48 protein-coding genes and 1 tRNA gene are annotated in these 55,970 nt (G+C 66.9%); 14 read left to right on the top strand and 35 right to left on the bottom strand.

Going from position 1 to position 55,970, the window contains the following annotated elements; all coding sequences use genetic code 11:
* Positions 1-83: 83 nt before the first annotated feature.
* The 5 genes from WDC87_RS15290 to WDC87_RS15310 form a co-directional block, all read right to left on the bottom strand.
* Positions 84-317, bottom strand: a complete 234-nt coding sequence (locus tag WDC87_RS15290; protein ID WP_301655373.1) for a hypothetical protein — start codon at positions 315-317, stop codon at positions 84-86.
* A gap of 122 nt (positions 318-439) precedes the next feature.
* A complete protein-coding gene (locus tag WDC87_RS15295; protein ID WP_046429568.1) occupies positions 440-688 on the bottom strand; it encodes a hypothetical protein in 249 nt (82 codons plus the stop codon).
* Positions 689-912: 224 nt separating this feature from the next.
* Positions 913-1,842 (bottom strand): hypothetical protein, encoded by a 930-nt coding sequence (locus WDC87_RS15300; protein WP_046429566.1) that lies wholly within the window; start codon positions 1,840-1,842, stop codon positions 913-915.
* A 37-nt stretch (positions 1,843-1,879) separates the two neighbouring features.
* Complete coding sequence (locus WDC87_RS15305; RefSeq protein WP_235319588.1) at positions 1,880-2,536, bottom strand: nucleotide-binding protein; 657 nt, start codon at positions 2,534-2,536, stop codon at positions 1,880-1,882.
* 91 nt (positions 2,537-2,627) lie between these two features.
* Positions 2,628-4,484 carry an integrase arm-type DNA-binding domain-containing protein gene (locus WDC87_RS15310; protein WP_224119354.1) on the bottom strand — a complete coding sequence of 619 codons (1,857 nt, stop codon included), beginning with the start codon at positions 4,482-4,484 and terminating at the stop codon, positions 2,628-2,630.
* Between the two features lie 294 nt (positions 4,485-4,778).
* On the opposite strand from WDC87_RS15310, the gene mutS reads away from it, so the two are divergent.
* From mutS to katG, 3 genes are all read left to right on the top strand, one after another.
* Positions 4,779-7,334: a DNA mismatch repair protein MutS gene (mutS, locus tag WDC87_RS15315; protein ID WP_252745486.1), complete on the top strand. Its 2,556-nt coding sequence runs from the start codon at positions 4,779-4,781 to the stop codon at positions 7,332-7,334.
* A gap of 206 nt (positions 7,335-7,540) precedes the next feature.
* On the top strand, positions 7,541-8,140 hold the full coding sequence (locus tag WDC87_RS15320) for a DUF937 domain-containing protein (protein WP_252745487.1): 600 nt from the start codon (positions 7,541-7,543) through the stop codon (positions 8,138-8,140).
* Positions 8,141-8,287: 147 nt separating this feature from the next.
* Positions 8,288-10,525 (top strand): catalase/peroxidase HPI, encoded by a 2,238-nt coding sequence (gene katG / locus WDC87_RS15325; protein ID WP_072166880.1) that lies wholly within the window; start codon positions 8,288-8,290, stop codon positions 10,523-10,525.
* Positions 10,526-10,744: 219 nt separating this feature from the next.
* Here the strand turns inward: katG and WDC87_RS15330 are convergent, their stop codons facing one another.
* Together WDC87_RS15330 and WDC87_RS15335 are read right to left on the bottom strand one after the other, a co-directional pair.
* Positions 10,745-11,152: an RNA-binding S4 domain-containing protein gene (locus WDC87_RS15330; protein WP_252745488.1), complete on the bottom strand. Its 408-nt coding sequence runs from the start codon at positions 11,150-11,152 to the stop codon at positions 10,745-10,747.
* Positions 11,153-11,161: 9 nt separating this feature from the next.
* Positions 11,162-11,401 carry a hypothetical protein gene (locus WDC87_RS15335; RefSeq protein ID WP_061479154.1) on the bottom strand — a complete coding sequence of 80 codons (240 nt, stop codon included), beginning with the start codon at positions 11,399-11,401 and terminating at the stop codon, positions 11,162-11,164.
* Between the two features lie 62 nt (positions 11,402-11,463).
* Here WDC87_RS15335 and WDC87_RS15340 point away from each other — a divergent pair, with 62 nt between their 5' ends.
* The gene (locus WDC87_RS15340) at positions 11,464-12,936 is read left to right on the top strand and encodes an MATE family efflux transporter (protein ID WP_252745489.1); all 1,473 of its coding nucleotides are present in this window, start codon (positions 11,464-11,466) and stop codon (positions 12,934-12,936) included.
* Positions 12,937-13,004: 68 nt separating this feature from the next.
* Here the strand turns inward: WDC87_RS15340 and WDC87_RS15345 are convergent, their stop codons facing one another.
* The 10 genes from WDC87_RS15345 to ffh form a co-directional block, all read right to left on the bottom strand.
* Entirely contained in the window at positions 13,005-13,412 is a 408-nt protein-coding gene (locus tag WDC87_RS15345; protein WP_072166882.1) for a DUF1801 domain-containing protein, read from the bottom strand.
* Between the two features lie 38 nt (positions 13,413-13,450).
* A complete protein-coding gene (locus WDC87_RS15350) occupies positions 13,451-13,885 on the bottom strand; it encodes a DUF1801 domain-containing protein (RefSeq protein ID WP_242890018.1) in 435 nt (144 codons plus the stop codon).
* Positions 13,886-13,963: 78 nt separating this feature from the next.
* Complete coding sequence (locus tag WDC87_RS15355; RefSeq protein ID WP_188241171.1) at positions 13,964-14,344, bottom strand: DUF6404 family protein; 381 nt, start codon at positions 14,342-14,344, stop codon at positions 13,964-13,966.
* Between the two features lie 82 nt (positions 14,345-14,426).
* On the bottom strand, positions 14,427-14,828 hold the full coding sequence (rplS, locus tag WDC87_RS15360; RefSeq protein ID WP_005415736.1) for a 50S ribosomal protein L19: 402 nt from the start codon (positions 14,826-14,828) through the stop codon (positions 14,427-14,429).
* Positions 14,829-14,982: 154 nt separating this feature from the next.
* The gene (trmD, locus tag WDC87_RS15365) at positions 14,983-15,741 is read right to left on the bottom strand and encodes a tRNA (guanosine(37)-N1)-methyltransferase TrmD (RefSeq protein WP_005415735.1); all 759 of its coding nucleotides are present in this window, start codon (positions 15,739-15,741) and stop codon (positions 14,983-14,985) included.
* Between the two features lie 8 nt (positions 15,742-15,749).
* A complete protein-coding gene (gene rimM / locus WDC87_RS15370) occupies positions 15,750-16,262 on the bottom strand; it encodes a ribosome maturation factor RimM (protein WP_005415734.1) in 513 nt (170 codons plus the stop codon).
* A gap of 44 nt (positions 16,263-16,306) precedes the next feature.
* A complete protein-coding gene (rpsP, locus tag WDC87_RS15375; RefSeq protein WP_005415733.1) occupies positions 16,307-16,567 on the bottom strand; it encodes a 30S ribosomal protein S16 in 261 nt (86 codons plus the stop codon).
* Between the two features lie 87 nt (positions 16,568-16,654).
* Positions 16,655-17,467, bottom strand: coding sequence for an aminotransferase class IV family protein (locus WDC87_RS15380; RefSeq protein ID WP_252745490.1), 813 nt, complete (start codon positions 17,465-17,467; stop codon positions 16,655-16,657).
* Positions 17,464-18,540: a nitronate monooxygenase gene (locus WDC87_RS15385; protein WP_072166886.1), complete on the bottom strand. Its 1,077-nt coding sequence runs from the start codon at positions 18,538-18,540 to the stop codon at positions 17,464-17,466. Before WDC87_RS15385 ends, WDC87_RS15380 begins: the two co-directional genes overlap by 4 nt.
* A 148-nt stretch (positions 18,541-18,688) precedes the next feature.
* Positions 18,689-20,065 (bottom strand): signal recognition particle protein, encoded by a 1,377-nt coding sequence (gene ffh / locus WDC87_RS15390; protein ID WP_005408591.1) that lies wholly within the window; start codon positions 20,063-20,065, stop codon positions 18,689-18,691.
* A 122-nt stretch (positions 20,066-20,187) separates the two neighbouring features.
* Between ffh and ccsA the strand changes: the two genes are divergently transcribed.
* Positions 20,188-20,982 carry a cytochrome c biogenesis protein CcsA gene (gene ccsA / locus WDC87_RS15395; protein ID WP_005415730.1) on the top strand — a complete coding sequence of 265 codons (795 nt, stop codon included), beginning with the start codon at positions 20,188-20,190 and terminating at the stop codon, positions 20,980-20,982.
* A gap of 41 nt (positions 20,983-21,023) precedes the next feature.
* On the opposite strand, the gene WDC87_RS15400 is transcribed toward ccsA, so the two are convergent.
* From WDC87_RS15400 to radA, 4 genes are all read right to left on the bottom strand, one after another.
* Entirely contained in the window at positions 21,024-21,482 is a 459-nt protein-coding gene (locus WDC87_RS15400) for a YbjP/YqhG family protein (protein ID WP_252745491.1), read from the bottom strand.
* Between the two features lie 92 nt (positions 21,483-21,574).
* Positions 21,575-23,881 carry a tetratricopeptide repeat protein gene (locus WDC87_RS15405; protein WP_065178089.1) on the bottom strand — a complete coding sequence of 769 codons (2,307 nt, stop codon included), beginning with the start codon at positions 23,879-23,881 and terminating at the stop codon, positions 21,575-21,577.
* A 49-nt stretch (positions 23,882-23,930) separates the two neighbouring features.
* A complete protein-coding gene (locus tag WDC87_RS15410) occupies positions 23,931-25,787 on the bottom strand; it encodes an ATP-binding protein (RefSeq protein WP_252745492.1) in 1,857 nt (618 codons plus the stop codon).
* Positions 25,788-25,989: 202 nt separating this feature from the next.
* Positions 25,990-27,366 (bottom strand): DNA repair protein RadA, encoded by a 1,377-nt coding sequence (gene radA, locus WDC87_RS15415; RefSeq protein WP_005408586.1) that lies wholly within the window; start codon positions 27,364-27,366, stop codon positions 25,990-25,992.
* Between the two features lie 151 nt (positions 27,367-27,517).
* On the opposite strand from radA, the gene WDC87_RS15420 reads away from it, so the two are divergent.
* The gene (locus WDC87_RS15420; protein WP_252745493.1) at positions 27,518-29,575 is read left to right on the top strand and encodes a bifunctional diguanylate cyclase/phosphodiesterase; all 2,058 of its coding nucleotides are present in this window, start codon (positions 27,518-27,520) and stop codon (positions 29,573-29,575) included.
* A 158-nt stretch (positions 29,576-29,733) separates the two neighbouring features.
* Here WDC87_RS15420 and cyoD read toward each other — a convergent pair whose 3' ends face one another.
* From cyoD to cyoA, 4 genes are read right to left on the bottom strand one after another with little or no spacing between them, the layout of a single operon-like run.
* Positions 29,734-30,075 (bottom strand): cytochrome o ubiquinol oxidase subunit IV, encoded by a 342-nt coding sequence (cyoD, locus tag WDC87_RS15425; RefSeq protein ID WP_336331311.1) that lies wholly within the window; start codon positions 30,073-30,075, stop codon positions 29,734-29,736.
* The gene (gene cyoC, locus WDC87_RS15430) at positions 30,075-30,713 is read right to left on the bottom strand and encodes a cytochrome o ubiquinol oxidase subunit III (protein ID WP_005408583.1); all 639 of its coding nucleotides are present in this window, start codon (positions 30,711-30,713) and stop codon (positions 30,075-30,077) included. Before cyoC ends, cyoD begins: the two co-directional genes overlap by 1 nt.
* Positions 30,710-32,707 (bottom strand): cytochrome o ubiquinol oxidase subunit I, encoded by a 1,998-nt coding sequence (gene cyoB / locus WDC87_RS15435; protein ID WP_088496440.1) that lies wholly within the window; start codon positions 32,705-32,707, stop codon positions 30,710-30,712. Before cyoB ends, cyoC begins: the two co-directional genes overlap by 4 nt.
* A 2-nt stretch (positions 32,708-32,709) precedes the next feature.
* Positions 32,710-33,750 carry a ubiquinol oxidase subunit II gene (cyoA, locus tag WDC87_RS15440; protein WP_005415723.1) on the bottom strand — a complete coding sequence of 347 codons (1,041 nt, stop codon included), beginning with the start codon at positions 33,748-33,750 and terminating at the stop codon, positions 32,710-32,712.
* Positions 33,751-34,103: 353 nt separating this feature from the next.
* On the opposite strand from cyoA, the gene WDC87_RS15445 reads away from it, so the two are divergent.
* Complete coding sequence (locus WDC87_RS15445; protein ID WP_072166893.1) at positions 34,104-34,739, top strand: GyrI-like domain-containing protein; 636 nt, start codon at positions 34,104-34,106, stop codon at positions 34,737-34,739.
* 20 nt (positions 34,740-34,759) lie between these two features.
* Positions 34,760-35,092, top strand: coding sequence for a hypothetical protein (locus WDC87_RS15450; protein WP_072166894.1), 333 nt, complete (start codon positions 34,760-34,762; stop codon positions 35,090-35,092).
* Between the two features lie 64 nt (positions 35,093-35,156).
* Here the strand turns inward: WDC87_RS15450 and WDC87_RS15455 are convergent.
* From WDC87_RS15455 to WDC87_RS15465, 3 genes are all read right to left on the bottom strand, one after another.
* A tRNA-Thr gene (locus WDC87_RS15455) sits at positions 35,157-35,232 on the bottom strand.
* Between the two features lie 50 nt (positions 35,233-35,282).
* Positions 35,283-36,287 (bottom strand): 2-hydroxyacid dehydrogenase, encoded by a 1,005-nt coding sequence (locus tag WDC87_RS15460; RefSeq protein ID WP_252745494.1) that lies wholly within the window; start codon positions 36,285-36,287, stop codon positions 35,283-35,285.
* Positions 36,288-36,384: 97 nt separating this feature from the next.
* Positions 36,385-39,258, bottom strand: coding sequence for an autotransporter outer membrane beta-barrel domain-containing protein (locus WDC87_RS15465; protein WP_072166909.1), 2,874 nt, complete (start codon positions 39,256-39,258; stop codon positions 36,385-36,387).
* 236 nt (positions 39,259-39,494) lie between these two features.
* Between WDC87_RS15465 and WDC87_RS15470 the strand changes: the two genes are divergently transcribed.
* From WDC87_RS15470 to WDC87_RS15490, 5 genes are read left to right on the top strand one after another with little or no spacing between them, the layout of a single operon-like run.
* A complete protein-coding gene (locus WDC87_RS15470; protein WP_088496450.1) occupies positions 39,495-40,022 on the top strand; it encodes a sigma-70 family RNA polymerase sigma factor in 528 nt (175 codons plus the stop codon).
* Complete coding sequence (locus WDC87_RS15475; RefSeq protein ID WP_072166911.1) at positions 40,019-40,987, top strand: FecR domain-containing protein; 969 nt, start codon at positions 40,019-40,021, stop codon at positions 40,985-40,987. The genes WDC87_RS15470 and WDC87_RS15475 overlap by 4 nt, the downstream gene beginning before the upstream one ends.
* 11 nt (positions 40,988-40,998) lie before the next feature.
* Positions 40,999-43,797 (top strand): TonB-dependent receptor, encoded by a 2,799-nt coding sequence (locus tag WDC87_RS15480; RefSeq protein WP_088496451.1) that lies wholly within the window; start codon positions 40,999-41,001, stop codon positions 43,795-43,797.
* Between the two features lie 44 nt (positions 43,798-43,841).
* The gene (locus WDC87_RS15485) at positions 43,842-44,798 is read left to right on the top strand and encodes a hypothetical protein (RefSeq protein WP_111007992.1); all 957 of its coding nucleotides are present in this window, start codon (positions 43,842-43,844) and stop codon (positions 44,796-44,798) included.
* The gene (locus tag WDC87_RS15490; protein ID WP_072166914.1) at positions 44,795-45,502 is read left to right on the top strand and encodes a hypothetical protein; all 708 of its coding nucleotides are present in this window, start codon (positions 44,795-44,797) and stop codon (positions 45,500-45,502) included. Before WDC87_RS15485 ends, WDC87_RS15490 begins: the two co-directional genes overlap by 4 nt.
* A 59-nt stretch (positions 45,503-45,561) precedes the next feature.
* On the opposite strand, the gene WDC87_RS15495 is transcribed toward WDC87_RS15490, so the two are convergent.
* The 7 genes from WDC87_RS15495 to murJ all read right to left on the bottom strand — a co-directional run bounded on the left by WDC87_RS15495 (position 45,562) and on the right by murJ (position 55,268).
* Entirely contained in the window at positions 45,562-46,251 is a 690-nt protein-coding gene (locus tag WDC87_RS15495) for a lysoplasmalogenase (RefSeq protein WP_111201647.1), read from the bottom strand.
* A complete protein-coding gene (locus tag WDC87_RS15500) occupies positions 46,248-48,131 on the bottom strand; it encodes a peptidase M61 (protein WP_301655148.1) in 1,884 nt (627 codons plus the stop codon). The genes WDC87_RS15495 and WDC87_RS15500 overlap by 4 nt, the downstream gene beginning before the upstream one ends.
* A gap of 179 nt (positions 48,132-48,310) precedes the next feature.
* Entirely contained in the window at positions 48,311-49,261 is a 951-nt protein-coding gene (ispH, locus tag WDC87_RS15505; protein WP_242893937.1) for a 4-hydroxy-3-methylbut-2-enyl diphosphate reductase, read from the bottom strand.
* Between the two features lie 27 nt (positions 49,262-49,288).
* On the bottom strand, positions 49,289-49,813 hold the full coding sequence (gene lspA, locus WDC87_RS15510) for a signal peptidase II (protein WP_005408564.1): 525 nt from the start codon (positions 49,811-49,813) through the stop codon (positions 49,289-49,291).
* Positions 49,813-52,644, bottom strand: a complete 2,832-nt coding sequence (ileS, locus tag WDC87_RS15515; protein WP_227836624.1) for an isoleucine--tRNA ligase — start codon at positions 52,642-52,644, stop codon at positions 49,813-49,815. The genes lspA and ileS overlap by 1 nt, the downstream gene beginning before the upstream one ends.
* Positions 52,641-53,588 (bottom strand): bifunctional riboflavin kinase/FAD synthetase, encoded by a 948-nt coding sequence (locus tag WDC87_RS15520; RefSeq protein ID WP_301655147.1) that lies wholly within the window; start codon positions 53,586-53,588, stop codon positions 52,641-52,643. The genes ileS and WDC87_RS15520 overlap by 4 nt, the downstream gene beginning before the upstream one ends.
* 75 nt (positions 53,589-53,663) lie before the next feature.
* Complete coding sequence (gene murJ, locus WDC87_RS15525) at positions 53,664-55,268, bottom strand: murein biosynthesis integral membrane protein MurJ (protein WP_088496456.1); 1,605 nt, start codon at positions 55,266-55,268, stop codon at positions 53,664-53,666.
* 117 nt (positions 55,269-55,385) lie between these two features.
* Here murJ and rpsT point away from each other — a divergent pair, with 117 nt between their 5' ends.
* Complete coding sequence (rpsT, locus tag WDC87_RS15530) at positions 55,386-55,655, top strand: 30S ribosomal protein S20 (protein ID WP_005408560.1); 270 nt, start codon at positions 55,386-55,388, stop codon at positions 55,653-55,655.
* The last annotated feature ends 315 nt before the right edge of the window (positions 55,656-55,970 follow it).

Consider the following 55,970-nt stretch of genomic DNA (forward strand, 5'->3'; position numbering starts at 1 on the left):
CAAAGCCAGAATCAGGGCAAAGGAGGCCACCACCCAGACCACCAACTGATACCCTCAGCCCCGTACACCGGGTGGGTCAAAGTTCAACGCGCAGCCTGGGTCAGTTTTAAGTGCGCGCCAACAGTGTAGCCTTCCTTCGGGCTGCCCCAAATGAGCTCCGGCGGGGTGAGCCAGGTGTCCGTGCTTTGTGCTGCGGGCAGGCGGTCGTAACCGACCATGGCGGACGCGAGCTTGGTGGCGCGAGGGGCCGAGGTGTTCTTGCGCTGCTTCGGCAGGGACAGCGCGCTGGGGTCGAAGGGGTGAGCAGCAGCGTTCATGGGAAATCTCCAGGGTTGAGGGGTTTTTGGGCAAAGCTCCGCCAGCACGGCTGGTCGGCCGCGTTTCGCGAAAAGGGTTGAGGGGGTTGGGCCTAGGCCCGGGTTACCGCTGCGCTGCTGGCTTAGCCGTTGGCGGCGTCGGCCACGTCCAGGAAGCTGTCCAGCGTTGCCAGCTGCAGGGTGAGCACCCGGGCGGGGTGGTGGCCGCGCATGTCGCGGTTGGGCACGATGACCGACGTGCTGGTGTCAGCGGCGAGCTGGGTCAGGGCCTGAGGCAAGGCGTCGGCCAGGGCGTCGATGAGGACCTGCGGTGTCAGGGTGGAGAAGTGGGTCGAGAGCGAGGGGTCGAGCGAGAGGATGAGCGGCTGCATGGCGGTGTCTGTGTCGATTGGTGTGGCGCCAGCCTATCGATCAGGACATGGGAATCGGGCCCAAAAGGGGCGCTTGCCCCTTTCCCGTGCGGACACAAAAAAGCCCCAAGGGCGACCTGGGGCTTGAGCGGGTGAACAAGGCTGCGGCGGAAGCCGCGGCCTCCCTGCCTTTTCTTCCAAGACCGAGCCGGCGGGTAGCCGGCGAGAAATGCTCCAGCCTCCGGTCAGAACGGGCACGGCTTGCGAGCCTGACCTGTGGCAGCCGGCAGGGTCAAATCGAACAACGCCTCGCGAACCTCGGACTGAAGCATCTGCACGTCGCGCTCCTCTCCCCTCCACATGTCCAGCATTGCCGCCTGGACGGCTTGGGCGGTTGGGCTTTCCTCTTGAGCAACCGCCTCACGGGCTTTTCGGATGTCTTGCTCCACCCGGGTTAGGAGCTGGGCCAGCTCGCCCTGGGCGCTTTCCAGCAGCTCCTTGTAGCGTCCCGCGCAATCCTTTTTCAGCGCCTCGTCCGCCCAGGGCAGCGTGAACGCTTCGGGCAGCGTGGCTTCCTTTTGCATGAACATCACCACGCCCCGCTCGTCCTGCTGGAGCGCCCCACGCGCGCCACGCAGCAGCGCTGCAAGTGCAACCCTCTCCTCTTCACTGAGGTGGGAAAGGTCCAGCGTTGACACCTTGCCGTCCACCAGCCCCAGGCGGATCTGGGTTTTTTTGACCACTTGGAACGTCGCCGCTGGCCTTTTGACGGTTGCCCCAAGCAAGTCCTCATCGCGCCGAGACTCACGCCAGCGGCGAACCTTGGGGGCGCCCCTCACCCCTTCTGCCCATTCCAGAAGTCGGGGCAGGCCAATGGCCGCATGCTTGCCATCGTCTGCAAGCAACGGACCTGTTTCGCTGTCCATCGTTGCGAGAACCCGGAAAACCTTTTGGTTGATTCCCAGAAGTCCAGCGGCCTGCGCCGATGTCCACGGCGGGCTCAACTCCACCTTCGTTTTCGCCTTGGCCGCTTTCGCCTCTTGGTCAATGTCGTTCTTCAGACGCTTCCAGGAGACGCCCTCGCCGGCCAGGAACGCCGGGTGCTTTTGGCCCCAGGTTTTTCTGTAGCGTTTTAACAGCTGTGTTTCCGCTTCCTGCTTGGAATCAAGGGACATGGGTTTGCCGCATGGGTGGAATGACGATGGTAGCCGGTCAGAACCGGAACGGTGTGCGAGTGATTGGGTCCGCCGCGGGCGGCAGGCCGTCGTCCAAGCCTTGCGCACGGGCTTGGTTCCGGACCGCCCTCCACGCCGCCTGGAACGCGGATTGTGCCGCCTCCATTGCGTCATCGAATGGCTCGCGCGCCGCGACGCTGGTCCAAGGCTCCAGCAGGGCCTCGGCCAGGGGGGCCTCCCAGAGTTCGCCCTCGGCCAGGGCGCGATCCAGGGTGTCCTCGTCCACGGTGAGCACGTGCCCGGCAATCAGCCCTCCCACCACCGCCCATGGGTGGGGAATGGCCCAACCTTCATGGGACGTGATCAACGCAGCAAAGCGCCCGGCGTTCTTGCGCAGCTTTTCCAATGCCACCTTGGCCTCGTGGATCTGCCGCTCCAGCTCCAGCTCTCGCTGCTGTTGGCTCAAGCGCTCCAGCTCAGCGCTCAGCCGACGCTCTTTCGCTGACCTGCCCTGACGCCCATCCTTCCAAGCCACCAGTTCGTCGTAGTCGTATTTCACACGCTGGTTGGGGCCATTGACGGCGCTGCCGGTGGCCTTCTGAAAGCGGGGCCCGGTGGGCGGGGTGCGTCGCCTCCACTCGCCCAGCGTGTCGGCATGGATGCCCAAGAACCACGCGGCGGCCTTGGCGGACACCAACCCGCCTCCAGCGCTCTTCGCCCGGGCCAACTCTGCGTTCCAAGAGGCTTCCGCTTTGGCTTGGAACGCCTCTTCTGTGCGAACGGGCTCAATCCTCGTCATCGAGCGCCACCTTCTGGTTGCGTGCTGCAAAAATCGTCACTGGCGGGTCGTTGACCTCATCCAGCCGCGGCTTGTCCGTGCCCTTCCAGCGGTTCCAGACCCGGGGACTGCTCGCCATCATGTGCTCTTCCACCACGGCAAACGCTTGACGCAGGACCGACCACTCCTGCTCGGTGTAGATCGCGTCGGTGGCCGCGGAATCCTTGTCCTTGATCCGGTGGTGAAGCATCTGCGACACGACCCGGGCCTTGGTGCCGTGAATCCGTTCGGCATAGCGCCCCAGAGTGCGACGCAAATCGTGGGGGGTCAGGCCGATGTCCACCTCCTCGCGCAAATCGATCAGCCCAGCGTCGCGACGCACGTTGGCGATGATGGATTTGCTGTCGGAGTAATGACCCGTTTTGCTGCGCCCGGACCTTGCCGGAAAGACGAACCGGGTTCGATCCAACGCGTGCTCAGCGTCGGCCACCGCCGCCTCCAAGGCGTCGATCAGTCCCCGTTGCCCACCCCGTTTGCTCGCGGCGCTCAGCGCGGCCTTGGCGGCCTCCAATCCCTGCTTGGCCCCTGTATCGTCTGCGCGCTCGTTGAAGCGCCGCTGCAGGACGCGCTCGGCGAAGTAGGTGACGGGCAAGAACCGCTGCTCCTTGTTCTTGGTCTCGAAAAGGTAGACCTGGCTGCCCGCCCGCTTGGTGGTCGGGTTGATGTCCTCTGGCCCCGCCAGCCAGACCCAGGACACCATTTCCTGCGACAACTCTCCGGGCGTGCAGCGGTCATACCAGCGCAACGGAGCAGCCTCGCTGCGCCGTGTTCCCCAAAGCAAGGTCAGCAGCAGGTAGTCCGCCCCGGCCGCATTGCGCCCGCCTTGTTCGTCCCGCCGTGCTGCAATGGCTTTGAGGACTTTGGGCAGCGTTTTGTCGTCCAGGGGATTGCGAACCTCTGCCCGGCTGTAATGGTTTCGCAGCTCGTGCGCTTCCCGGAGCATGTCGCGGGTATGGATCACCACCAGCGGGTTGTAGAACTGGCGCTGGGGACGGCCAAACCGATGATCGCGGGCTCTTTCCTCGTCGATGAGGAAATCCACCGCTCGCCTGGCGTCCGAAAACGTGTGTTCCGTTGAACTCAACCCTGCAGCTCGCACCCGCTGGATGTATTTGCCGGTGATGCCCAACGCTTCCAGCTGGGAAACGGTGAGCTTGGCCCAATCCGCCACCTCCGCCAGCTTTCTGCTCATGTCCCGCGGAATGCGATTGGACAGCTGCATGGAACTGATCCGGCAAGCATCAAAGGCCTGCTGGATGACCTCCAAATGGAGCTCGTTCAAGGTTTTGTCCGCCAACCCAACCGTGGGGCGTGAAAGGCGGGCCAAACTGTCCCTCACCGCGTCCACGCTGGCCGGCTTGATCTTCTTGTTCTTTGCGCGGGCGTCCAAGTGGGCGATGTAACGCTCCAATGCCTCGCGCAGGGTCAGATCCCCGAACTCTTTTTCCGATTCCCTTTCCAGCGTTTCCAGCAACTGCTGGCGCTTGACGTGGACGGGGTTCTTCCCCGTTTCCTTCAACAGCGCCAGGTGCTCCCTGCACGCCTCCCTGGCCTCGTCCAGCCCCATGTCGCTCACGTTGCCCAAGGTGAAGCGGATCGGCGTGCCCGTGGGCCCTCGTTTCTGGCCAACGTAGGTGGTCATCGTGGAGCCGACCCGGAAGCCAAACCCCGTGGGAGCCCCCGGCCCGCCGTCCAGCACCACGTAAGCCTTCCCGTCCGGGCGCGGGACCAGCCGAACCTTTCCTTGCGCATCCAAGGCCGGGCCTTTGTGGACCGACAGCGCCAGCACCTGGGCGTAGGTCAAACTAAACTTGAGCGAACCCGCCCTACTGCTTGACGCTGGACTCTTCATCGCATGCCCCTCCGGGTGCCGGTGTTGCTACTGTAACGCACGCCCGCGGTCATTGCTACACGGCGTTGCTACACCCCACCCCACCCCATCCCGCGCCCGTCGCTACATCGTCACTACAGAAAACACCGTCACTCGCCTTCATTCGCCTCGAATCACCGTCACTCCACTCAAAGCCCTTCAACTCAAGTGATTGATATTAAAGAAAACAACAGCGCCAGCAAGGGCTCGAAGGAACACACGCCTGCGATGAAGCAGTTCTTCGCAGCCAAGTCCGAGTACCCGGACCTGCTGCTGTTCTTCCGCATGGGCGACTTCTACGAGCTGTTCTACGACGATGCGCGCAAGGCCGCGCGCCTGCTCGACATCACCCTGACCCAGCGTGGCAGCTCCGGCGGCGCACCGATTCCGATGGCCGGCGTGCCGGTGCATGCCTACGAGGGCTACCTGGCAAGGCTGGTGGCGCTGGGCGAGTCAGTGGCGATCTGCGAGCAGATCGGTGACCCGGCGCTGGCCAAGGGCCTGGTCGAACGCAAGGTGGTGCGCATCGTCACCCCCGGAACCGTCACCGACGAAGCGCTGCTGGACGAGCGCCGTGACACCCTGCTGATGGCGCTGTCGCGCACGAAGCAGGGCTACGGCCTGGCCTGGGCCGACCTGGCCGGTGGCCGCTTCCTGGTCAACGAAGTGGAAACCGACGACGCCCTGGAAGCCGAACTGGCCCGACTGGAGCCGGCCGAGCTGCTGGTGCCCGACGAAGAAAACTGGCCGGAATTCCTGCGCCAGCGCACCGGCGTGCGCCGTCGCGCCCCCTGGTTGTTCGACGCCGACAGCGGCCGCCGCCAGCTGCTGAACTTCTTCAAGCTGCATGACCTGAGCGGCTTCGGCATCGATGACAAGCCGCGCGCGACCGCTGCCGCAGGTGCCCTGCTCGGCTATGTCGAGGAGACCCAGAAGCAGCGCCTGCCGCACCTGACCTCGATCGCGATGGAAACCGCTGGCGAGGCGATCGCGATGAACGCCGCCACCCGTCGCCACCTGGAACTGGACACGCGCGTCGACGGCGATACCCGTAATACCCTGCTGGGCGTGCTCGACAGCACGGTGACGCCGATGGGCGGCCGCCTGCTGCGGCGCTGGCTGCACCGCCCACTGCGCCTGCGCGAGGTTCTGGTACAGCGTCACCATGCGGTGGAAACCCTGATCGACCGCGGCAGCGACGCCGATATCCGCGAACAGTTCCGCCGCCTGGGCGACCTGGAACGCATCCTCACCCGCGTCGCGCTGCGCTCGGCGCGCCCGCGCGATTTCTCCACCCTGCGCGATGGCCTGGGCTTGCTGCCCGCCGTGCGCGAGGTGCTGGCGCCGCTGGATTCGCCGCGCCTGCAGGCCCTGCACGCCGCGCTTGGCGAGCATGACGCGTGCGCGCAGCTGCTGGCCAGCGCCATTGCCGAAATGCCGCCACTGAAGCTGAGCGACGGCGGCGTGCTGGCCGACGGCTTCGATGAAGAGCTGGACGAGCTGCGCCGCCTGTCCACCCATGCCGACCAGTTCCTGGTGGATCTGGAACAGCGCGAACGCGAAAGCAGCGGCATTCCCACCCTGAAGGTGGGCTACAACCGCGTGCACGGCTACTACATCGAGATCAGCAAGGGCCAGTCCGACCGTGCGCCGGTGCACTACACCCGCCGCCAGACGCTGACCAATGCCGAGCGCTACATCACCGAGGAACTGAAGGCGTTCGAAGACAAGGTGCTGTCCGCGCGCGACCGTTCGTTGTCGCGCGAGAAGTACCTGTACGAGCAGCTGCTGGACACCCTCGGCGAACAGCTGGAACCGTTGAAGCAGTGCGCCGCTGCGCTGAGCGAACTGGACGTGCTGGCCGCCTTCGCCGAGCGCGCGCAGGCACTGGACTGGTCACGCCCGGAACTGGAAACGGCACCGTGCCTGAAGATCGAACGTGGCCGCCACCCGGTGGTCGAAGCGGTGCGTGAGCAGCCGTTCGAACCGAACGACCTGGACCTGCACCCCGATCGTCGCATGCTGGTCATCACCGGCCCGAACATGGGCGGTAAATCGACCTACATGCGGCAGAACGCGCTGATCGTGCTGCTGGCCCATATCGGCAGTTTCGTGCCGGCCAGCCGCGCTGTGATCGGCCCGATCGACCGCATCCTGACCCGCATCGGCGCCGGTGACGACCTCGCCCGCGGGCAGTCGACCTTCATGGTCGAGATGGCCGAGACCAGCTACATCCTGCATCACGCCACCGCCCATTCGCTGGTGCTGATGGACGAGATCGGCCGCGGCACCTCTACCTACGACGGCCTGGCGCTGGCCGATGCGGTCGCACGTCACCTGGCCTACCAGAACCGCTGCTATACGCTGTTCGCGACCCACTACTTCGAGCTGACCGCGCTGGCCGACGAACAACACGAGGGCGGCCGCAGCGGCATCGCCAACGTGCACCTGGACGCCGTCGAGCACGGTGAGGGGCTGGTGTTCATGCACGCGGTGAAGGATGGCCCGGCCAACCGCAGCTTCGGCCTGCAGGTGGCGGCACTGGCCGGCCTGCCGCGGGCTACTGTGGCGCAGGCGCGTCGCCGCCTGGCCGAGCTGGAACAGCGCGGCGGTGAAAGCCACGCGGCCGAACTGGCACCGCAGGCACTGGATGCACCGCAGCAGTTCGGCCTGTTCAGCGCGCCGTCCAGCAAGGCGCAGGAAGCGCTGGCGGCGATCGACCCGGACGAGTTGACGCCGAAGCAGGCGCTTGAGGCGCTGTACCGGTTGAAGACGCTGCTGTAACCGCGCCCGCTGGCAGGCCTGGGCCGAGCGCGGGCAGGGCTCTACAACTCACGCCCTGCCTGTAGAGCCGAGCCCATGCTCGGCTCCACAACGCCCCCGTGGCGCTCTGTCTGTAGAGCCGGGCCCATGCTCGGCTGCCTTCGCATTCCCGTAGTGCACGCAGCGTTATGCTCGGGCCGTCCTTCCTTCACAGAACAGAGACTGCCATGAACACCGAATCGCTCGCTGCATCCCTCTTCCAGCAGCTGCAGCAGGGCCAGGGCCTGCAGCAGGTGTCCCAGCAACTCGGCCTGGACAGCAGCCAGACCGCCCAGGCCGTCGGCAGCGCCCTGCCCCTGCTGCTCGGCGCGATGGGGCAGAACGCCAGTGAGCCTCAGGGCGCGCAGTCGCTGCTCAACGCGTTGCAGCGCGACCACAGCGGTGGCGGCGGTTTCGACCTGGGCGGGATCCTGGGCGCGGTGATGGGCGGGGGCGGCAGCGGCGCCACCGATGGCGCCGGCATCCTCGGCCACGTGTTCGGTGGCCAGCAACCGCAGGCGGCACAACTGCTCGGGCAGAAGACCGGTCTCGACAGCAGCACTTCGGGCAAGCTGCTGGCAATCCTCGCCCCCATCGTCATGTCCTTCCTGGCCCAGCGCTTCGCCCAGGGTGGCAACGCACGCCAGCTGAGCCAGGCATTGGGCCAGGAAACGCAGCAGTCCGGCGGCATCGGCAACCTGCTCGGCGGCGTCCTGGACCAGGACGGCGACGGCCAGTTCGGAGCCAGTGACTTGATGAAGCTGGGCGCGGGTCTGCTGAAGCGTTGATCGGACACGACCGTCCTAGTCAGACGGCTCCATAGTTCGCCACTATCGCATCGGTTGAATCAATCGAATTTACCCATTGGTAGGCGCCACCTATCGTGGTCAGGCCTCCCCCGATTCCACCTTTCGCCAGTCCACAGGTAGAGACCCATGAAAAGCGAAGCGAAGTGCCCGTTCAACCATGCCGTCGTCGGCGACGCGACGACCAACCGCGACTGGTGGCCGAACCAGTTGCGCGTGGACCTGCTCAACCAGCATTCGGCGCGCTCCAATCCGCTCGATGCCGGCTTCGATTACGCCAAGGCCTTCAAGGGGCTGGACTACGCCGCGCTGAAGGCGGACCTGAAGGCGCTGATGACCGATTCGCAGGACTGGTGGCCGGCCGACTTCGGGCACTACGGTGGCCTGTTCATCCGCATGGCCTGGCACAGTGCCGGCACCTATCGCATCGGCGACGGCCGCGGCGGCGGCGGTCGTGGCCAGCAGCGCTTCGCACCGCTCAACAGCTGGCCGGACAATGTCAGCCTGGACAAGGCCCGGCGCCTGCTGTGGCCGATCAAGCAGAAGTACGGCCAGGCCATTTCCTGGGCCGACCTGCTCATCCTCACCGGTAACGTCGCGCTGGAATCGATGGGGTTCAAGACCCTGGGCTTTGCCGGCGGCCGCCCCGATACCTGGGAGCCGGACCAGGATGTGTACTGGGGCCGCGAGACCACCTGGCTGGGCGGTGACGTGCGCTACAAGCATGGCTCGGAAGGCGTTGAAGAGAACCATGGCGTGCTCGTATCCGATGACGATGCCGACGGCGACGTGCACTCGCGCACGCTGGAAAACCCGCTGGCCGCAGTGCAGATGGGCCTGATCTACGTCAATCCGGAGGGGCCGGATGGCAACCCGGATCCGGTGCTGGCCGCGCATGACATCCGCGATACGTTCGGCCGCATGGCCATGGACGACGAGGAAACCGTCGCGCTTATCGCCGGCGGCCACAGCTTCGGCAAAACCCACGGTGCCGGCCCGGCCGACAACGTCGGCAAGGAACCGGAAGCCGCCGGGCTGGAAAACCAGGGCCTGGGCTGGGCCAGCAGCTTCCGCAGCGGCAAGGGCGGCGACGCCATCACCAGCGGCCTGGAAGTGACCTGGACGCGCACCCCGGCGCAGTGGAGCCACGATTTCTTCGAAATCCTGTTCGGCAACGAATGGGAGCTGAGCAAGAGCCCGGCCGGTGCCCACCAGTGGGTGGCCAAGAACGCCGAAGCGGTGATTCCCGACGCGCACGACCCGTCGAAGAAGCACCGCCCCACCATGCTCACCACCGACCTGTCGCTGCGCATGGATCCGGCCTACGAAAAGATCTCGCGCCGGTTCCTCGCCGAGCCCCAGGCCTTCGCCGATGCCTTCGCCCGCGCCTGGTTCAAGCTGACCCACCGCGACATGGGCCCGCGCGCACGTTACCTCGGCCCGGAAATTCCGGCCGAACAGTTCATCTGGCAGGACCCGCTGCCGGAAGCACAGCACCCGCTGATCGACGCCAAGGACATCGCCGCGCTGAAGCAGCAGATCGCCGCAGCGGGCCTGAGCGTCGCCGAGCTGGTGTCCACCGCATGGGCGTCGGCTTCGACCTTCCGTGGTTCGGACAAGCGCGGCGGCGCCAACGGTGCGCGCATCCGCCTGGCGCCGCAGAAGGACTGGGAGGTGAACCAGCCGCAGCAGCTGGCCAAGGTGCTGGCCGCGCTGGAAAAGGTGCAGGCCAGCTTCAATGCCGGCGGCAAGCACGTGTCACTGGCCGACCTGATCGTGCTGGCCGGTGGCGTAGGTGTCGAACAGGCGGCCAAGGCCGGTGGCCATGAGGTCAGCGTGCCGTTCACCCCGGGCCGCACCGACGCCAGCCAGGAACAGACCGACGTCGAATCGTTCGCGGTGCTCGAGCCGGTCGCCGATGGCTTCCGCAATTACCTGAAGGGCGCCTACAGCGTGCCCGGGGAGGCGCTGCTGATCGACAAGGCGCAGCTGCTTACGCTGACCGCGCCGGAGATGACCGTGCTGGTCGGCGGCCTGCGCGTGCTGGGTGCCAATGCCGATGGTGGCAAGCACGGCGTGTTCACCACGCGCCCAGGCACGCTCAGCAACGACTTCTTCGTCAACCTGCTGGACATGGGTACGCAGTGGAAGGCCACCGGCCGCGAAAGCTACGAAGGCCGTGGCCGCACCGACGGCGCTGTGCGCTGGACCGGTACCCGCACCGACCTGGTGTTCGGCTCAAACGCGGTGCTGCGCGCATTGGCCGAGGTCTATGCCAGCGCCGATGGCGAGAAGAAGTTCGTACAGGATTTCATCGCCGCCTGGACGCGGGTGATGGAACTGGACCGCTACGACCTGCACGGTTGAGGCGATCGGGGTAGTCGCCGGGCATGGCCCGGCGCTACCGGCGCGCTCCACCGGGTGCGAAGCGTCGGTTCGCATGCTCTCCGCAGCAGTACGCCATTTCGGCTGGCGTCCCGCAGCGCTTGGACGCAGGCACGGTCCGGCGAGCTCTCGTTGAAGCCGTTGCCACCGCGCTGCGGCGTATCCCGGAAGGTGATGTCGCCGGCGAACGCCGGGGCTGCGTCACAGCGCGTCGATGTCCCCCAGCGCGCGGATCAACCGGCGTGCGCGCTTGTCCGGCTTGTGCTCCGGCGGCTGGAACCCGTCACGCGCGGCGATGCGCAGCGCACGCTGTTCGGCACGACGCACCTTGGAGGCCTCGCTCTCGGCATACAGCTGCTGCGCCGTCGCTGCGGGCCCGCGCTGATCGCTCAGGCCGAGCACCTGGACCTCGAAATGCTCTTCACCACGGTCGACCTGAAGCTGCTCGCCCACACGCACCGCGCGTGAGGATTTCGGACGCTGCCCGGCAACGCTGACCTTGCCGGTCTCGATCGCCTGCTTGGCCAGGCTGCGGGTCTTGAAGAAACGGGCCGCCCACAACCAGATGTCCAGGCGGACACTGGGTGACAGCGGGGAAAGCTCGGGCATGGGGGCAGGCTACTCCAGTGGCTTGTTGAGGGGACGCGGGTTGTCCGGGTCGGCGCGGCAGCCGGTGCCGCCGATCAATGGCCGCACCCCGGAGGCCAGGTCCTGGCGCTGGCTGCCGACCAGGCACTCGGGACGGTCGGTTGGCCGGATCTGGGTATCACCCAGCCGGTCGTCCATCGAACATGCGGCCAATACAGCGCTGATCAAGGCCAGCGCCAACCTCCGCTCCACCTGCAGTCGTTGATGCATTGCCACATCCCGCAAACCGGCTTGGTGCTAGTGTGCGCCTCCCGGGATTCGATCACCACTCCATGGCCAAGGCACCGCTTGACCTGACCTCCGGCCCGATCGGGCGCAATCTCCTGTTGTTCTCCCTGCCGATCCTGGCGGGCAACATCGCGCAGTCGCTGAACGGTTCGGTGAACGCGGTCTGGGTCGGGCGCTTCCTCGGCGAGGCGGCACTGACCGCCACCGCGAACGCCAACAACATCATGTTCTTCCTGATCGGCTCGGTGTTCGGTTTTGGCATGGCCTCCACCATCCTGATCGGCCAGGCGATCGGCGCGCGCGACATCGCGCAGGCGCGGCGCGTGGTCGGCACCAGCGCCACCTTCTTCATCGGCCTGTCGGTGATCATCGCCCTCGCCGGCTGGTTCATGGCCCATCCGCTGCTGGCGGCGATGGGCACGCCGGCCGCTTCGCTGCCATTGGCCGAGGCCTACCTGCAGATCATCTTCCTGGCGATGCCGACGCTGTACGCGTTCGCCTTCCTCACCGCCGCGCTGCGCGGTGCCGGTGATTCGCGCACGCCATTCCGTTTCCTGATGGTGTCGGTGGCGCTGGACATCGTGCTGAACCCGGTACTGATCTTCGGCATGGGGCCGTTCCCTGCGCTGGGCATCGCCGGCTCGGCGTGGGCCACGCTGGTCGCGCAGACGCTGTCGCTGGCCGGCCTGCTGCTGTACATGCGGCACAAGCGCCACACCCTGTGGCTGGGCCGCGCCGACATGCGCCTGTTCAAGCTCGACATGACCATCCTCAAGGCGCTGGTGGTCAAGGGCGTGCCGATGGGCCTGCAGATGGTGCTGATCTCGCTGTCGGTGATCCTGCTGATGACCATGGTCAACCAGTACGGGACCGACACCGGCGCGGGCTACGGCGCTGCCCTGCAACTGTGGAACTACCTGCAGATGCCAGCGATGGCGATCGGTGCAGCGTGCTCTTCGATGGCCGCACAGAACGTGGGGGCGCAGCGCTGGGACCGCGTGCGCGGCACCGCGCGCCAAGGCGTGCTGTTCAACTTCCTGCTGACCGGCGCGTTGATCCTGCCGCTGGTGCTGTTCGATCGCCAGCTGCTGGCGCTGTTCCTGCCACCGGCCAGCCAGGCGCTGGAGATCGCGCGCCACCTCAACCACGTAGTGATCGGCTCGTTCCTGTTCTTCGGCGTCAGCTTCGTGATCTCCGGCGTGGTGCGCTCCACCGGCGCGGTGATTCCACCGCTGCTGATCCTGGCTGGCTCGCTGTGGGGCGTGCGCGTGCCGTTCGCCGAACTGCTGCAGCCTTACTGGGGCGCCGATGCGATCTGGTGGAGCTTCCCGGTCAGCTCGCTGGTGTCGATGCTGCTGTCGCTGGCGTATTACCGCTGGGGTGGCTGGCGCAAGGCGAAGATGATGGGCAAGCCCTCCCATGCCGATGCGCTGGCCACGCCCTCGGAGATTCCCGCCTGCCCACCCTCGCCGGTGGCCGACCCGGATGCGGCACTGGAGCCAGCGCCGCCACGTTGAGGTGGGTGCGGACCGTTGGTCCGCACAGGCCTGTCAGCCGAGCATGGGCTCGGCTCTACAGAAGACGGTCAGCGCTTCTTCTTCGCCGCGTTGAACGTCGCCGCCGCGCGCAGCAGCGCCTTGAACGTAGCGGCATCCGGCATCGCGCCTTGATGGATATCGATCGCGCGCCGGGTGTTGCCGTCCAGGCTGGCATTGAACAGGCCCTTCGGGTCCGGCAGCGCCGCGCCGTGGGCGAAGGTCAGTTTCACCGCCTGCCTGTAGGTTTCGCCGGTGCACAGGATGCCGTCCTGCTCCCACACCGGCGTGCCGCGCCACTTCCAGGTCTCCTGCACGTCGGGCAGGGCTTCATGGATCAAGGCGCGCACGCGTGCCAGCGTTTCGCCGCGCCAGTCACCCAGTTCGGCGATGCGCGCGTCGATCAGTTCAGCGGCCGGTGTTCCGGCATCGGCAGGGTTCGGTGCATGCGTGACCATCAGCGGCTCTCGTCGGGAAGGGAATCGGAACGTCGGGGTTACATGCGCTCGCCGGGCAACGCGGCGGCCTGGCGCACCCAGTCGCGGAACTGCGTTTCATCCAACGGGGCATCTTCGAAGATGTGCAGGTAACGCGTATTGGCGCTCCTGGACGGCTCGGGCGGCACTGGCGCCAGTGCCGCGCCGCGGAAGAACGCCACCTTGATGTAGCGGGTGAAGCAATGGAAGCTGAGAAACCACCCTTCGCCCGGCGCAACCGCATACATCGGCGAGTTCCACTTCACCGCCTTGTGCACGCCAGGTACGGCCTGCTCGATCAATGCATCCAGTCGCGCGCCGATCGCACGTTTCCAGTCCGGCATGGCGGCGATGTATGCCTGCACCGGCGCATCGCCCTCGCCCTTGGCGATCTGCGGGTTGCCACCGGACAGCAGCGTGGGCGCAGTGGAAGGTGCGGTTCGCTTGGCAGGCATCGCACGGCACGGGCATCGGGATGAAGCTGCAGCCTAGCGCGGGCCCGCCGTGTGGTCACGGCGCAGTGCGCCATCGGCTCAGTCTGCCTGCCGTGCGCGGAACCGTCGCCAGTCCGGCAGCTTGCGGTGGCGGCGCAGCGAGCGCATCAGCGCCGCCATCACCATGCCGAACAGCACGCCAGCCGACAGGCCGGCCACCAGCAACAGCGCCAGCGGGCGCTCGCTGCCCTGCCACAGCATCAGCCACATCAGCGCGGTCCAGAACAGCCCGAACAGCAGGCCCTGCACCAACGCGGTGGTAGCAAATCCGGCCAGGATCGGCGGCGGCAGTGCAATGCCCAGGCGCCACAGCAGGCGATGCAGCAGCGGTGCCGACTGCACGCGCGCCAGCCCCTGGCCGTCCAGGAAGCGCAGCGCCGACTGGATCACGGCAGGATAGCGCGGGTTGATGTCGCTCATCACCTGATCGTGGCCGATGCGATGCCGGAAACGCAAACGGCCACCCGAAGGTGGCCGTCGCGGCAACAACCGAAGTTGTTTATCAGGCCTTGTCGGCCAGACGGGCAGCCTTGGCGGCAGCAGCGGCAGCCAGGTCTTCCTTGATGCGGGCAGCCTTGCCTTCCAGGCCACGCAGGTAGTACAGCTTGCCGGCGCGGACCTTACCACGACGCTTCACTTCGACCGAGTCGATGATGGCGCTGTGGGTCTGGAAAACGCGCTCGACGCCGTAGCCGTGCGAGATCTTGCGGACGGTGAACGAGGAGTTCAGGCCGGCATTCTTGGTGGCGATGACGACGCCTTCGTAGGCCTGCACGCGCTCGCGGCTGCCTTCCTTCACCTTCACGTTGACGACAACGGTGTCGCCCTGGCTGAACTTCGGCAGTTCACGGGTGATCTGGGCGGATTCGAATTCCGCGACGATGGACTTGTTCAGCTTGCTCATGGGTTACACCGATTCTTGTTCGGGTGGGCGTGTCATATCGACAACGTGGGCTCATGCAGTCACCGGACTGTGCTGCACGTTTGTTTTGGGTACTGCGCGCGCCAACCGGGGCTGGCGGGAATTGGCCATGATAGCCGATAAAGCCAGCCCTGCGCTAGGGGCTGGCCTTCTGGTTCCGGGCCTGGCGGCCCTGCTCCAGCAGTTTGCGGTCGGCCTTGCCCAGTGCCTGTTCATCCAGCAGGTCCGGGCGCCGCTGGGCGGTCCGGAGCAGCGACTGCTGGCGGCGCCAGGCGGCGATGGCAGCGTGGTTGCCCGAGCGCAGAACCTCCGGCACGTCCCCCAGCGGGTGCTGGGCCGGCTGGCTGTAATGCGGGCAGTCGAGCAGACCGAGGTCGCCCTCGAAGCTGTCCTGCGCCGCCGACTCCGCATCGTTCAGGGCACCGTCCTGCAGGCGGGCCACGGCGTCGATGATCACCGCCGCGCCCAGCTCGCCCCCGGACAGCACGTAGTCGCCGAGGGAGATTTCCTCGTCGACATTGGCCTCCAGGAAACGCTCGTCGATGCCCTCGTAGCGGCCACAGAGCAGGACCATGCGCGGCAGCGCCGCCAGTTCCCGCACCTTGGCCTGGGTCAACGGCGCGCCCTGCGGGCTGAGGTAGATCACCCGCGCCGGGGTGGGATCGGCCTCTCGGATCGCCTGCAGGCAGGCCTGCAGCGGCTCGATCAGCATCACCATGCCCGGGCCACCACCGAACGGACGGTCGTCCACCCGGCGGTAGTTGCCTTCGGCGTAATCACGGGGGTTCCAGCCATGCAGGCTGAACAGTCCCTTCTCCTGCGCGCGCCCGACCACGCCCAGTCCAGCGGACTGGGCGAGGAACTCGGGAAACAGGGTGATGACGTCGAAACGCATGCTCACACTCAGAACTCGGGGTCCCAGTCGACCACGATCAGGTTGGCCTCGAAATCGACGGATTTGACGAAGTCCGGCTGCACGAACGGAATCATCCGCTCGCGATCACCCCGGACCACCACCACGTCATTGGCGCCGGTGCTGAACAGATGCGAGACCTGGCCCAGGGCAACGCCCTCGGTGGTCTTCACATCCAGGCCTTCCAGGTCCACCCAGTAATACTCATCGGGCTTCGGCGGCGGCAGGGCACTGCGGGCCACGTAGATCTCGGTGCCGCGCATCGCTTCGACCACATCGCGATCCTCGACCCCGGGAAAACGGGCCACCAGGTGCTTGCCGCTGTCGCGGCCGCGTACACCCTCAACCGTGGTTTCCACGCCGGACGGGCTGCGCACGATCCACGGCTGGTAACGGAAAATGGCGGAACGAGGCTCGGTCCAGGACTCGAGCTTGATTTCGCCGCGCACACCAAAAGCGCCGACAACCCTGCCCAGCAGGATGCGGCGCTCGATATCTTTCATCTGCGTCAACCAAGAGGGCCACGCCGAAGCGTGGCCCGTCAGGATCAGGCCGCAGCGGCCTGGGACTTGGTCGCTTCCTTGATCAGGTTGCGGACCTTGTCGGTCGGCTGGGCGCCGTTCTTGACCCAATGGTCAACGCGGGCCAGGTCCAGCTCGATGCGCTTCTCGGCGCCCTGGGCGACCGGGTTGTAGAAGCCAACGCGCTCGATGTTGCGGCCGTCGCGCGCGCTGCGCACGTCGGTGACGATGATGTGGTAGAACGGACGCTTCTTGGCGCCGCCGCGGGTCAGTCGGATCTTGACCATGGTGTTTTTCCTATTGCCCAGTCGCCAGGATGGCGAGGTAAGCGGGCGATTATAGCGGCAGATCGCGGCCGGGCCAACCCCGGGGGGTCAGATCGCTTTTGTGCCGCAAAAGCGGGCTGACCCCAATCCCTGCCAGGCCACCGCCGCCAGCACCACCCTGCCCTGTTCAGCCAGCGCCTGCGAGCCGGGCAGGACATGCCCGTCAATGGCCTCCAGCGCCCACAGGCCGCTGGCGTTGCAGGCAAAAGCCGCCTTCACGCCGGCCAGATCGGCCAGCGGCAGCGGCTGAGTGACCTGAGGTCCCGGCCAATGCTGCTTCAGCAGTGCCTCGGCAGTCCCGCGCAGGGCCGGCGCCTGTGGCCAGAGCAGCCGCTCACCATCGTGCACGGCCAGGTTCCAGGTGCTGCCTTCACTCACGTCGCCATCGGCGGTGACAAACAGCGCATCGTCGAATCCGGCCGCCAGCGCCGCGCGGCGTTCGGCGAACAAACCAAACGTGCCGACGTGCTTGATCTGCGGCAGTTCACGCTGCCAGGCCACGCTGCGCACGCGCTTGGCGACGGTCAGCGTCACCGGCGCTGACACCGCCACCAGCACGTCCACCGGCACCGCCGCCAGCGGATTGCGGAAATCGAAGCGGCGCGAGTACACCGTCACCCGCAGCGAGGCATCGACCTGCCCTGACTGCTGCAATGCCTGCGCCATCCATGCCTGTACCTGCACCGTGTCCAGTTCGCTGCCGAACAGTTCGCGCGTAGCGTGTGACAGCCGCGCCAGATGCAGGTCCAGCCCCTGCACTGCACCACCACGCACCTGCAGCGAGGTGAAGTGGCCGTAATTCACCAGCGCCGGCAGGAGATCCTTCACCTGCGCCGCCCGGCCGTTGCAGCTCACCATCATGGCAGCAGTGCCTGCGCCTGTTCCCACATGCCGCGCAGCACGTCGGCGGCCGGCTGCGCCGGTGCCATCCACGCCGACTGCCCGGCCCAGGCCTGCATCGCTGCGAGACGATTGTCCTGCGCCGCCTGCCTGCGCATCGGGGCGGTCAGGCCGCGCTGCACCGGGTATGGACGCGGCGCGGGGGCGCCTTCTGCGGCAGCGGCGCGCACATAGGGCGTCGCCAGGCCACGGCCCAGGCGACCACTGAAGGCGCGGGTCGGCCAGGTATCTTCCGGTTCGCTGGCGGCCAGCCCATCGGCCCACGCCGAAGCGATCGCCGCTTCCGGCGTGCGCAGGAAGGCGGTGCCGATCTGCACCGCACTGGCACCCAAGGTGAGTGCGGCAGCGATGCCACGGCCATCGGCGATGCCGCCGGCGGCAATCACCGGAATCTGCAGCTGATCGGCCAGGCGCGGCAGCAGCGCAAACAGTCCCACCAGCTGGCGCTCGGCCATCGCCGGATCAAAGGAACCACGATGGCCGCCGGCCTCCGCGCCCTGCGCCACCACCGCGTCGGCGCCGGCGTCCTGTGCCGCGCGCGCTTCGGACAAGGTGGTGGCACAGGCGATCCAGGCGATGCCGGCGTCCTTCAACTGCTGCACGTGGCGCGGCAGCAGCACGCCCATGATGGTCGAGGCCACCGCAGGACGCGCCGCCAGCAGTGCGGCGAACTGTTCTTCGAAGTCGGCCGGCGTGGCGTCGGCGGCGCTGGCCGGCACCTCCGGGCCCCATTGCGCGAGGAAGGCGCGGCTGGCGGCCTCGGCGGCAACGTCACGGGCAGGTACAGGGTCCGGCATCCACAGGTTCACCTGCGCCGGACCGCTGGAGGCTGCGCGGAAGTCATCCATCCAGCGACCGATATCGGCCGAAGAGGACAACACCGCGCCCATTGCGCCCATGCTACCGGCGTTGGCCAGCGCAGCCGACAACGGTACCGGGCAGGCACCGGCCATCGGTGCCAGCAGGATCGGAACGGAAACGCCAAAGCGCCGGCAGAACGCCTCGGCGCGGGAAGCTACAGCGGAACTCTGCATGACGGCCCATCGTTTCGGACAGGCCCCCATGGTGCGCGCAGGACAGGGGAAGAGTCGAGCCTGCTGCCCGACGGCCTGCTGCGGCGCTTGTGCGCCGCCGCCCGAGCGTGGGCCCGGGCGCTACATCAGATTGCGGACGGGGCCGTCATCAACGGAACGGCATGCCGCGGCCGCCCATGGCGCCCATCATGCCCTTCATGCTGCGCAACATGCCCTTCATGCCACCGCCGGCCATCTTGCTCATCATCTTTTCCATCTGCATGTACTGCTTCATCAGCTTGTTGACGTCGGCCGGCGTCACGCCCGAGCCCTTGGCGATGCGCGCGCGGCGCGAGCCGTTGAGCAGGTTCGGATTGCGCCGTTCCTTCTTGGTCATCGAGCTGATGATGGCGATCATGCGCGGCACTTCCTTGCCCTGGCTGACCTGCTGCTTCAGATGGTCGGGGATGTTGCCCAGGCCCGGCAGCTTGTCCATCAGGCCGCCGATGCCGCCCATGTTCTGCATCTGCTCCAGCTGGTCACGCATGTCGTTCAGGTCGAATTTCTTGCCCTTGGCGACCTTCTCGGCCAGCTTGGCGGCCTTGTCCTTGTCGACCTGCTGCTCGACCTGCTCGACCAGCGACAGCACGTCGCCCATGTCGAGGATGCGGCTGGCGATACGGTCCGGGTGGAACACGTCCAGGCCTTCCGGCTTTTCACTGACGCCGACGAACTTGATCGGCTTGCCGGTGATGTAGCGCACGCTCAGCGCGGCGCCGCCGCGGGCGTCACCGTCGGTCTTGGTCAGCACCACGCCGGTCAGCGGCAGGGCATCGCCGAAGGCCTTGGCGGTATTGGCCGCGTCCTGGCCGGTCATGGCGTCGACCACGAACAGCGTTTCGGCCGGATTCACCGCAGCGTGCAGGGCCTTGATCTCGGCCATCATCGCTTCGTCGATGGCCAGGCGGCCGGCGGTATCGACCAGCAGCACGTCGACGAACGACTTGCGTGCATCGTCGATGGCGGCGCGGACGATGGCTTCCGGCTTCTGGTCGGCACTGGACGGGAAGAACAGCACGCCGACCTGCTCGGCCAGGGTCTTCAGCTGTTCGATCGCGGCCGGACGGTAGACGTCGGCCGAGACCACCATCACCTTCTTCTTGCGCTTTTCCTTCAGGTGCTTGGCCAGCTTGCCCACGGTGGTGGTCTTGCCGGCGCCCTGCAGGCCCGCCATCAGGATGATGGCCGGAGCGGGCACATTGAGGTTCAGGTCGCTGGCTTCGGCGCCCATCACCGCAGTCAGCTCGTCGCGCACGACCTTGATCAGCGCCTGGCCCGGGGTCAGCGACTTCAGCACTTCCTGGCCGACCGCGCGCACCTTGATGCGCTCGATCAGGGCCTGCACCACCGGCAGCGCAACGTCGGCCTCGAGCAGCGCGATGCGCACTTCGCGGGTCGCCTCGCGGATGTTCTCCTCGGTCAGGCGGCCACGGCCACGCAGGCGCTCGATGGTGCCGGAAAGGCGCTGGGTCAGGGACTCGAACATGCGGCGCAACCTGTCTGAAAGCGGGGGACAATAAGGCAGACAGTATAACGGGTCCGGCTGTCTCCCCGGACTGCGGCCACGGGGCCGTCGCCAGCATCACGGGGGTATGCGAAACTGCAACGATGACAATCGTTCTCATCGCCGTCCTGCTCTACCTGGCTGCCAGTGCCCTGCTGGTGCGCGCGCTTGGCCGCGATGAGACGACCGGCTCCCCCATCTGGCTGTGGCCGGCCCTGCCCGCCATGCTGCTGCACGGCGGCTACCACGTGATGGTGGCGATGCGCACCAACGGCGGGCCGGACATGCACTTCTTCGCCGCACTGTCGCTGGTCGGCCTGGGCATGGCCTGGCTGACGTCGCTGGTCGGCGCGCGCGGGCGGATGTCGGCGCTGGGCGTGGTGGTGTTCCCGCTGGCCGCCGTGCTGCTGCTGGCCTACCACGGTTACGGCCACGAACCGAGCAAGGTACTGGGCTGGCGCCTGGCCAGCCACGCCTGGCTGGCCCTGCTGGCCTACGCCACGCTGAGCATCGCCGCGCTGCTGGCGATCATGCTGTGGCTGCAGGAACGCGCGCTGCGCCGCCGCGAGTTCCGCCCTTGGCTGCGGGCGCTGCCGCCGCTGGCCGACCTGGAATCACTGCTGTTCCGGGTGATCACCGTCGGCTTCGCGCTGCTGACCCTGACCCTGGTCACCGGGGTGCTGTTCGTCGACGACCTGCTGGCGCAGAAGCTGGTGCACAAGACCGTGCTGAGCGTGCTGTCGTGGATCGTGTTCGGCGTGCTGCTGATCGGCCGCCGGCGCTACGGCTGGCGCGGCATGAAGGCGGTGCACTGGACGCTGGCGGCGATGCTGTTGCTGCTGCTGGCCTTCTTCGGCAGCCAGTTCGTGATCGAACTGGTGTTCGGGCATTCGCGATAGGCGGTGTGCCGACCAACGGTCGGCACCCACCGGCGCTACCGTCAAGGCTGGGCCAGGATCTTCCGCACCGAACGACCACTGTTGGTGACGATGTCATCAACCTGCCAGCACCCCTGCCCGTGGCGCACCATCGGCAGGCGGGTCAGGTAGGCCTTCTTCCACACCGAATAGCGCATCTCGACCTGGCCGGCGGAGGCCGAAGCCTCCTTCCAGCTGTAGCGCACCGGGGTTTCGATGTCACCGTCCTGCGCATCCAGCCACGGATCCGAATCGATGGTGCAGATGCCCTCTTCGCGCTGCTGGCAGGCGCGCTCTCCACGCAGTGCCTTGCCGAAGGCAGGGCTGACCAGCGCCGGGAGTGGCTCCAGCAGATCACCATCGCCCGTCGTTGCCGCGTAGAAGGCGCGGGCCACCGCCTCTGGTTCCTGGCAGGCGGGTGACGCCTGCACGGCAGGGGCCAGCAGCAGCCCGGCGATCATCAACATCCCTGTCTTTCGCATGTATTTTTCCCTGAGGTAGTGCCGCCCGCTGGCCGGCAATACAGGATCTCCCGGTGCTGCCGGCCACCGGCCGGCACTACCCGATATCCGGCCTACAACCCGTAACGCTCGATCACGTCCAGATGCGGCTGGCGATCCTGGTCACAGGCTTCAGCCAGGCGCAGCCAGCAATGCGGATGCGGCCACGTCGCGGTGTGCTGCTGCAGGAAGCGGTGCAGTGCCAGCGGTGCGTGGTCCTGCGGCTGGGCCACGGTGAACAGCAGGCCGGGCAGCGTACCCTCTTCCACATCGGGGTCGGTGACGGTGTAGTCCGGCCGGCTGTGTGACCACACCTTCCAGCCCTGTGCTTCGGCCGCCTCGACGAAGGCATTCCAGGCATCTTCGCCCGGGTGCGCGCCATCGATCATCCAGCTGCGGGCGAAGCCGCCGCGCTCCAGCACATGCACCTGCGCATAGGTCGGGATGAAATGCTCGCGTGCTTCCTCCTCCTCTGGTGCCGGATGCACCAGCGCGGCATCGAACACCACCCAGTCGCCCACCTGCTGGGCGCGGTTGGACGGCGCGTTCTCGACGATGCGCGCGGTCACCGGACCGCTGCGACGGGCGTAGTACTCCATCGGCTCGCCGTTTTCTTCACTGCGGATGATCACCCAGCCCCACGGCTCCTCTACCACGCCGTCCTGGCTGGACAATTCCATGCCAAGCGCCGCCGCCGAGCGGCGCACGGCGTCCCAGTCGCGCGCGGCGCTGGCTGCGCTCATGTGGTCCCAATGCGCGGCATTGGGCTCGTCCAGCAGCTCCACCAGCTGTGCATAACAGGCCTGGGCCTCGCTGAAACGGCCGGTTTCCATGTACATGCGCGCCAGCGTGCCGCGCGCGCCGTGCGAGCCCGGAGACAGCTCCAGAAGCGATCGGGCCGCCTGCTCCAGCGCCGGCCAGTCGGACACGCGGCGTGCACGCTGCACCTCGCACCAGTGCGCGAACACCGGCACGCTGCCGCGATACAGATCGGCCAGCTGGCGCAGTCCGTCGTCGTCGCCCTGTTCGGCCAGCCAGCGCATCAGCGTGTAGGCCGCGGGGCCATCGTGCTGCACATGGCCGCGTACGAACCGCCACAGCAGCGACCGCGCCTCGGCCTGCGCGCCGCAGGCATTCAGTGCCGAGGCGGCCATGTCGGCCAGCGCCTCGTCATCGGGCAGCTCGGCATGCGCCTGCAGCAACCACTGCGCTTCGCGCTCGGGATCGCGCGACTGGTTCTGTTCGCCCTGCGCGTCCAGCCATGCCAGCAGCTCGCCCGCCGGCACCGGCAGCGGCGCGACGTCCGGCAATGCCTCGATGCGCGCGGCCAGGCCGGCCACCAGCGCCGCGGCACCCCGATCCTGGCGCAGCTGCGCCAGATGGGTGCGGGCCAGTTCGAGCTGCCGCAGTGCGACCCAGCGCGCGCCACGCTGCAGGGCGAGTTCCAGGCTCAACGCCGCGACTTCGATCAGCAGGCGGTGCGAACCGACCCGTGCGAAGTGCTCGATGATGGTGTTGAAGCGCGTGCCCAGATCCCACGTATTGCGCGCGGGATCACGCTGGCACAGTGCTGCGGCGGTGTTTGCCCACAGCCGCCAGTAGTTCGGGGTCAGCTCGCTCCACGGCACCAGCTGCTGCAGCGCCTCTTCGTCGCGGCCAAGCTGGGCCAGCGCCCAGGCCTTGGACAAGCGACGCGGCACCGTGCAGTTGGCCGGCTCGTACTCTCCGGACGCAGCAACTTCGGCTTCCCGTTTTTCGATCAGCGCCAGTGCCTCATCGGCACGGCCCATGCCCAGCAGGATCTTGATCTGCATCTCCGGGAAGCTGTCGAACACTTCCTTGCCACAGGCTTCCACGGCATCGGCCTGCACCTGCAGGTAATCCAGCGCCGCCTGGCCACGGCCATCATCGAGCAGCGCATCGGCCTTCTCGCAGCTCAGGCACTGGAAACAGGCCCAGCTCGGATCGATGCGGCCAAGGGTTTCGTCGCAGACCTCGATGCGCTCGGGCACCCAGCCCGGGCCGTCGATGTTGCCGTAGCAAGCGGCCAGGTCCTGGGTCACGCAGATCGACTGCGGGCATTCCAGGGTGTCCTCGCGGTGCGCGCGCTCGAACAGCGCTACGGCTTCGCCGAGTGCGCTCTCGCCTTCCACGCGGTTGCCGACGCGGTTGCGCAGCGCCCAGTGGCCGACATAGACGTCAACCCACGGGTTGTCCAGTGCCTTGCCCAGGGCGCGTGCTTCGGGCAGCAGCGCATCGACGCGGTCGATCTGCAGTTCACTGACCTCGTCGGCGAGGCGGTTCAGCAGGTGCGCGTTCTGCGCCTGGCCGGCCTGGCGCAGGTCACCCTGCAGCTTTTCGACCCAGTTCCAGATGTCCATGGGGGTAATTGCTCCTGTCTAGCGAAGGCTGGATGAGAAGGTGCGGTGCTCAGCGCAGCATCTGCTGCAGGGCACCGGCGATATCGGTGAAGGCACCATTGAGATCCGGGCCCGGCGTAGCAGTCGCGCGTGCCAGCGGGCGGCCCTGCGCGGCGACGATGACTTTCAGCGAGCGCAGCAGGCGGGCTGCGGCCTCGGCCTGTGGGTGGCCCTCGCGCTGGGCGCGCAGCAGTGCCTGCACCGCCGGGTTGTCGAGATTGAGATACAGCCGCGACGGTGCGCGTGATTCGATGCGCGCGGTGAACTGTCGCGCCAGGCGCAGCGCGGCCATCGAGACGCGCTTGTCGTTCTCGTCGTCTTCCAGCCGTTGCTTCAGCTCGGCCTCGCGGTCGGGCACCACCACCACCGGCAGCGCCTCCGGGCTGAAACGTGCGGGCAGCAGCTGCTCGCCGTCGCCCAGCTGTTCGCGCAGCCACGCCAGCTGCGCCTCGTCGAGGCTGTCATCACTGCGGAACAGTGCGCGGTTGCCCTGCTCGGTGCCGAGCTCGACCAGGCGCAGGCCCTTGGCCTGGGCCCAGCGCCGCAGGAACGGCACCACCGCGTAGCGATGGCCATGCGCGACCGGTACGCCCATCGCGCGGAACAGCATCTCTTCAAAGCCACCGCCGTTGTCGAGGATGACATGCACGGCACCGCGCGCCGGCAGCGCACTGGCCGGCAGGTCGCCCTGCGAAGTCGGCACCCGCACATGCTCCATCAGCAGTTCGAACAGGCGGTCATCGCACAGTGCCGCACCCAGCAGCGCCTCGTTGTGGCGGGTCAGCACGCGCCGCCAGGCTTCCGGTTGCTGCTTCGCAACGTCGGCCAGGCCGTCGATCAGCGCCTCCAGCAGTGCATGCTGCACCGCGCGGTACTGGTCATCGCGCTGCAGGTCTTCGCGGCTGGCGGTGGGCGTCAACCGCGAGGATTCGATCACCCCGCCGATGAAACCGGCCCACGGCGGCAGCAGGTCGCGCGCGTCGTCATCCAGCAGCATCCCACGCACGAACACCGACAGGTTGCGGTTGTCGCTGGTGCCATAGGTGGCGCCGTCCTGCACCCACAGCAGGCCAGTGGCATCGCTGTTGCCATCGGCACGCAACGGCACGGTCACAATCGGCTCGAAATCATGCTCGAACCGCGCGGCGAACTGCAGCGCCTGCCGGCGGGCCTGCACCGGATGCACGGCGACCTCCCCCTGGCCGCGCCACGGCGGCGGCTCGGGATTGAGCGCCTCGCCCGCAGCACCGATGAAGATCGGCTCGGATAGCAACGCGCAGTAGCGGCCCAGCACCTCATGCAGGCGCGCCTCGTTGGCCAGCGGCAGGAAGTCCGGATGCAGCTCCAGCTCCACCTCAGTGCCCACCGCGCGTGCAGGCACTTCGCTGACGGTGTATTGCTCGGCGTTGCTGGACACGTACAGATGGCCCAGATCCGGCGTCTGGTACGAGGTGGTGCGCACGCTGACCCGGCGGGCCAGCACGAAGGCCGACAGGAAGCCGAGGCCGAACATGCCGATCAGCCCTTCATCGTCCTCTCCGCCCTGGCGCAGGCCACGGGTGTAGCCGACGCCGACGGTGGCCAGGTAATCGTGGATCTCCTGGCGGGTCAGGCCAGCACCGGTATCAGTGATGCGCAGTACGCCGGCACCGGCATCAACCTGCACCGAAATGCGCGAAGGCACGTCAACACCGGGCTGCTCGATGCGGCGGCGGATGATCGAGTCATGCGCGTTCTGTACCAGCTCACGCAGCGCCACCACCGGGGTGGAATACAGGTGCTTGCCCAGCACCGTCATCAGTCCATTGAGATCGACCCCGGCACGACGGATCTCGGCGTTGGGGGCGGTGAGTGCGGTGTCCTGCATGTAATCGTTTACTCCTGGGCACGGAAAGACGCCAGAGGGCGTCTTCGTCGAGCGGGAAAAACTAGCACAGTGAAGCTGACCGTTACTGCATTGGGCACTTGTAGAGCCGAGCCCATGCTCGGCTGCTGTTCGACCACCAGTCGAGCATGGCTCGACTCCACAGAAAGCAGCCGAGCGTGGGCTCGGCTCTACAGGGCTGGCATCACGCCGCGTCGATGGCCTCGGACAGGCGTTCCACCGCGATCACCTCCATGCCTTTCACCGAACCGCCCTTGGGCGCATTGGCCTTGGGCACGATGGCGCGCTTGAAGCCATGGGTGGCGGCCTCGCGCAGGCGGTCTTCGCCATTGGGCACCGGGCGGATCTCGCCGGACAGGCCCACCTCGCCGAAGGCGATGGTCTTCTCCGCCAGCGGCCGATCCTGCAGCGACGACAACACCGCCAGCAGCACCGGCAGATCGGCGGCGGTCTCCTGGACGCGGATGCCACCGACCACATTGACGAACACGTCCTGGTCGCCGACCAGTACACCGCCATGGCGATGCAGCACTGCCAGCAGCATCGCCAGGCGATTCTGCTCCAGGCCGACCGCGACACGGCGCGGGTTCGACAGCGGCGATGCGTCGACCAGCGCCTGTACCTCCACCAGCAGCGGCCGCGTGCCCTCGCGGGTGACCATCACGCAGCTGCCCGGCTGATGGGTGCTGCCGCCGGACAGGAAGATCGCCGAGGGGTTGGAGACCTCCTTCAGGCCCTTGTCGCCCATCGCGAACACACCCAGCTCGTTGACCGCACCGAAGCGGTTCTTGAACGCGCGCAACAGGCGGAAGCGGCTGCCGCTCTCGCCTTCGAAGTACAGCACCGCGTCCACCATGTGTTCCAGCACGCGCGGGCCGGCGATGCCGCCTTCCTTGGTCACATGGCCGACCAGGAACACGGCGGTGCCGGTTTCCTTGGCGAACCGCACCAGCCGCGCCGCGCTCTCGCGCACCTGGCTGACCGAACCGGGCGCAGCGGTCAGGCTCTCGGTCCACAGGGTCTGCACCGAATCGGCCACGATCAGCCGCGGCCCAGCCCTGGAGGCATGCTGCAGGATCGACTCGACCCCGGTCTCGGCCAGCGCATTGACGCCGTCCAGCGGCAGCTCCAGGCGATGCGCACGACCAGCCACCTGCGCCAGTGACTCTTCGCCGGTGACGTACAGCACAGGCAGTTCAGCGGCCATCTTCGCCACCGCCTGCAGCAGCAGCGTCGACTTGCCGATGCCCGGGTCGCCGCCCACCAGCACCACCGCGCCTTCGACCAGGCCGCCGCCCAGCACACGGTCGAACTCGCCGATGCCGGTGGAGACCCGGCGATGCTCGGTCTGCTCCACATCCTTCAGCGCAGTGATCTTCGGCGGATCGATCTTGCCGGCCCAGCCCGCCCGGCGCGAGGCCGGCGCCTTGGCCGCCGCCGCGCTCTCCAGCACGATTTCCGACAACGAGTTCCAGGCGTTGCACTCGGTGCACTGGCCCTGCCACTTGCTGAATTCGGCGCCGCATTCATTGCAGACGTAGGCGGTGCGGGCTTTGGCCATCGGAGGATTTCCAGCAACGGGAACAGGCGTGGCAGGATAGCCGAGCCGGGTCGCAGCTGCTGCGACCGCTCAAGTCCTGCCCACCCGCGCCGATAGGGGTCGCGGGCGTGCGCCTTGCGGGCGCCCCCCTTCCTCCCCCACTGGATTCAACATGACTGGCAGTTACAGTCAGAGCCTGGTCATCATCTCCCTGCTGGTGGCCATTCTTGCTTCGTACACGGCGCTGGACATGGCCGGGCGCCTGGCCACCGCCGAGGGGCGCGTGGCGCGCTGGTGGCTGGCCGGAGGCGCGGCGGCCATGGGCCTGGGCATCTGGTCCATGCACTTCATCGGCATGCTCGCCTTCGACCTGCCGATCCCGGTGGGCTATGACCTCAGCATCACCCTGTACTCGCTGGCGGTCTCGATCGGTGCCTCGGCCTATGCGCTGTGGCTGGTATCGCGCCCCAGCCTGCCGTGGCGCCGGCTGCTGGCCGGGGCCGTGCTGATGGGCCTGGGCATCGCTACCATGCACTACCTGGGCATGGCTGCGATGCGCATGCAGCCCGGCATCGACTACCACCCGGGCTGGTTTGCCGCCTCCATCGCGGTGGCCATCGGTGCCGCTGGCGCCGCCCTGTGGATCGCCTTCCGCCTGCGCGCAGAGCAGCGCCACACCCTGCGCCTGCGCGCGCTCGCATCGCTGGTGATGGGCCTGGCCATCGTGGGCATGCATTACACCGGCATGGCGGCGGCGCGCTTCCCCGAAGGCAGCCTCTGTGGCGCCGTCGGCAGTGGCGGCATCGACACGCGCTGGCTGGCGGTGCTGGTGATCGTCACCACCGTGGCCACGCTGGGCATCGCCCTGGTGGCCTCGCTGTTCGACCGGCAGATGCGCGTGCGCACCGGGCTGCTGGCCGATTCGCTGGCGCACGCCAACGACAAGCTGATCCAGGCCGCGCTGCACGATCCCTTGACCCAGCTGCCCAACCGCATGCTGCTGCAGGACCGCATCGAGCAGGCCATCGAGAAGGCGCGGCGCCGCAATCATGCGGTGGCGGTGATGTTCTGCGACCTGGATGGCTTCAAGGCGGTCAATGATGCCTATGGTCATCAGCTTGGCGACCGCCTGCTGGTGGCGGTGGCACAGCGCATCGGCGGCCTGCTGCGCCCGCAGGACACGTTCGCCCGCCTCGGCGGCGACGAGTTCGTGATCGTGCTGGCCATCGACATTCCCGACGATGCGGTCGTGGTGGCCGAGCGCATCATTGCCGCCGCCGGTGAGCCGTTCACGCTGGATGCGGCCGAACTGCAGGTCAGCGCGAGCCTGGGCATCGCCCTGTACCCGGATGATGCCAGCAACGAGCGCGAGCTGATGGCGCACGCCGATGCGGCGATGTACCACACCAAGGAAACCGGGCGGAACGGCTATACCTTCTTCACGCCCTCGATGCAGCTCAGTGCCAATCGCCAGTTGCGCCTGCTGCAGGACCTGCGCAAGGCCATCGCCCGCAACGAACTGATCCTGCATTACCAGCCCAAATTTCCGGCCGCGGGCGCACCGGCCACCGGCGCCGAGGCGCTGCTGCGCTGGCAGCACCCGGAGCTGGGGCTGCTGGCGCCGGATGTGTTCATTCCGATCGCCGAACGCAGCGGCCTGATCCTGCCGATCGGTGACTGGGTACTGGACCAGGCCTGCGCGCAACTGCGGGAATGGCACGATGCCGGGCATGCGGAATGGACAATGGCGGTGAACCTGTCGCCGCTGCAGTTCGCCTCGCCGGCACTGCTGGACAGCGTGCGCGAGGTGCTGGAGCGGCACCGGATCGAACCGGCACGGCTGACCCTGGAGATCACCGAGACCACGGCGATGAAGGACGTCGATGCCAGCTTGGCGATCCTCAGCGACCTGACCGCAATGGGCGTGCACATCGCCATCGATGATTTCGGTACCGGCTACTCCAGCCTGCTGTACCTCAAGCGGATGCCAGCCACCGAACTGAAGATCGACCGTGCGTTCGTGCACGACCTGGAACGCAATGACGAGGACGCCGCCATCGTCTCATCGATCATCGCGCTGGGCCGCACCCTGCAGCTGCAGGTGGTGGCCGAAGGCGTGGAGACCCAGGCGCAGCGCGAGTACCTGAGCGAGCTCGGCTGCGACCAGCTGCAGGGCTACCATCTGGGCCGGCCGATGGAGGCCGAAGAGTTCCTGCGCCGGGTGGGATGAGGCGAGCGTCTCCTCCACGCACGGGATGGAACCACGGGTAGAGCCGGCCGCTGGCCGGCGTCCCCCAATTTCCGGCCACCGGCCGGCACTACCGGACAACGGAAAACCAGAAAGGGCGCCCGGGGGGGGCCTTTCTGCGTGGCAACCTCGCCAGGACGTCAGTGCATAATGTGGACGTTCATGTTGTGGATGAACCACACGGTGCCGATCACGATGATGCCGATCACCACGACGGTGAAGGCCGCAGCGTTGACGTTCCAGCGGCTTTCCGAAGAGCGGTCCAAGTGCAGGAAGAACACCAGGTGGACCAGCATCTGCAGCACCGCGGTGACCGCGATCACCACACCGTTGACGGTGCGCGAGAAATCGCCCGACATCACCATCCAGAACGGGATGACGGTCAGCACCACCGCCAGCACGAAGCCGATCAGGTACGACTTCACGCTGCCGTGGCTTTCGCCGCCGGTGCCGTGGTCGTGTGCATGGTTGTCATGTGCCATTACAGCGCTCCATTGAGGTAGACGACGGAGAACACGCCGATCCAGATCAGGTCCAGGAAGTGCCAGAACAGGCTCAGGCACGCCATGCGGGTCTTGTTGGTCGGGGTCAGGCCGTACTTCTTCAGCTGCACGAACATCACCAGCAGCCACAACAGGCCGGCGCTGACGTGCAGGCCGTGGGTACCGACCAGGGCGAAGAACGCCGACAGGAAGGCACTGCGGTCCGGACCGTAGCCCTGATGGATCAGGTGCTGGAACTCCCACACTTCCATGCACATGAAGCCGAAGCCCAGCAGCCAGGTGATGCCCAGCCACAGGTACATCTGGCCCATCTGCTTGCGGTGCATGGCAATCATGCCCAGGCCGAAGGTCAGCGACGAGGTCAGCAGCAGCGCGGTTTCCCACGCCACGAACGGCAGCTCGAACAGGTCCTTCGCGGTGGGACCGCCATCGGTACCGCCTGCCAGCACCACGTAGGTGGCGAACAGCGAGGCGAAGATGAGGCAGTCGCTCATCAGGTACACCCAGAAACCGAAGACGGTGTTGCCGCCGGTATCGTGGTGCTCGTGGTCGTCATGGCCATGGGCCGCCGCATGCGCGGCGTGCCCGTGGCTCAGGGTCGAGGTATTGGTGCTCATGCCTTCAGCTCCGACTTCACCAGGCCCTGGGCTTCCAGGTGCTTGCGGTGTTCGTTCTCGATGCGTTCCACCTCGGCGGCCGGGACCCAGTAGTCCACGTCCTGGTCGAAGGTGCGGTAGATGAACGTGGCGATCATGCCGACGAAGCCGACGATGGCCAGCCACCAGATGTGCCAGATCATCGCGAAGCCGAACACCAGGCTGAAGGCACCGATGACAACGCCCGTGCCGGTGTTGCGCGGCATGTGGATGTCGGTGTACTTGGCCGGCTTCGGCCAGGCTTCACCCCGCTGCTTGCGCTCCCAGAAATCGTCCAGCTCGGTGACTTCCGGCAGCGTCGCGAAGTTGTAGAAGGCCGGCGGCGAGGAGGTTTCCCACTCCAGCGTACGGGCATCCCACGGGTCGCCGGTCAGGTCGACGGTCTTCTTGCGGTCGCGGATCGACACGGCCACCTGGATGATCTGGCACAGGATGCCGGCGCCGACGATGAACGCGCCGCAGGCAGCAACCAGCAGCAGCGGCTCGTAGGCCGGGTTCACGGTGCTCTGCAGGCGGCGGGTCATGCCCATGAAGCCCAGCACGTACATCGGCATGAAGGTCACGTAGAAGCCGATGAACCAGCACCAGAACGCGCACTTGCCCCAGAACTCATTGAGGCGGAAGCCGAACATCTTCGGCCACCAGTAGGTGATGCCGGCGAACATGCCGAACACCACGCCGCCGATGATGACGTTGTGGAAGTGGGCGATCAGGAACAGGCTGTTGTGCAGCACGAAGTCGATGGCCGGAATCGCCAGCATCACGCCGGTCATGCCGCCGATGACGAAGGTGACCATGAAGCCGATGGTCCACAGCACCGGGCTGGTGAAGTGCACGCGACCGCGGAACATGGTGAACAGCCAGTTGAAGATCTTCACGCCGGTCGGGATCGAGATGATCATCGTCGTGATGCCGAAGAAGGCATTGACGTTGGCACCCGAACCCATGGTGAAGAAGTGGTGCAGCCACACGATGAACGACAGCACGCCGATGCAGGCGGTGGCGTAGACCATGCCCTTGTAGCCGAACAGCGCCTTGCGCGAGAAGGTCGCGATGACTTCGGAGAACACACCGAACGCCGGCAGGACCAGGATGTACACCTCCGGGTGACCCCAGATCCAGATCAGGTTGATGTACAGCATGGCGTTGCCGCCACCGTCATTGGTGAAGAAGTGCGTACCCAGGTAACGGTCCAGGGTCAGCAGCACCAGGGTGATGGTCAGCACCGGGAAGGCCGCGACGATCAGCACGTTGGTCACCAGGGCGGTCCAGGTGAACACCGGCATCTGCATCAGCTTCATGCTCGGGGTGCGCATCTTGAGGATGGTGATGAAGAAGTTGATACCACTGAGCGTGGTACCCAGGCCCGCCACCTGTAGACCCCAGATGTAGTAGTCCATGCCGACGCTTGGACTGTATTCGATGCCCGACAACGGCGGGAACGCCAGCCAGCCGGTGGCAGCGAACTCACCGATCCACAGCGACAGCATGATCAGCACCGCACCGGACACGAACAGCCAGAAGCTGAGCGAGTTGACGAACGGGAACGCGACGTCGCGCGCACCGATCTGCAGCGGCACGGCCAGGTTCATCAGGCCGGTGATCAGCGGCATCGCCACGAAGAAGATCATGATCACGCCGTGGGCGGTGAAGATCTGGTCGTAGTGGTGCGGCGGCAGGTAACCCTCGGAACCACCGACGGCGATGGCCTGCTGGGTACGCATCATGATGGCGTCGGAGAAACCGCGCAGCAGCATGACGAAGGCGACGATGAGGTACATCACGCCGATCTTCTTGTGATCCACCGAAGTGAACCACTCCTTCCACAGATAGCCCCACAGCTTGAACTTGGTGATCAGGGCGACGACGCCCAGGCCACCAAGAACCGCGCCGACCAGGGTGGTCAGCACGATCGGATCGTGGGGGATCGACTCAAGAGAGAGTTTTCCCAACATGTTCATTCTCCCGAACCCGCGTGGCCGGCATGGCCTGCGTGTTCGTGTTCGGTGGCATCCAGGTTTTCACCCGATTCCTTGGAATCATGCGCGTCACTCGGGGCGTGGCCCTCGTGCGCTTCATGGGTGGCGGCATCGGCAGCGGCGGCACCGGCATGCGAGTGCTTCATGCCGTAATGCTTGTTGTCGCCCATGTGCTTGGCGATGACCCAGTCGAACAGGCCTTCTTCGGTCTTGCCGAAGTAAGTGACCGGATACCACTCGGCGTTGCGTGCTTCACCCAGGGCCTTGAACGAGGCCTTGTCCAGGGTCTGCTCGCCGGCGCGGACCTGGTCCAGCCACTGGCGGTACTCGGCATCGGTGACCGAGTAGGCGGTGAAGTGCATCTTGGCGAAGCCCGCGCCGCTGTAGTGCGAGGACATGCCCGGGAATTCACCGGTCTCGTTGGCGATCAGGTGGAGCTTGGTCTCCATCGCAGCCATCGAGTAGATCATGCTGCCCAGGTGCGGGATGAAGAATGCATTCATCACCGAATCGGACGTGATCTTGAAGTTCAGCGGCGTGTTGACCGGGAACTTGATTTCGTTGACGACCGCCACCTTCTCTTCCGGATAGATGAACAGCCACTTCCAGTCCAGCGAGATCGCCTCGATGGTGACCGGCTTGACGTCCGAATCCAGCGGACGGTACGGGTCCAGTGCGTGCGACGAACGCCAGGTCAGGACCGCCAGCACCAGCACGATCATGCAGGGAATGGACCACACCACCACCTCGATCGCCGTCGAGTGGGACCACTTCGGCTCGTAACGGGCCTTGGTGTTGGAGGCGCGATACTTCCACGCGAACGTCAGGGTCATGATGATGACCGGGATGACGACCAGCAGCATGAGCACGGTGGCCGTGATCAGCAGGGTCTTCTCATCCTGGCCGATCTGGCCCTTCGGACTGAGGATGGCCACGGCATCGCAGCCGGTGAGCATCACCAGCAACGACAGCAGCAGGCCCGGGCGCAACCAGCGCCCAAGGGTTTTCAACGGAATCATCGGTCGATCCAATTGCGAGGGAATGCCGTTCCCCGTCCCTGCCTGTTCCAGCCAAAGCCGGTCCCACCGGTCCGGAAGACAGGCAGGGAGGTGGGGGCGAGTCAGCCTTTCAATTTTAGGCCGTCACCCACCATTTAAGAAAGGCATTGACAATGATCGAGCGCAGGAAAGGCCCGATTCTGGCTGCGACACGTTGTCGCACCGCGCAGGCGCGGCGGGCAAAACAGCCGGGGGCGGCATCCTAGCATCGAGTGGTGGCCGGCGCTCCGCCCTCGTTCGGCAAAGTCATCTGAACCTGTTCAGGCGTGCTGGCAGGTGCCTGGCGTGGGATGCTCGGCGCAGGAGGAAGGCCCGTGGACAAGATCGACTTCAGGAAGCGCGACCGGGCGCTCTATCAGGCCCCGATGGGCCGGTTCGTGACCGTGGACGTACCGCCCCTGCCCTACGTGATGGTCGATGGTCGCGGCGACCCGAACACGGCCCCCGCCTACCTGCAGGCCGTGCAGTGGCTGTATTCGGTGAGCTATGCACTGAAGTTCGCGCTGAAGGCCGAAGGGCGCGACTACGTGGTGCCACCGCTGGAAGCGCTGTGGAGCGCCGAGGACCCGGCCAGCTTCGCCGCGCGGCGCAAGGATGAGTGGGCCTGGACCGTAATGATCCGCACGCCCGAGGGCATCGGCCCTGCACAGTGGCAGTCCGCGATCAGCAAGGCGCGCACGAAGCTGGGAGAGGCTCCGCCCAGCCTCCGCCATGAACTCCTTGCCGAGGGCCCCAGCCTGCAGACCTTGCACGTGGGCGCCTACGACGACGAAGGCCCCATCCTGGCGCAGCTGCATGACGAAGTGATGCCCGCACTGGGATACACCTTTGCCGGGCCCCATCATGAGATCTACCTCAGCGACCCACGCAGGACCGCGGCGGCGCGGTTGAAAACCGTGCTGCGGCAGCCGGTGCGGCCGATCGGGCCTGATGAGGATTCCCGCAGATGACACAAGGCACAAGGAATGCCATGCGCCTGATCAGCCGACTGCTGCACTGGACCACCGTGCCCGCCGGGCGCCGCCTGATGGCCGTGCTGGGTGCTGCGCTGGTGATCGTGCTGGCCTGCAATCCGGATCTGCTGCCGTTGCTGCCGGTGGTGGATGCGCTGGGGCTGGACGTGCTGATGCTGTTGCTGGGTGCGCAGGTGGTGGCGGTACTGCCTCGGGTGCGGGAGCGGGCCGCGCGCGGGATCAGAGTGCTTGCACGCCTGATGATCGGCGCATCGGCGGGAGCAGCAGGTGGTTATCTCCGGCAGCTGGCGTGGTGGCTGGCGAAGGATGCGGGTATGACGCGGCGTTGATGGCGTCGCGCCGCTAATCGGCCAAACAAAAAGCCCCGACCAAAGGCCGGGGCTTTTCTACAACTGGTGCCGGAAACAGGAGTCGAACCTGCGACCTACGCATTACGAATGCGCCGCTCTACCAACTGAGCTATTCCGGCGGAGCACGCGATTTTACGGGCTGCGCGCCCCGACGGTCAATCCATCTGGCTCAGCCCGCCTCCACTCGGTTCGCACACACCCGCCCCTCGGCGAAATCCCGCAGGTTCCCCAGCGTGATTGCCGATATCTCCTGCAGCGCCTCTACGGTGAAGAAGCCCTGGTGGCCGGTCACCAGCACGTTGGGGAAGGTCATCAGGCGCTGGAAGACTTCGTCGTCGATGATCTCGCCGGAGAGGTCCTGGAAGAACAGCGCGCTTTCCTGCTCGTAGACGTCGATGGCCAGGTGACCCAGCCGCCGCGACTTCAGCGCGCGGATCACCGCATGGGTATCGACCAGCCCGCCGCGCGAGGTGTTGACCAGCATCGCGCCGGTCTTCATCCGCGCCAGCGAGGCGTCGTTGATCAGGTGCTGGGTATCGGGCGTCAGCGGGCAATGCAGCGACACGATATCGGCGCGCGCCAGCAGTTCATCCAGCCCAACCATGTCGCCCACGCCGGCGAAGGCCGGCGATGGATACGGGTCATGCCCCAGCACGGTGCAGCCCATGCCGCGGAAGATGCGCGCGGTAGCCAGGCCGATCTTGCCGGTGCCGACGATGCCGACCGTGCGCCCATGCAGGGTGCTGCCGAGCAGGCCATCGAGCATGAAGTTGCCCTCGCGCACGCGATTGTAGGCGCGATGGGTCTGCCGGTTGAGCGTCATCACCAGCGCCAGCGCGTGCTCGGCCACGGCTTCGGGGGAATAGGCCGGCACCCGCGCGACGAACAGGCCCAGCGCTTTGGCAGCTGCCAGGTCCACATTGTTGAAGCCGGCGCAGCGCAGCAGCACGGCGCGCACGCCCAAGGCATGCAGCGCGTGCAGTACCGGCGCGTCGAGGCGGTCATTGACGAACACGCATACCGCGGCGCAGTCCTGTGCCAACGCAGCGGTATGCACGTCCAGCGCGGCATCGAAGTACACGAATGCAAAGCCCTGCCCGGCCGCATCGCGCTGGTTGGCCTCATCGAGGAAACGACGATCGTAGGGGCGGGCACTGAAAACGGCGATCTGCATGGGCGGGCCTGGCGGGAATTCCCTGCCGACCATACCGCAGCACCTGCCCTGATGGGATGGCCCCGGCGATACGGATATCGCCGGGGCCGAGTGCCCTTTAGAACCGGTAGCCCAGGCCCAGCATCACGCCGTTCTGGATCTGCCCATCGCGGCGTTCGCCCACGTAGTCGGCCATGATCGACAGGCGCTCGCTGGCACGGCTGGTCACGCCCAGGTTCCAGGCCAGCACCTGCTCGCCCACGGCTTGGCTGCTGGCACCGAACAGCAGGTCCGGAGCTGCGGCGAAGCCGGTGCTGTAGCGGGCCTGGGTGTCACCCAGTTCCTTCTGCCAGACCACGCGCGCGCGCGGGGTGATGCGCTCGCCGTTGTTGCCTTCGAAGGTCTTGAACAGCTGCAGGCCCGCACCCACGCGAATGCTCTCCAGGCTGCCACTGCGGCCGACCAGCGCACCGGCGCCCTGCCCTTCATTGAAACGGGTGGCCGAGGTCCGTGCGTAGTCCACCACCGGCAGCAGCGGCTGGATCACCAGTCCCTTGCCGGCGGTGAAGGAGAACGCGTGTTCGACTCGCGCCGAGATCGCATCGTTGCTGTATCGGGCGCGCAGCGGCTGTTGCAGGCCATCGATGGCCGAAAGGCTGCGGCGGGTGTCATGCCGCAGATCGGTGTAGCGCACGGCCGCCGACAGATAGCCGCGCGCGTACGTGGCATCCAAGTAACCGCCCACGTCCAGCGCGCGCACATCACCGGTGAAACCGGAGCCATCGCTGGCCTTGGTCGACATGTCGGCCGCTGCCACGCTGACGCCAAGGGTGACGCGGTCATCGGCCACGCGGGTGTCGGCACCGACCACGATGCCACCGATGTTGTGGCTCAGGCCGGCCACGCCGCCGTCGGCATCGATGCGGCCATGGCTGGCGAAACCGCGCGCCCACAGGCCACGGCTGCGACCCGCTACGCCGCTGTCGCCGGCACCCTCGCCCGCCGGCTCGACCAGATGCATGGCCAGCTGGTTGAACAGGCTGCCATGGCGCATGCCCGGCTGCGCCGACACCGACTGCGCCGCCTGCGAAGCCAACCCGTCTGCATCGCCGCCACTGCGCATCGCTGCCTGGTGCTGCTGCACGACGTTGCCGATGCTGCCGATCAGTGCATTGTCGGCCAGGCGCAGGCTGGCGTGCGCGTCACCACGCAGGGCGCCAGCCTGCTGTGCGATCACATCACGGTCAGCGAACTGCAGCGCGCCGAGCAACGACTTCAGGCCGCTGTCCTGGCGGGCCGATGCAGCGGCCAGCGCGCGCCCCAGGCCGTCGCCGGAGGTGCCATTGGTGAACAGGCCCAGCTGATCGAAGCCTGGATTGGCGGTCAACCACAGGCCATCGGCGGTCTGGTTGACGTTGAAGCTGAGCAGCGAATTGTGGCGCGGGCGGAACACTTCACCGGCCGTGATGCTGGCGCTGTAACCGGCATCGCCCAGCCGCACGGCATCCTGGAAGCCCCCCTGGTAGATCGGTCCTTCCACCAGGTCGCGACGGTAGGTGCCGGCATAGAAGCCCTGGGCGACGTTCAACGCCAGGTGTGCGCCCTGCGCGATCACCAGCGCGCCCTCCTCGGAGCCGCCATCGTAGAAGCTGCCCACGCGCAGGCGGCCACTGCCGGTACCACCGGTTTCGGTAACGTCGAACAGCACCTGCCCGCCGGGCATGATGTTGACGTAGCCGTGGGTCACCAGATCACCACCACGCGGCATCAGCGTGCCGAACACGCGCAGGCGGTTGAAGCCGTCTTCGCGGTAGGACGGGCCGGTGCCATCCAGCAACGCATCGCTGTCGGTGCCGACCGATGCGATATCACCGTGGCCGACCACGATGCTGCCCGGCATCACCCGCAGTTCGGGGGTGCGCAGCGCACCACCCTCCAGTGCGATGGTGCCGTTGTCCACCAGAATGAAATCGGCGCCGGTGGTTTCGGCGGTGCGCCAGGTGGCGCCGTTGCTGACACGGATCACGCCCGCCGAACTGCCCAGGGTGGACGCATCCAGATCGGCCAGCCGCAACTGGCCGCGCAGCTCTTCCTGGAGGTCGGGATCGGCGAGCAGCTGCTGCAGCGACTGCGTGCCGATGCCGTTCGGCCCCCGCGTGGAGACGTTGTACAGGCTCACCGCGTAGTTGATGTAGGTGCTGGCCCAGTCGGTGTTCCAGCGCGCGAAATCGTCGTCGACGAAGGCCTGCAGCTGGCGCGCGGTGCGCAGGTAGCCCGGGTTGATGTCGCCGCTGACGTTGCTGGTGACATGCAGGGTGTCGCCCGGATCGCGATAGCCTGCCGTGTTGATGATGTTGTTGCCGCGGATGTCCTGGCCCGGGAACGACTCCAGCTTGCTGCCGCTGCCATCCGGATCGAAGGTGACCGACGTACCCGTGGTGCGCGCCGGGTCGCGGAATACCAGCAGGCCATTGGGTTGAACCACTTCATACAGCGCCTTGTGCAACAGGCCCGCATCCATCCCGCCGCCGTAGTTGCCTGTGTAGATCTGGGTCATGCGCGCTGACGGCGCATAGGTGATCTTGCCGCCACTGCTGGCGGCATGGATCTGCACCGAGTCGACCAGTGGCAGATCGCCGCCGAGGTAACGGTTGACGCCACCGGACTGCATGATCGAGCAGGACGAGATGCAGTGGCCGGACACGATGGTGTCCAGGCCCTGGGTGCGGATCACCGCCTGCAGCCACTCGCCGGCGATCAGCGCGCCACCATTGGATGTGCGCAGCACGACCTCGCGGATCGGACGGCCTTCAGCCTGTGCCTTGGCCAGCAGCGCGGGCAGCGCCACCACATCGGCAACGGTGACGCCGCCGCTGAGGAAGACGCGATCGTCCCGCACGTGATAATTCATTGCCATGACGTCATCAACCGCCGCCATGGCGGTGATGCCCATCAGCCCGGCCAAGGCCAGGCTCAACTTCGAATGCTTCATGTGTTCTCTCTCCACCCGCAACACACGGGTCAGGAGTTCAACGTCCGGGCGGCGCAAACTCCCCCAGCGCACCAGGCCCCGAAACATGAATGCATTCACAATGGAATCAGGGGCCATGCACACTCTTCCCCATCCGGTCATCGTCGCGTAAAACTCGAAGACGCACCCGCCACCGACGCCCGAGGCCAGCCCTGTCCGCCCCCTCTCCTCTGATCCATCGCGCGCCGGACCTGTCCGTGCCGGCGGACGCGTTCATTGCGTTCGTACGGGAAGAGCGCGCGCCGTTGTGCGCTTTCCTGCGCACGCGCGGCGTTGGGCCGGAGGATGCCGAGGACATCGCGCAGGACTGCATGGAGCGGCTGATCCGCTATCGCGCGCACAGTGCCGACGAGCTGCGGTTGCTGCTGTATCGTATCGCCCGCAACCGCCTGGCGGACCGCGGCCGCTCGTCGCAGTCGCGGCCACACCTGTCCCTCGCCGAACACGATGGCGGCGACGAGCCCTCCAGCACGTCGCCCGATCCATTGCGCCAGGCCGAGTCCGGGCAGATGCTGTCCCTGCTGCGGCAGGCCCTGTTCAAGCTGCCCGAGCGCGCGCGCGAGGTGTACCTGCTCAACCGGATCACCGGCATGAGCTATACGCAGATCGCGCGGCACTGTGGAATCACCGCCAAGACCGTGGAAAAACATATCGCCCGCGCCCTGCAGGGCCTGCGCCAGGAACTCGGATCGGATCCGCTGCACAACGACAGGGACAACGGATGAGTCACGCCAGACCCAGGGAAGACACCCTGCTGTTTGAACGCGCCAGCGCCTGGGTGGCGCGGCTGGAGGCTCCGGACTGCACGGCGGGCGAGCGCGAGGCGTTCGAGGACTGGCTGGCCGAGGACCCGGCCCATGTCAGCGCCTGGATCCAGGCCGAGACCCTGTTCCAGCGGGGCGAAGAACTGGCCGCCGACCCGTGGCTGCGCACCGCCGCAGCACGTGCGGCACGGCCGGCGCAGCGTCGCTGGCTGCCGGCAGTGGCCGCCGCCGCAGGCGTCTGCCTGGCCATCGGGATCGGCTGGATGGTCGCCATCGACGGCAACCCCACAGCGCTGCGCTATGCCAACGATTCCCACCAGCCCCGGCAGCAGACGCTGGCCGATGGCAGCGTGGCCACGCTGGATGCGGGCACCACGCTGCACGCCCGATTCGGTTGGCGCCATCGCAACCTGGTGCTGGAACGGGGCCGCCTGCAGCTGCAGGTCGCACCGTCGAGCAAGGCGCTGCAGCTGCGCGCCGGCGACAGCACCATCCGCGACATCGGCACCACCTTCCAGGTGGAGCGCCTGAACGACGGCCTGGTCGAAGTCGCGCTACTGGAAGGTGCGGTGGAAGTCAGCAATGGCGGGGCCCAGCACACCCTGGCACCCGGCCAGCAGCTGCAGGTGCTGCCCTCGGGCCGCTTCCAGCCCGGCCCGGCGCTGTCGTCCAATGCCGCTGCCGAAGGCTGGCTGCAAGGGCAGCTGGTGTTCGATGCCACGCCGCTGTCGATCGTGGTCGAGCGCATGAACCGCTACGGTCGCACGCCGCTGGTGATCGCCGATCCCGAGATCGCCAGCCTGGCCGTGAGTGGCACCTTCCGTGCCGGCGATGCGCAGGAACTGCTGTCGGCGCTGGAACTGGGCTGGTCGGTGGCTGGCCAGACGCGACCGGATGGCGCGCTGGAACTGCGCCGCACGTACTGAGGAGGCCTGCAGTGAAGGCAGTACCGGGCGCGCTGCGGGAGGGGCTGCTCCGCACCCTGTTCTGCTTCGCGCTGAGCTTTGCCGCGCTGCCCTCTGCCGATGCAGCCGAACAGGCCGGCACCCTGGAGGTCGATGTGGGTTCAGGCCCGCTCGCACCTGCCCTGCAGCAATGGGCGCGCCAGAGTGGCATCGCCCTGCTGTTCGATGCGCGTGAACTGGATGGCCTGCGTACGGCCGGCACCCATGGCCAACGCGATGCGGCCGCGGCCCTGAAGGAACTGGTCGCCGGCATGCCGGTGACCATCCTGCGCACGCCTGCCGGCGGATTCGTCGTCCGCCGCACCCGGCCAGCACCGCCATCGCCCCCGCCGGTCGCGACGCGTGCGATGCCCGCGGCACCGTCGCCGGGCAGGGTGCCCGAGACGCCACCGCAGGTCGAGCTGGCGCCGATCCATGTCACCGGCAGCCGGCTGCCGCGCACCTCCGTGCAGACCACGCTGCCGGTGACCATCATCGACCGCGATGACATCCTGCGCAGCGGTTACGGCAGCCTGTTCGACCTGCTGCGGCACTTGCCGGGCATGAACGGCCACCCGGCAATGAGCACCTCGCGCAGTGGCGATTCGCAGTACCTGCCGGTGGGTGCGGCCACCACCACCAGCCTGGACGGCATGGGACCGCGTGCGACCTTGTTCCTGGTCAATGGCCGGCGCCTGCCACGCTATCCGATGGTGTCGCTGGAACAGGGCGGACTCACCGACCTGGGGGGCATCCCGCTCAGCTTCGTCGAGCGCATCGAACTGGTGCGTGGCGGTGCGTCGGCCATCTATGGTGCCGACGCGATGTCCGGCGTGGTCAACATCATCCTGCGTGACCAGGCCGATGGCCCTGAAGCCATGCTGCAGACCGGCCTGAGCGGGCGCGGCGACGCCGGCCAGTATCGCCTGCAGGCGGCCACCGGTGGCGTGCGCGACGGAGGGGACCGCTGGTTCGCTGGCATCGACCTGCATCGCATCGACCACGTGGCCGGCGATCGCCGCAAATGGCATGCGGAAACCTCGCAGTACCTGATCGGCGCGTTCCGCGATGGGCGCTACTGGCCGGCAACGCGCTGCGAAGGGCCATTGAAACGGCGCGATGGTGCCTGCTGGTTCGACAGCGCACGCCCGCGTTCGCTGCAACCGGCCTCGGACACCGCCTCGGCCTACCTGCGCTATCGGCATGAGCGCGGCGAGGGTCGCTATGCCTACGCCGAGGCGCGGGCCAGCCACAACCGGCAGCGCTTCGACCTCGGCCCGACCGCCGTAGCCATCGGACTTTATGGGTTCACCTTCAACAGCGTGCTGCGCGAAGCCGGCAACGTGCGTCCGCATGTACGTGCCACCGATGCCGACGTCACCTTCGGCATCGGCCACGACCAGGGCCGCCGCAGCTGGGATGCCGGCATCAGCGCACAGCGCAGCGATGTCACTCTGACGACGTCCGGCACCGTGCGCGCCCAACCACTGCTGCGCGCGGCCGAGACGCTGGATTTCCTGCCCGGCTTCACCTCATTGCCGGCAGAGACCGCCGCGCAGTTGTTCCCGTCGATCCGCAACCGCGGGCGCACCGAGCAGTGGCAGGGCTGGTGGGGCATGCAGCGCGAGTTGATGCCATTGGCCGGCGGTGCTGCACAAGTGGCCACCGGCATCGACCTGCGCCAGGAACGCTGGACGTCGCATCCCGACGCGCTGCTGAGCCAGGGCGACCTGGCGCTGGGTCTGCCACAGGAACAACGCCACCTGTCACGCCGCAGTGGCGGTGCCTACGCCGAACTCGGCCTGCCATTGGCGCGCACGCTGCGTATGGACCTGGCAGCACGCTGGGACCGCGATGGCGGTTACCAGGCTTTCTCGCCCCGCGTGGGCGTACGCTGGAGCCCGACACCGCAGTGGTCATTCCTGCTTGCCACCGGGCGCGGCTACCGGGCCCCCAGCCTGTTCGAGCAACGGCGGCCGCCGGGCTATTTCGGCGCGATCGAACTACCCGCCTCCAGTGCACTGCCCGACTGCGCGCAGAGCAACGGCAACGGACGCTGCAGCGTAACCGTGGACGTGGTGGAGAACGATGCGCTGAAAGCGGAGCGGTCGCGCAGTCATTCCCTGGGTGCGACCTGGACACCGACCGATGCGTTTTCACTGTCGCTGACCCACAACATCGTCGAACTGCGCAATGAAATCCTGGCCCTGCAACCGGCCGATGCGGTGTGGAACCGCAGCACCTGGGAGCTGGACGAGGATGGACGCCTGTACAACCTGCGCCTGTCCTTCGACAACATCGGCCGCACCACGTCGCGCAACCTTGTTCTGCGCGGGGAGTACCACATCGACACCGGCAGCACCGGCCAGTGGCTGTTCTCCGTCGATGCATTGAAACAGCAGGAACTGCGCCGCGAGCGTGGCCACGAAGCGACGGTGGACCTGCGTGGCCATGTCACGCCAGCAATGGCCGCCGTGCTCAATGTGCAGTGGCAGAACAGCAACTGGGACATCGCCCTGCGCGGCAACCAGGTGGGACGCACGCGTGCCTGGCTGCCCGGTGCGGAGTGCCCGGAAGAACAGCGCGAGCAGAACCATTGCATGAATCCGCGGCAGCTGCGCTGGAACCTGCATCTGGCAAGGCGGCTGGGGCCGCGCGTGGTCGCCGCGCTGGACGTGCACAACGTGCTCGACACGCAACCGGTGAACTACCTGGTCGGCAATGGCGGCCAGATGCCGGGGCTGGACGATCCACTCGGCCGCTACTTCCTGCTGACCCTGCAGATCCGCTGAGCGTAGTACCCTACGCGCCCTGTTCCATCGGTCCCCACCACCCCATGAAGGCCTATCTCTGGTTCTGGGGCGCGTTCCTGCTGTTCTTCGCGTTGCCCTTCCCCTGCATCCTCTACTTCGGCACGTCGTGGCCGGTGCCACTGGCCGACCGCAGCGCGCCATGGCTGGCCCTGCTGCTGCTCGCGCTGTCGCTGGCCCTGTGGCTCGCGTTGCTGCTCGCCTTCCTGCACTACCTGCTGCTGGGCCCACCGCGCGCGCTGCATCGGGTGCGCACCATCCTGGCCGACGGTGAGCCACGTGAGGCGTTGATCGAACAGGCCGAGCAGACCGGCGTGCACGTGCGCGGCTTCGCGCAGTGGAAGCTGCAACTGGGCTTCCAGAACCTGTCCGGCACGCCGATCAACGAACAGATGCTGGTGGTGGACAGCAAACCGCAGCTGCAGCGTTTCGTGGCCGGCCAGCGCATCGAGGTTCGCCTGAGCCGGATGCCGGGTGCGTTCCCCAATGTGGTGCTGGACGGTGCCCAGCCCGAACTGGATGTCGCCAGCCTCTGGCGCCGCGGCGCCGGCGCGGTCATCGGCATCGTCGTGGTTGCCAGCGCCTACGTGCTCGCCTATCGGCTGCAGAGCGAGGGCCTGGGCTGGACGTTCCTGTCCTTCGGCCACCCACTGCTGGTGTGCCCGCTGGTGTTGTGCGGCTACGCCCTGGGCCTGCGCGTCCTGGGGCGCGTGCTGCATGCCGATGCACGCGGAGACGCGCTGAAGTACCGCGGCATCGGCGTGGATGCGAAGGTGCTGAAGCTGCGCCAGACCGGCACCTACCTCAACGAGCAGCCGCAGGTGGAGTTCCAGCTGGAGTACACCGACCGCGAAGGTGGCATACAGCAGGTGAGCGTGCGCCGCTTCATCCCGTTGATCGAGCTGGCCAACCTTCCACGCGAGCAGGTCACGCTGCTGTACGACCCGGAAGATCGCGGCAACGTTCGCCTGGAGGGTGTATGAAGCAGCCCCCCTCGACGCGACTGGTATTTTCGATGGTGCTGCTGTTGCTGGCCGGCGTCGCCGTTGCCGGCGGGGCACTGCAGACCCTTGCCGAAACGATGGGTCATTCGGTGCAGGATGACCGCGCAACCACGCCGATCACCACGCCTCCACCGCGCGAGCGGCCTGCTTCGCTCGCACCGATTCCCGAACCGCGGCCGATGCCGATGCCCGAACGCAGCAACCGCTTGTTCGATGCGGACTACCTGCTGGCCGCCCGCCAGGCACTGGAACAGATGCCAGCCCTGGCCGGGCACCGGTTGATGGTGTTCCACAGCATCCACTTCTACGATGATGGCCGCATCAATCTGGACCTGGTCGATCCGCAGCAACCTACGCACGTGGACAGCTACCACTTCGAGCACGGCCAGTGGCGCAAGGGCGACCCGGTCGATCCGCAGCGCTTCGCGCCCACCATCACCCTGCGCCGCAGCAGCACGGCGCTGGCCAACATCGATTTCGAGGCGGTGCCACGCGTCGCCCAGGCGCTGCAGGCGCAGCGCAACGCGCTGATGGCCACGCCGGGTGACGTCGGCCACGTCTATGTGATCGTGCGCAAGGGTGGCAGGCTGGTGTGGCTGCCGGACGAGGTCGCCGGCGATCGCCAGTCCGCACGACTCTCGTTCGACGCACAGGGCCGTTCCGGCAACGCGAACCGACGATAGTCAACGCAAAAAGGGGACGGAGGGGATTAAGTCGTTTACGCCTTGGTGCCGTCTGCGACTTAATCCCCTCCATCCCCTTTTTGCTGTTTCACCGAGCGGGCGATGGCGTACTGTGCGCCGTAGTAGGTGGACAGCACCAGCAGGCTGGCCAGTGGCAGGCCGCCGGCGAAGCGGTCCCAGGCCAGCAGCGAATCGCTGGCGACGAACAGCAGCGCACCGACGGCAGCCCAGCGTGCACTGCTGGCTTCCACGGCAGCGGGCTGTGGCCGGCGCCATTGCCGTGCCAAGGCCAACACCGCCATCGAGGCCAGCACCATCACGTACGCCAGCACCGGCATACGCATCGGTGCAGGCAGGTGCGGCCACAGCCCAAGCACATTGAGTACAGCGAACGCGCCGAGCAGGACGCTGGCGGCGAGCAGGCCACGCCCGGCACGCAGGCCCTCACGGAAGGCCACGATGTAGCAGAGGTGCGCCAGCAGGAACGCCACCAGCCCCGGTACGAACGCGTCCATCGGCAGCATCAGCGCGATGTCACCCATGCACGACAGCAGCATGCCGGCCAGCACCGCGCGCCGGTAGGACGGCTGCGCAGGATCACGCACCTGCCAGGCGATGGCAGCGATCAGCAGCGTGGTCGCCGGCTTCGCCAGCCAATGCAGCCAGCGCCCGTCACCGTGCAGGAATGCGCCGATGATGGCGAGGACCGCCATCAGAAGGATCCCGACGTCGCGCACGCGCGCTGTCATCGCGCCTTCCACAGATCCGCCAGACGGTCAGGCTTGCCGGCAATGCGCTCCAGCACCGGATACTGCAGGCCACTGTGGTAGTCGATGTTCATCGTCTCGATGCGGTCGAACTGCTTCACCAGCAGCACGATCGGCGCCTTGTCCTTGGCCGCTGTCGCCACCGCATCCTTCAAGCGCTGGCTGCTGTACTCGCGCCCGTCGACCGCGATCACCTTCATGCCGGGTGCAAGACCGGCGTTGAAGGCCGCGCTGTCCCAGATCACGTCACCGACCGTGCCGCTGTCGAGCACGGTCGCGCCCAGCGAGTACGCCAGCAACGCCGCCTTGGCGCGTTTCTCCTGTGCCTTGTAGGCGTCGTTCGGGGTATCGCGGTAGACCAGCTTCCAGCCCGCCAGTTCCAGCCCCCCGGTCAACGAACCGTGGCCGTCCAGGCGCCCGCGCAGGAACGTCGCCCAGTCGTAGGGCGCGATGCCGTTCAAGGTCGCCACCACGTCGTCGAAGGTGTACGGGTTGACGTCCCAGTCGCCGTTGCCGACGCCGAAGAACGCACGCGCGAAGTCATCCAGGCTGCGACGGTTGCCGCTCAGCGCGCGCAGCTTGCCCTCCACTTCCAGCCACAGCATCTGGCCACCGGAGTAATAGTCTTCGCTCATCTGGTAGTTGCGGTACGGCAACGTCCGGCGCTGGGCGATGGTCGGGTCGTTGGTGGTGTCCTGCAACGGGCGCCACGCCAGGCCCGGACGGCCGCGATCATAGGTCGCGGCCACATTGGCCAGCATGTCGCGTGCCTGCGCCATCGACCACAGCCCCGAGCGTGCCGCCAGCACCTGCCCCCAGAACTGGGTCTGGCCTTCGTACACCCACAGCAGGCTGTCGCCCATCGGCGTGTTGAAGTTGGCGGTGGCCAGGTCAGCGCCACGGCGGTACTTGCCGTTCCAGGAATGGGTGTACTCGTGCGGCAGCAGATCGCGCATCCAGGCGTTGTCGTCCCACTCGGTGAAGTAACCCGGGGCGGCGCTGTTCTCGCTGGAACGGTGATGCTCCAGGCCGATGCCACCAAGACGGTCGGTCAACGCCAGCAGGAATTCATAGTGGTTGTAGTGGCGCGCACCGTAGAGCTTGTCGGCCTGCTGCACCAGTGCGCGGTGCAGGGTGATCTGTGCCTCGCTCGGCTTCAGCGACTTGGCTTCGTCGGCAAACACATTGAGGTGCACCGGCACCTTCGCGCCCGGATCGAGATCGATGCGCTGGTAATGCTCGCCGGCAAACAGCGGCGAATCGACCAGGTCGTCATAGGAGATCGGCTTGAACACCACGGTGTCGCCGTCGCAGCGTGCGGTCTCCAGCGCAGTGGCGAACGACCAGCCCTTGGGCAGGGTCACGCTGGCCTGCGCCTGCAGGTCGCGTGCATCGACGCCGGCCGGATACAGCGAGTTGGCATTCCACTGCAGGTTGAGCATCTCCGGGGTCATCACCACCCGCCCCTGGCTGCCCCCCTGCGAGGACAGGAAATCGAAGTGGGCGACGATCTCGCTGACGCCCTCGGGCACGTCCACCTTGAACGCATAGACGTTGTACTGGTCGCGCTGCCAGGCCAACGGCTTGCCGTTGGCGGTCACGCGCAGGCCGGCCAGCTTGTCGATCGGGCCGGTGGGCGAATGGTTGCCGGGAATCCACTGCGGGTACAGCAGGGTCATCGGACCGGGTTTGACCGGTACGGTGGCGGTCACCTTGAAGATGCGCCGGGCCAGGTCACGCGCGTCGACATCGATGCGCAGCAGGCCGGCGGCTGCGGCATCCCCCGGCGGCGAGGCCTGCGCCAGCGCGGGCGTGGCCGCCAGCGCGAACAGCACGGACATCACCAGGGCACGAGTCTTCATCGGCAACTTCCAGCAGCGGAGAATCCTCCGATGCTAGGCCTGTGCGGTGCCCTGCCCCATGGCCAAAGGTCATGGGCGGTGCGCCCGTCAGTGCATGCCAAAGGCGTGCGAACCAAGGTTCGCACCCACCAGAGCGGTTTCGGTAGATCCACGCCATGCGTGGATGACGCGCTTCCCGGTCAGTCGACCAGGCGCAGACGCAGTTCCTTCGGCAGCGCGAACACCATCGATTCCGGCTCGCCGTCCAGCTCGGACACGCCACTGGCACCCAGCTCGGCCAAGCGTGCCAGCACGCCATCTACCAGCACCTGCGGTGCCGAGGCGCCGGCAGTCACGCCGATGTGCTGCTTGCCCACCACCCACGCCGGGTCGATCTCGTGTGCACCGTCGATCAGGTACGACTCCACGCCTTCACGGCGGGCCAGCTCGCTCAAGCGGTTGGAGTTGGAGCTGTTCGGCGAACCGACCACCAGCACCAGGTCGCAGCGCTTGGCCAGATCGCGTACGGCGTCCTGGCGGTTCTGCGTGGCGTAGCAGATGTCGTCGTTCTTCGGGCCCTGCATCGCCGGGAAACGCTCGCGCAGCGCATCGATGATGCCGCGCGTATCGTCCACCGACAGCGTCGTCTGGGTGGTGTAGGCGAAGTTGTCCGGTTGGTTGATCTGCAGCGTGGCGACCTGCTCGACATCCTCGACCAGGTAGATCTGGCCGGTACCGGCTTCGCGGTTCCACTGGCCCATGGTGCCTTCCACTTCCGGGTGACCGGCATGGCCGATCAGCACCACGTCACGGCCGGCACGGCAGTGGCGGGCGACTTCGAAGTGGACCTTGGTCACCAGCGGGCAGGTCGCATCGAACACCTTCAGGCCACGACGCTCGGCCTCCTGGCGCACGGCCTGGGACACGCCATGCGCGCTGAAGATCACCGTGTTGTTGTCCGGCACTTCATCGAGCTCCTCGACGAAGATCGCGCCGCGCTGCTTCAGGTCGTCGACCACGAAGCGGTTGTGCACCACTTCATGGCGGACGTAGATGGGCGCGCCCAGCGTTTCGATCGCGCGCTTGACGATCTCGATCGCACGATCGACACCGGCACAGAAACCACGCGGGTTGGCGAGCAGCACATCCATCAGTTCAATCTCCCGGCAGCGGCCGGCTTACGGTTTCGGATTGGCATTATCCGCCTTTTTGGCGGACTTGCCGTCGAACAGGCCAAACAGGGCGATGCCGATGGCACCCACCACGATGGCCGAATCGGCGATGTTGAACGAGGGCCAGGTGTAGCTGCCCACGTACCACTGGATGAAATCGACCACGTGGCCGTGCACCTGGCGGTCGATCACGTTGCCGATGGCGCCGCCGATGATCAGTGCATACGGCACCGCAGCCTTCCAGTTGCCGCGGGCGGTACCGCGCAGCCACCAGGCCATCAGCCCGCTGATGGCGATCGCCAGCGCTGTGAAGAAGTACTTCTGCCAACCACCGGCGTCGCTCAGGAAACTGAATGCCGCGCCGGTGTTGTAGGTGCGGTACCAGTTCCAGAAGCCGTCGATGACCACCACTGGCTGGAACTCCGGCAGGCTCGACAGCACCCAGGCCTTGGACCACTGGTCCAGGCCGATGATGGCCGCCGACAGCAGCAGCCAGACCAGGGCGTTCGGATGTGGACGGGGCGCGGCCATCAGAACCAGCTCCGCACTTCGCCGGCGCCGGTCACGTTGCTCACGCAGCGGCCGCACAGTTCCGGATGGTCGGCGTTGCTGCCGACGTCGGCGCGGTGGTGCCAGCAGCGCACGCACTTGGCCTTGGTGGTCGGCTGGGCGCTGACGAACACCTCGTCGGTGGTCGCCGGGCGCACCTGCACGTCGCCACTGATGAACAGGAAACGCAGTTCATCGGCCAGCGGCTGCCAGCGCGCGGCCTGCTCTTCGCTGGCGGCGATGGTGATCTCCGCCTCCAGTGCAGCACCGATCGCACCGTTGGCGCGCATCGGCTCGAGCACCTTGGCCACCTGCTCGCGCACGGCCAGCAGCTGGTCGAAGTCGGCGGCGTTGAGCTGGGCTTCCGCCGGCAGCGGCGCCAGGCCGTCGTACCAGGTGGTGAACAGCACATGGCCGGCATGTTCGCCCGGCAGGTAACCCCACAGCTCGTCGGCGGTGAAGGTCAGGATCGGCGCCACCCAGCGGGTGAACGCTTCAGCGATGTGGTACATCGCGCTCTGCGCCGAACGGCGACCGTGTGAATCGGTCGGCATGGTGTACAGGCGGTCCTTGGTCACGTCCAGGTACAGCGAGCCCAGGTCCACGCTGCAGAAGTTCAGCAGCAGCTGCACGATCTCGGCCATGTTGTAGCCGTCGTAAGCCGCCTTGATCTTCTCCTGCAGCTCCCAGGCGCGATGCACGATCCAGCGGTCCAGCGCGACCATCTGCTCGAGCGGTTGCAGGTGCCGGGCCGGATCGAAACCGTCCAGGTTGCCGAGCAGGAAGCGTGCGGTGTTGCGCAGGCGGCGGTAGGCGTCAGCATTGCGCTTCAGGATTTCCTGCGACAGCGACATCTCGTTGCTGTAGTCGGCCGAGGCGATCCACAGGCGCAGGATGTCCGCGCCCAGCTTGTTCATGATGTCCTGCGGCTCGATGCCGTTGCCCAGCGACTTGGACATCTTGCGGCCGTGCTCGTCCACGGTGAAGCCGTGGGTGAGGCACTGCTTGTACGGCGCGCGCTTGTCGATCGCCACGCCGGTCAGCAGCGAGGACTGGAACCAGCCGCGGTGCTGGTCGGAGCCTTCCAGGTACAGGTCGGCCGGCTTGCCGAAGCCACGCGCGGCGAGCACGCCTTCATGGGTCACGCCCGAATCGAACCAGACGTCGAGGATGTCGGTGACCTTCTCGTAGTCGGCCGCTTCGGCGCCGAGCAGCTCGGCGGCGTCCAGCGAGTACCACACATCGATGCCCTCGGCTTCGACGCGGTCGGCAACCTGCTGCATCAGCTCCACCGAGCGCGGGTGGATCTCGCCGGTCTGGCGATGGGTGAACAGTGCGATCGGTACGCCCCAGGTGCGCTGGCGCGAGATGGTCCAGTCCGGGCGACCGTCGACCATGCTCTGGATGCGCGCCTTGCCCCAGGTCGGGAACCAGCCGACAGTGTCGATCGCAGCCAGCGCATCGCTACGCAGGTTGGCCTTGTCCATCGAAATGAACCACTGCGGGGTGGCGCGGAACACCACTGGCGTCTTGTGGCGCCAGCAATGCGGGTAGCTGTGGCGGATCGGGTGGAAGGCCAGCAGCGCGCCGCTGTCGCGCAGCACGCCGACGATGGCCTCCTGCGCCTTCCACAGATGCTGGCCGGCCAGCACCACCTCACCGGCCGGCGGGGTCGATTCCAGGTACACGCCACGGCCGTCGATCGGGGTCACCTGCCCGGCGTTGTACTTGTCCAGCAGGCCGTACTTCTGGCTGACCACGAAGTCTTCCTGGCCGTGACCGGGGGCGGTGTGCACCGCACCGGTACCGTCCTCGTCGGAGACGTGGTCGCCGTTGAGCAGCGGGATGTCGCGCTGCGGATAGAACGGATGCGCCAGCAGCTGGTTCTCCAGTGCCGCACCGGTGGTTTCACCGTGCAGCACCACGCTCTCGACGCCGTAGCGCTGCAGCGCGCGCTCGGCCAGGGCCGCGGCCAGCACCAGCCAACGGCGCTTGCCGTTGTGGGCCGGGCCCTCGGCCAGCACGTAGTTGATTTCCGCACCCAGCGACACCGCCAGCGAGGCCGGCAGCGTCCACGGCGTGGTGGTCCAGATCGGTACAGCCACTTCGACGTCGGCCGGCACGCCCACGCCGAACGCTTGGCCGATGGCCTGCGCGTCACGCGCGGCGTAGGCCACGTCGATCGCCGGCGATTCCTTTTCCTGGTACTCGATCTCGGCCTCGGCCAGCGCCGAACCGCAGTCGAAGCACCAGTACACCGGCTTGGCGCCGCGCACCAGGTGTCCGTTGGCCACGACCTTGGACAGCGCACGGATCTCGTTGGCTTCGAAGTCGAAGCTCAGGGTCTTGTACGGGTTGTCCCAGTCACCGGTCACGCCCAGGCGCTTGAAGTCCACGCGCTGGATGTTGATCTGCTCTTCGGCGAACTCGCGGCACTTCTGGCGGAATTCGACGGCGTCGAGCTTGGTGCCGACCTTGCCCCACTTCTTTTCGACCGCGATCTCGATCGGCAGGCCATGGCAGTCCCAGCCCGGCACATAGGGCGCATCGAAGCCGGCCAGGTAGCGCGACTTGACGATGATGTCCTTCAGGATCTTGTTGACCGCGTGACCCAGGTGGATGCGGCCGTTGGCGTACGGCGGGCCGTCATGCAGCACGAACAGCGGGCGGCCGGCGGCGTTGTCACGCAGCTGCTGGTAGAGCCCCTGCGCTTCCCACCGCGCCAGAATGCCCGGCTCGCGCTTGGGCAGGTCGCCGCGCATCGGGAATTCGGTGGCTGGCAGGTTCAGGGTGGTCTTGTAGTCCTGGCTCACGCAGTGGCTCGCAATCTATGTTCGGAAAGGAGGGCGCGCGCCTGTTCGGCGTCGCGGTGCATCTGGTCGGTCAGTGCCGCCAGATCATTGAATTTCTCTTCGTCGCGCAGCTTGGCGACAAACTCCACGTCGATGTGGCGCCCGTACAGGTCGCCCTGGAAATCGAACAGGTGGGCCTCCAGCAGCGGCTCCACGCCGTCCACCGTCGGCCGGGTGCCGAAGCTGGACACCGACGGCCACGGCTGGTCGAACACGCCATGCACCCAGGTTGCGTAGATGCCCGACAGCGCCGGCGTCTTCGGGAAGCGCAGGTTGGCGGTGGGGAAGCCCAGCGTACGGCCAAGCTGGCGACCGCGCACCACCCGCCCGCTGATCGCGTAGGGGCGGCCGAGCAGGTCGTTGGCGCGGGCGAAATCGCCCCCCTGCAGCAGCCGGCGGATGCGGGTGCTGGAAATGCGCTCGCCATGCAGGTCCACCGCTTCAATCTCGCCGGCGCTGAAGCCCAGTTCGGCGCCCATCTCCTGCAGCAGTGCCAGATCACCGCGGCGGCGGTTGCCGAAGCAGAACTCCGGCCCGATCCAGACTTCGCGGGCGCCCAGCCGGTGCACCAGCAACTGGCGCACGAAGGTCTCGGCCGGCATTGCCGCCATCGCCGCATCGAAACGCAGCAGGCCGATCGCATCGACGCCGAGCTCGCGCAGGATCTCGACCTTGCTGCGCGCCAGGGTCAGCCGCGGCGGCGGCGTGCCCTGGGCGAAGAATTCACGCGGCAGCGGTTCGAATGCCACGGCCACTGCGGCCACGCCCAAGGCGCGCGCGCGGGCGACCGCGTGGCGGACCAGCGCACGATGGCCCAGGTGAAGGCCGTCGAATGCACCGATACAGACCACGCTTCCGTTGGGGAACAGCTCCCCGCCCTCGACGCTTCTGAACAGCCTGCTCATCAACTCTCGTTCCGGCCCGACCGGGGCCGCCGCTTCAATGGTGTAACCCTGAAGTATAGCCGCCACGGGCCGCGATCAATGCCCGCGCAGGTCGCGCGGGCGGAAGCCCATCGCCAGCATGGCCACCGCATAGGTCGCGCCGCCGCCGCCGACCAGCAACGCCAGGGCACCGATCCGCTCCCACACACGCATCGCGGAGAAGCCCGGCAGCCAGTGCAGCAGCGCCAACAGCACGCCAACCATGGCCGCGCAGGCCAGCACCAGGCGCAGCAGATAGCCGCCCCAACCCGGCCGGCGCTGGTAGACATCGGTCTTGCCCAGCCAGTACCACAGCAGGCCCAGGTTCAGGTAACTGGACAGCGCGCTGGCGATGCCCAGTGCCAGGTGCAGGCCCGGCTGCTTGCCGATGGCCGCCATCACGCCCTGCGCCTTCAGCGCGTCGGGCACCATCACCTGGTACAGCACGGCCAGCAGGGCGAAGTTGAACACCATGTTGGCCACCAGCGCCGCCACCCCGGCGCGCACCGGGGTCTTGGTGTCCTGGCGGGCGTAGAAGGCCGGCAGCACCACCTTCAGCAGGGCGAATGCCGGCAGGCCGAAGCTCAGGCCGTACACCGACAGCGCGGTCATGCGGGTGTCGAAGGCGCTGAACTGGCCGTGCTGGAAGATGGTCGCGATCAGCGGCTCGGCCAGCAGCAGCAGGCCCAGCATGGCCGGCACCGAGATCAGCAGGGTCATGCGCAGGCCCCAGTCCAGCGAACGCGAGAAGCCCTCGCGGTCGGTGCTGACATGGTGGCGGGCCAGCGCCGGCAGGATCACCGTGCCCAGGGCCACGCCGAACACGCCCAGCGGCAGCTCCAGGAAGCGGTCGGCCAGCGACAGCCAGGACTGCGAGCCGTCGGTCAGCTTGGCCGCGATCACCGTATCCAGCAGCAGGTTGATCTGCGCCACCGAGGAACCAAACAGGGTCGGCACCATCAGCGTCATGACCTTGCGCACGCCCGGGTGGCGCCAGCCCCAGCGCGGCAGGGTCAGCAGGTTGATGCCCTTCAGCGAGGGCAGCTGGAACAGCAACTGCAGGATGCCGGCGGCCAGCACTGCCCAGCCCAGCGCAAGGATCTGCTTTTCCGGCGTGCCGCCCAGCCGCGGTGCCAGCCACAGCGCGCCGGCGATCATGCACAGGTTGAGAATGACCGGGGTCAGCGCCGGCATGGCAAAGCGCTGGAAGCTGTTCAGCGCACCACCGGCCAGTGCGGTCAGCGAGACGAACAGCAGGAACGGGAAGGTCAGGCGGAACAGGTCGACCAGCAGGCCCTGCTTGACCGGGTCGGTATCAACGCCGCTGGAGAAGACCGAGGCCAGCTGCGGCGCGAAGATCAGCGCCAGTGCGGTGACCAGCATCAGCACCCCGCCCAGGGTACCGGCGGTGCGGGACATCAGTTCGCGCAGCTCGGCGTGGCTGCGGGTTTCCTTCACTTCCGTGAACACCGGCACGAAAGCGGTGGCAAAAGACCCTTCGGCGAACAACCGGCGCAGGAAATTGGGTACCCTGAAGGCGACCCAGAAAGCATCAGTGATGGCGTTGGTGCCGAACGTGGTGGTCACCACGAAGTCCCGGACAAGTCCGAGAACGCGCGAGACCATGGTCATGCTGCTGAACGACAGCAGGCCCCGCAACAACTTGGGTGAACTCACTCAGCGTCCCTCTTGACAATCGACTTGACGTGCATTTCTTACGCCATCATACTAGCTAGCTTGCTGTTCCCATAACACCGATTTTTTCAGGAAACCACCACCGTGGCCAATATCAAGTCCGCCAAGAAGCGCGCCAAGCAGACCGTCGTGCGCAACGCGCGCAACGTGGCTCAGCGCTCGATGCTGCGCACCGCTGTCAAGAAAGTGATCAAGGCGCTGGACGCCAACGATGCCGCCGGCGCCGAAGCCGCCTTCGCCGTTGCCCAGCCGATCCTGGATCGCTTCAGCGCGCGTGGCCTGATCCACAAGAACAAGGCTGCTCGCCACAAGAGCCGCCTGAACGACCGCATCAAGGCCCTCAAGGCCGCCTGATCCGGCGTTGCCGCCCTACCCTTCGGGGTTGGGCTGCAGACAAAAGCCCGGCCCCGGCCGGGTTTTTTGTTGCCAGCGATCCACGGGGTCCGCGCGATCCGGCAGTGCCGGGCCCGGGGCCCCCCCCCCCCGCCCCCGCCGCCCCCCGGCGGGCCCCCCCCGGGCACAAAAAAAACCCCCCCCCCCGCGGGTTTTTCCCAGCAAACCCAAAAACATTTACTGGGTGCGGGGGGGGTCGGTCTTTTTTTTCTTGGGGCTCTCCAATTTGGCTGTTTTGGGGGTGTTTATGGGTTCGGGGGGTGCGGGCCCGAGGGG

The organism is Stenotrophomonas maltophilia group sp. Smal12 (assembly GCF_037079935.1).
GTDB classification, from domain to species: Bacteria; Pseudomonadota; Gammaproteobacteria; order Xanthomonadales; family Xanthomonadaceae; genus Stenotrophomonas; species Stenotrophomonas sepilia.

What these genes read in the sequence shown, in the direction of transcription:
- WDC87_RS15290 (WP_301655373.1), bottom strand. Translation starts at nt 317, where the DNA reads ATGAACGCTGCTGCTCACCCCTTCGACCCCAGCGCGCTGTCCCTGCCG.
- WDC87_RS15295 (WP_046429568.1), bottom strand. Translation starts at nt 688, where the DNA reads ATGCAGCCGCTCATCCTCTCGCTCGACCCCTCGCTCTCGACCCACTTC.
- WDC87_RS15300 (WP_046429566.1), bottom strand. Translation starts at nt 1,842, where the DNA reads ATGTCCCTTGATTCCAAGCAGGAAGCGGAAACACAGCTGTTAAAACGC.
- mutS (WP_252745486.1), top strand. Translation starts at nt 4,779, where the DNA reads ATGAAGCAGTTCTTCGCAGCCAAGTCCGAGTACCCGGACCTGCTGCTG.
- WDC87_RS15320 (WP_252745487.1), top strand. Translation starts at nt 7,541, where the DNA reads ATGAACACCGAATCGCTCGCTGCATCCCTCTTCCAGCAGCTGCAGCAG.
- katG (WP_072166880.1), top strand. Translation starts at nt 8,288, where the DNA reads ATGAAAAGCGAAGCGAAGTGCCCGTTCAACCATGCCGTCGTCGGCGAC.
- WDC87_RS15330 (WP_252745488.1), bottom strand. Translation starts at nt 11,152, where the DNA reads ATGCCCGAGCTTTCCCCGCTGTCACCCAGTGTCCGCCTGGACATCTGG.
- WDC87_RS15335 (WP_061479154.1), bottom strand. Translation starts at nt 11,401, where the DNA reads ATGCATCAACGACTGCAGGTGGAGCGGAGGTTGGCGCTGGCCTTGATC.
- WDC87_RS15340 (WP_252745489.1), top strand. Translation starts at nt 11,464, where the DNA reads ATGGCCAAGGCACCGCTTGACCTGACCTCCGGCCCGATCGGGCGCAAT.
- WDC87_RS15345 (WP_072166882.1), bottom strand. Translation starts at nt 13,412, where the DNA reads ATGGTCACGCATGCACCGAACCCTGCCGATGCCGGAACACCGGCCGCT.
- WDC87_RS15350 (WP_242890018.1), bottom strand. Translation starts at nt 13,885, where the DNA reads ATGCCTGCCAAGCGAACCGCACCTTCCACTGCGCCCACGCTGCTGTCC.
- WDC87_RS15355 (WP_188241171.1), bottom strand. Translation starts at nt 14,344, where the DNA reads ATGAGCGACATCAACCCGCGCTATCCTGCCGTGATCCAGTCGGCGCTG.
- rplS (WP_005415736.1), bottom strand. Translation starts at nt 14,828, where the DNA reads ATGAGCAAGCTGAACAAGTCCATCGTCGCGGAATTCGAATCCGCCCAG.
- trmD (WP_005415735.1), bottom strand. Translation starts at nt 15,741, where the DNA reads ATGCGTTTCGACGTCATCACCCTGTTTCCCGAGTTCCTCGCCCAGTCC.
- rimM (WP_005415734.1), bottom strand. Translation starts at nt 16,262, where the DNA reads ATGAAAGATATCGAGCGCCGCATCCTGCTGGGCAGGGTTGTCGGCGCT.
- rpsP (WP_005415733.1), bottom strand. Translation starts at nt 16,567, where the DNA reads ATGGTCAAGATCCGACTGACCCGCGGCGGCGCCAAGAAGCGTCCGTTC.
- WDC87_RS15380 (WP_252745490.1), bottom strand. Translation starts at nt 17,467, where the DNA reads ATGATGGTGAGCTGCAACGGCCGGGCGGCGCAGGTGAAGGATCTCCTG.
- WDC87_RS15385 (WP_072166886.1), bottom strand. Translation starts at nt 18,540, where the DNA reads ATGCAGAGTTCCGCTGTAGCTTCCCGCGCCGAGGCGTTCTGCCGGCGC.
- ffh (WP_005408591.1), bottom strand. Translation starts at nt 20,065, where the DNA reads ATGTTCGAGTCCCTGACCCAGCGCCTTTCCGGCACCATCGAGCGCCTG.
- ccsA (WP_005415730.1), top strand. Translation starts at nt 20,188, where the DNA reads ATGACAATCGTTCTCATCGCCGTCCTGCTCTACCTGGCTGCCAGTGCC.
- WDC87_RS15400 (WP_252745491.1), bottom strand. Translation starts at nt 21,482, where the DNA reads ATGCGAAAGACAGGGATGTTGATGATCGCCGGGCTGCTGCTGGCCCCT.
- WDC87_RS15405 (WP_065178089.1), bottom strand. Translation starts at nt 23,881, where the DNA reads ATGGACATCTGGAACTGGGTCGAAAAGCTGCAGGGTGACCTGCGCCAG.
- WDC87_RS15410 (WP_252745492.1), bottom strand. Translation starts at nt 25,787, where the DNA reads ATGCAGGACACCGCACTCACCGCCCCCAACGCCGAGATCCGTCGTGCC.
- radA (WP_005408586.1), bottom strand. Translation starts at nt 27,366, where the DNA reads ATGGCCAAAGCCCGCACCGCCTACGTCTGCAATGAATGCGGCGCCGAA.
- WDC87_RS15420 (WP_252745493.1), top strand. Translation starts at nt 27,518, where the DNA reads ATGACTGGCAGTTACAGTCAGAGCCTGGTCATCATCTCCCTGCTGGTG.
- cyoD (WP_336331311.1), bottom strand. Translation starts at nt 30,075, where the DNA reads ATGGCACATGACAACCATGCACACGACCACGGCACCGGCGGCGAAAGC.
- cyoC (WP_005408583.1), bottom strand. Translation starts at nt 30,713, where the DNA reads ATGAGCACCAATACCTCGACCCTGAGCCACGGGCACGCCGCGCATGCG.
- cyoB (WP_088496440.1), bottom strand. Translation starts at nt 32,707, where the DNA reads ATGTTGGGAAAACTCTCTCTTGAGTCGATCCCCCACGATCCGATCGTG.
- cyoA (WP_005415723.1), bottom strand. Translation starts at nt 33,750, where the DNA reads ATGATTCCGTTGAAAACCCTTGGGCGCTGGTTGCGCCCGGGCCTGCTG.
- WDC87_RS15450 (WP_072166894.1), top strand. Translation starts at nt 34,760, where the DNA reads ATGCGCCTGATCAGCCGACTGCTGCACTGGACCACCGTGCCCGCCGGG.
- WDC87_RS15460 (WP_252745494.1), bottom strand. Translation starts at nt 36,287, where the DNA reads ATGCAGATCGCCGTTTTCAGTGCCCGCCCCTACGATCGTCGTTTCCTC.
- WDC87_RS15465 (WP_072166909.1), bottom strand. Translation starts at nt 39,258, where the DNA reads ATGAAGCATTCGAAGTTGAGCCTGGCCTTGGCCGGGCTGATGGGCATC.
- WDC87_RS15475 (WP_072166911.1), top strand. Translation starts at nt 40,019, where the DNA reads ATGAGTCACGCCAGACCCAGGGAAGACACCCTGCTGTTTGAACGCGCC.
- WDC87_RS15485 (WP_111007992.1), top strand. Translation starts at nt 43,842, where the DNA reads ATGAAGGCCTATCTCTGGTTCTGGGGCGCGTTCCTGCTGTTCTTCGCG.
- WDC87_RS15490 (WP_072166914.1), top strand. Translation starts at nt 44,795, where the DNA reads ATGAAGCAGCCCCCCTCGACGCGACTGGTATTTTCGATGGTGCTGCTG.
- WDC87_RS15495 (WP_111201647.1), bottom strand. Translation starts at nt 46,251, where the DNA reads ATGACAGCGCGCGTGCGCGACGTCGGGATCCTTCTGATGGCGGTCCTC.
- WDC87_RS15500 (WP_301655148.1), bottom strand. Translation starts at nt 48,131, where the DNA reads ATGAAGACTCGTGCCCTGGTGATGTCCGTGCTGTTCGCGCTGGCGGCC.
- ispH (WP_242893937.1), bottom strand. Translation starts at nt 49,261, where the DNA reads ATGGATGTGCTGCTCGCCAACCCGCGTGGTTTCTGTGCCGGTGTCGAT.
- lspA (WP_005408564.1), bottom strand. Translation starts at nt 49,813, where the DNA reads ATGGCCGCGCCCCGTCCACATCCGAACGCCCTGGTCTGGCTGCTGCTG.
- WDC87_RS15520 (WP_301655147.1), bottom strand. Translation starts at nt 53,588, where the DNA reads ATGAGCAGGCTGTTCAGAAGCGTCGAGGGCGGGGAGCTGTTCCCCAAC.